Source organism: Amycolatopsis sp. cmx-11-51 (assembly GCF_047608665.1).
GTDB lineage: Bacteria > Actinomycetota > Actinomycetes > Mycobacteriales > Pseudonocardiaceae > Amycolatopsis.
The window spans coordinates 1-55281 of the sequence record NZ_JADNQO010000003.1 but is presented as its reverse complement, the minus strand read 5'-3'; the positions used below and the strand labels follow the sequence as shown (position 1 = coordinate 55281).

Sequence of the window (55281 nt, the reverse complement as noted above, 5' to 3'; positions counted from 1 at the left end):
TCGGCGGTCTGACGCGCGGCCTTGACCAGGCCGGGGATGTCCAGCCACGCCGAACGCACCGGCGTCGGGAACCGGCCGGACTGCGAGCAGAAGTGGCAGTCCTCCGGGCAGCCGCCGGTCTTGAGGCTGATGATGCCCTCGACCTCGACCTCGGGGCCGCACCAGCGCATCCGGACCTCGTGGGCCAGCGCCAGCAGGTCGGTCAGGTGATCGTCGTCGAGCCGCAGGACGTCGAGGATCTGCTCCTCGCCGAGTCCGACGCCACGCTCGAGGACCTGGTCACGCGCCACGGCGAGGATGTCGACGGTCTCCGGGGCTGTGGTCACGAGGCGGCTCCTGTTCGGGGTGGGGCATCAAAGCGAAGGCACATCATCGTGCACGACGGGACCGCTCGGCCACAGCGACGCAGATCACTTCTGGGCCGACGCGCGGCCGACGAAGCATTCCGGGTCGAACTCCCCGCCGAACCACGGCGAGAGACCCGCCCTGGCCAGCGCGGCGAACTCCTCGGGCTCGGCCGTGCCCAGCCCGGCGGGCAGCACGCCCAGTAGCGGGGCGCCGGCGGCGACCGGCAGGTCCTGCAGATTCGACACCGCCGCGAGGTCCGGGGCCTCCGGCCATGAGCCGATGATCACCCCGGCCACGGTGAGCCCGCGTCTGGTCGCGACCTCGGCGGTCAGTGCGGTCGCGTTGAGCGTGCCCAGCCCGGCCTCGGCCACGACGATGACCAGCGCGCCGAGCGACCACGCCACATCGGCCAGCGTGGCCCCTTCGGCGTCGAACCGGACCAGCAAGCCGCCCGCGCCCTCGATGAGGGTGAGGTCGTGCCCGCCGTTGAGCTCGCTCGCCGAAGCGGCGATCTCACTCGGGGAAAGCGTCGGCAGCCCGGAGAGCCTGGCGGCTGCCTCCGGCGACAGCGGATCCGGGTATCGCCGCAGTTCACGGGTAGTGACCGGACCGGCGAGCCGAAGGACGTCGGCGAGGTCGCCGGGCTCGTCCGGCCCCACTCCGGTCTGCGCCGGTTTCAGCACGGCGACGCGTTGGCCCTGCCCGGCGGCCAGTGCGGCGATGGCGGCGGTGGTGATCGTCTTGCCGACACCCGTACCGGTGCCGGTCATGACCAGCATGCTCACGTGGGTTGAATCTAGTCTGCGGGGCGAAACCCTTCCGTCGAGGGTGGGGGCGGGGCGGGGTCCGGGCTTGGTGGTCTCACTTCATCGGGCTGAAGGAGACCACTCCACCGGGGGCGAAAGCCGGGCTGCCGTCGTTGGTCAGGTAGACCTGAGCTGCCCCGACGTCGAAGTACATCCCGGTCAGGTGCAGTTCACCGCGTTCCTCCGCGTCGGCGATCAACGGGTAGTGACGCAGATGGTCCAGCTGCTGCAGCACGTTCTGCAACGCCAGCCGGTCGACCTCGGTGTCCGGGCGTTCGCCGTCGAGGGTCACCGAGATCCTGCGCTTGGCGCTCGGCTCGGCGTGCCGCAGCCAGGAGGTCAGCATCGGCGCGCCGTCGGGGGCGCCGGTGGCCAGCGCCTGCATGGCACCGCAGCCGGAGTGCCCACAGACCACGATCTCGCGCACCTTCAGCACGCCGACGGCGAACTCGACGGTGGCGCCCATCGACGGGTCGGCCTGCCGGGCGGGCACCAGGTTCCCGATGTTGCGGATGGTGAACAGGTCGCCGGGACCGCTCGTGGTGATCATGTTCGGCACGATCCGCGCGTCACCGCAGGTGATGAACAGGGTGTGCGGTGACTGGCCACCCGCCAGCTTGCTGAGCGCGGGCTGCATGAGCGCGGCCGTGCGCCGCTGGAACTCCGTCGCCCCGCGCAGCGTCGGCCCGCCACGCTGACCGGGCACCTCGACGTCCTTGGCCTGCCAGTCGGACCACGGCGCGAGGAACCTCGGCACCGAACGCACCGCGTCCGTCCTGGTCAGGGTGGGATCGCCGGATTTGCCGTTGGCGAACCACGGATGCCCGACCTCGTCGACGATCACCTCGCCGCCGGTGCGCTCGTGCCCCTGCTGCCAGTTCGAGAGGCTTTCGAAGGCGGCGTGGTCGAGGTAATCGACGATCAGCTCCAAAGTCACCTTCGCACCGTCGGGAACGGTCGCGAGCACCCGGCTGAGCCTCGGCACCGAAAGGAACGTCAGGACACCCTCCACGACGACGCGCCATTCGTCACCATCGCGTTCGGCGCGGATTCCGGACCACACCGTGCGCCGCAGCATCAGCAGCACCGACAGCGCGATGCCGAGCAGTACGCCCGTGAGCAGGTCGAAAACGACGACACCGGCGAGGGTCAGCAGGTACAGCCCCAGATCACCGTGCTTGAAGACCTGCTTCATGTGGCCGGGGTTCACCAGCTTCGCGCCGACGTGGACGAGCAGGCCAGCCAGCGCGGCGAGCGGGATGTTCTGGATCAGCCCGGCGAACGCCGCGACGAACACCAGGATCCAGACCCCGTGCAGGATCGCGGACGTGCGGGTGCGGGCACCCGCGGCGACGTTGGTCGAGCTGCGGACGATCACGCCGGTGACCGGGAGGCCGCCCAGCGCGCCGGAGGTCATGTTCGCGGCGCCCTGGCCGATCAGTTCGCGGTCGAGGTTCGACCGCGGCCCGGTGTGCATCTTGTCGACCGCGACGGCCGACAGCAGGCTTTCCACGCTGGCGATCAAGGCGATGGTGATGACCGCGAGGGCGAACGCGCCCCAGCCGCCGTCCGGGAGTTCGGGGGCGAAACGGATGACGAGCAGGTCACCGGGTAGTTCGACGCGGGGCAGGGTCATCCCGGTGGTCACGGACAGCACGGTCACCAGCGCGATGGCGGCCAACGGGCCCGGGGTCTTCCGGACAGACTTGGGCAGCCGCGGCCACAGCAGCAGGATGCCGATGGTGAGCACGCCGATCAGCGCGGCCGTGTCGTGATGGCCGATGACCTGCGATGGCAGTTCGGCGATGTTCTTGAGCGCGGAACTCTGCGCGGATCCGCCCAGTACGACGTGCAGCTGGCCGAGGACGATGGTGACGCCGATGCCGCCGAGCATGCCGTGCACGATGGCGGGCGAGATCGCGAGCGCCGCACGGGCGATGCGGCTCAGCCCGAGCAGGATCTGGAGCGCCCCCGCGGCGACGGTGATCGCGCAGGTCGTCTTCCAGCCGAAGGTCGCGATCGTTTCGGCCATGATCACCGTCAGGCCGGCGGCCGGGCCGCTGACCTGAAGCGGGGAGCCGCCGAGCGCGCCGGCGACCACACCTCCCACCACGGCCGCGATCAGCCCGCCGACGATCGGCGCTCCGGACGCGAGAGCGATCCCGAGCGAAAGTGGGACGGCGACGAGGAACACCACCAACGAGGCGGGCAGGTCGTGACGAAGCACGGTTAGTGGTCGGCTCATGATCACCATGCAACCGGTGAATTGTCCGATATGCACCACCTGATCGAGTGAACATTACCCATCAAGCGGGTGTCGTAGCCCACTTTTGCGTTCTTTCGTTGCCTGGAGATGTCACACGCGTTGCAAAAAGCCATACAGGCTCCCAAATGCTGGGAAGTGTGCATGACGCGTGCCGCAAGTCCGTGAAGGACTCCTCGAGGGACTCTGGGTCCCTCAAGGAGTCCTTCACGGCGCGTGAAGCGGGCTAGGACTTCACCGGCGAAGCGGCCGAAGTGAACGACCGGTGCGCCGCGTCGAGCAGGTACACGTTTGCCTTCCCGACGTCGAAGTACATGCCGGTGAGCCCGAGTTCACCCCGTGCCAGCGCGGCCTCGACGACCGGGTACGAGCGCAGGTTTTCCAGTTGCTGTACCACGTTGTGCAGGGCGAGCCGATCGGCCTCGTGGTCGGGACGGGCGCCGTCGAGCAGAATCGGGCCTTCGGTTTCCCTGCGCCGCAACGTCTCCTCGCCGTGGCGTAGCCAGCCGCCGAGTCGCGCGAGCCCGGTGGGCGCGTCCCCGAGCAGCGCCTTCATCGCTCCGCAGCCGGAATGCCCGCACACCACCACTTCTCGCACGCGCAACAGGCCGACGGCGTACTCGATCGCCGCCCCCACGGAGAAATCCGCTTCGACGCCGGCGTGCGGGACGAGGTTTCCGATGTTCCGCACCGTGAAAAGGTCCCCCGGCCCGCTGGTGGTGATCAGGTTCGGCACGATCCGCGCGTCGCCGCAGGTGACGAACAGCGTATGCGGCCGTTGGCCGTTCGCCAGCCCGTCCCAGGTCCGCCGCAGCAGCGGCGCGGTCCGTCGTTGGAACTCCGAAGCACCTCGGCACAACGGAACACTGCCGACGCGCTGGCTCGGCAGTTCGAGATGCTCAGCCTGCCATTCCGACCACGGCGCGAGCCAGCGCGGCACCACCTTGGACGCGACACCGCGCCGCACGGTCGGCACGCCCGCCTTGCCGCGTCCGAACCACGGATGCCCGATCTCGTCGACGACCACCACACCACCGGCCCGCTCATAGGCGCGCTGCCAGCCGCGCAGGCAGTCGACAGCGGCGTGATCGAGGTAGTCGACGAAGAGTTCCAGCGTCACTTCCGAACGCTCGGGGACTTTGGCCAGGACGGTCGTGAGCCTTGGCACGGAAAGGAAAGTGAGCGCGCCTTCGATGACGACACGGGTCCGCGCGCCGTCCGGTTCGATGCGGATACCGGAGAACAGCATCCGGCGCAGCATGAGCACGAGCGCCACCGCGATCCCCGCGGCGACCCCGGTGAGCAGGTTGACGACGACCGCGCCCACCAGGGTCGCGAGGTAGACCGGCAGGTCACCGTGGCGGCGGACCTCACGGAGGCTGGTGACGTTGACCAGTTTGGCGCCGACGTAGACGAGGAGCCCGGCCAGGGCGGCGAGCGGGATCAGCCGCAGCGTGCCCGCCAGGAACAGGCAGCAGCCGAGAATCCAGGCGCTGTGCAGGATCGCCGACATCCGGGTGCGGGCGCCCGCTTCGAAGTTGGTCATGGTGCGCACGACGACGCCGGTGACCGGGAAGCCGCCGAGCGACCCGGCGGCGACGTTCGCCAGGCCCTGGCCGATCAGTTCGCGGTTGAGGTTGGTACGGGGCCCGTCACTCAGCTTGCCGACGGCGAGGGCGGAAAGCAGGCTTTCCAGGCTGGCGATGAGCGCGATGGTGAGTACGGCCGCGGTGATCGCGGCCAAGGACCCGGACGGCGCCTCGGGGACGAAACCCAGCCCTGGCAGGCCGTTCGGGAGGTCGACGCGCGGCAGGTCCATCCCCGCCGCGACGGAAAGCGCGGTGGCCAGCACGACGGCGGCCAGCGGACCGGGGACGCGGCGCACCGAACGCGGCATCCGGGTCCACGCCAGCAGGACGCCGACGGTGACCACACCGATCAGCGCGGCCTGGTCGTGGTGGCCGACGATCTGGCCGGGCAGCGCGAGGACGTTCGCGATCGCGGAACCCCGCGCCGCACCGCCGAGCACGACGTGCAACTGGCCGAGGACGATGATCAGGCCGATCCCGGCGAGCAGGCCGTGCACGATCGCCGGCGAGATCGCCAGCGCGGCCCTGGCGAGGCGGCTGACGCCGAAGAGGATCTGGACCACTCCCGCCGCGGCGGTGATGGCGCAGGTGGCGGCCCAGCCGAAGGTGGCGATGGTCTCCGCGAGGACGACGGTCAACGCGGCGGACGGGCCACTGACCTGGAGGGCGGATCCGCCGAAGAGGCTCGCGACGAGTCCGCCGACGACGGCGGAGACGAGTCCGGCGAGCAAGGGAGCCCCGGCGGCGTGCGCGACGCCGAGGGAGAGAGGGACGGCCACGAGGAAGACGACGACCGAAGCCGGGATGTCGTGGCGGAGATTCTTCAGGAGGGTCAAGGTGGAATTGCGGCGGCCCGGAGGCCCGGTGTCGTGCTCGTCACCAACGATGTCGATCATGGGGGCAGGAAACCGGATCGGCGCGCAAAAGTCCGCTACGCAAAGGTTTCTCAGGTTTGCTTGTGCGCCGGGGAACTAGGGCATACCGCACTTTCGCGACAAACTCGCCGTTAAACGTCCCGTTTGGACTCGCCCGTTCGCCTGACCATGATCAACCCGCGACCACGCTCTGTACCCAGCGTGGCCTTCCAGGTTTCCTGTGGCTACGGTCACACTCTTTGCGGTGAACCTGGCCGTTTTTACGCTTTTCGCGCGGCCGCGACCATTGCGGAAGTGATCGCGGCCAGGTCGTCCGCGCCGGAAATGTAGGGCGGCATCGTGTAGATCAGGTTCCGGAACGGCCGCAGCCAGACCCCGTTCGCCGTGAGGACCTCGGTCGCCACCGCCATGTCGACCGGATGGTCCAGTTCCACCACGCCGATGGCGCCGAGCACCCGGACATCGGCGACCGAGGACAGCTCGCGAGCGGGTTCGAGCCCGGCTTTCAGCGCGGCCTCGATCCGCGGGACATCGGACTTCCAGCCGCCTTCGGCGAGGATCCCCAGGGAAGCGTTGGCCACCGCCGAGGCCAGCGGGTTCGCCATGAACGTCGGACCGTGTGCCAGCACCGGCAGCTCCCCGCGCGAAATGCCGTTCGCGATCTCCGGCGTGCACAACGTCGCCGCCATCGTGAGGTAACCGCCGGTCAGCGCCTTGCCGAGGCACAGGACGTCCGGCGTCACGCCGGCGTGCTCGGCGGCGAACATGGTGCCGGTGCGGCCGAAGCCGGTGGCGATCTCGTCGAAGATGAGCAGGACGTCGTTGGCCTCGGTGATCTCGCGCAGCGCGCGCAGGTACGCGGGCGGGTGGAACCGCATGCCACCGGCGCCCTGCACGACCGGCTCGACGATGATCGCGGCCAGTTCTCCCGCGTGCCGCTCGATTTCGGCCGCGAGCAGGTCGAGGTAGGCCTGGTCCGGCTCGTCGCCGAAACCACCGGGAGGCTTGGGCAGGAACAGCTGGTCCGGCAGGATCCCGCGCCACAGCGAATGCATCCCGCCGTCAGGGTCGCAGACGCTCATCGGCGTGAACGTGTCGCCGTGGTAGCCGCCGCGCCAGGTCATCAGGCGCCGCTTTTCCTTACGCCCCACCGACTGCCAGTACTGCAGGCACATCTTGACGGCGACCTCGACCGACACCGACCCGGAGTCGCACAGGAAAACGTGCCGCAGCCCGTCCGGGGCGAGGTCCACCAGGGTTTTGGCCAGGATGATGGCCGGTTCGTGGGTGAGCCCGCCGAACATGACGTGGCTCATCCGGCCCGCCTGATCGGCCAGCGCCGCGTCCAGCACCGGGTTCCGGTAGCCGTGGATCGCCGCCCACCAGGACGACATGCCGTCGACCAGTTCACGGCCGTCGTCGAGGGTGAGCCGGACGCCGCTCGCCGCACGGACCAGCAGGGAATCGATCGGGCTCGGCATCGGCCCGTACGGGTGCCAGACGTGTTCCGCGTCGAGCGCGAGGAGTTCGGCGGCGTCCATGCCGCGACCCTACGACACGCCTTTCTCAGCGCAGCGGCACAGGGAGCGTTTCGCGGCCGTGGACCAGGGCGCTTTCCCGCCAGCGCAAGTTTTCCGGGTCAGCGTTCGGCCAGCGCGGCCACTACCCGCTCGGTCACGTCGGTCCAGTATGCCCGCTGTTCCTCGCGCTCGTCGGTGCCCGTGAGCCACTCCTGTTGAAAACGAAGCGTGCTCTTCTGTTCGGTGCCGCTCACCGTGATCTGCAGGGTCGAATCGTGGTCCCAGTCCTTCGGCCGCCAGGTCAGCCGGAGCTTGTCGCCCTCTGTACGGGCGCGGATCTCTCCGGTCGTCCCGTTCGCCGTCTCGTACGCCGTGCCCAGCGCGTGGCCGAGTTCGGTACCCGGCCCGAGCCAGATCTCCACACCTTCGCGTCCGACCAGGAAGTCCCACACCTGCGCGCCGCTGTACGGCACTGTTTGGGAAACGCCTACCTGCCAACCACTTCCGGCTGTTTTGGCCACTGCTTTCGTCACCGGCCCATCATCCCACCGGGTGTACCGTGCGACAGTCACCGGCCCGGGTGGAGGATCTCTTTCTGTGCGCTACCGTCCGATTTCTCCCGCTCTGCTGGTCTCCGAACTGACCGAACGCGTCACGGCGATCACGGGTCGCCGCCGGATCGCGGTCGCCATCGACGGCGCGGCCGGTGCGACCGACACCACGGCACTCGCCGACGCACTGGTCGATCCCCTGCGGGTCGCCGGTCACGCGGCGTTGCGGATCTCGGCGAACGACTTCCTACGCCCCGCCTCGCTGCGCTTCGAACGCGGCAAGGAGGACCCGGATTCGCGTTACAGCGACTGGCTCGACCTCGGCGCCCTGCGCCGCGAAGTGCTCGACCCGCTCGCCGAGGGCGGCAGCGGCCGGGTCCTCCCCTCGCTGTGGGACCCGGTCCGCGATCGCGCCACCCGCGCCGAACGCGTCGATCTGCCCGAGGGCGGCATCGTCCTGGTGGACGGCGAGTTCCTGTTCGGCGCGGGGCTCGTTTTCGACCTGAGCGTGCACCTGTGGCTCTCGCCCGCCGCGCTCAAGCGCCGGGTACCCGACGCATGGGCTCTGCCCGCCTACGAGCGCTACGAACAGGAAGTGGACCCGGCTGCGCTGTCCGACGTGGTGATCCGCGTCGACGACCCGAACCATCCGGCGCGCTACGAACCCTGACCTCGCTCAGCGCACGGCCGCGACCGGGTCGCCGTCGAGCAGGCCGGAAAGCCTGCTCGCCATGGTGTCCCACCGCCAGTTCTCGCCGACCCATTCACGGCCGGCGGCCCCCATGCGCCGCGCCCGTACCGGATCGGCAAGCAACGCGGCCAGCGTCTCTCTCAACTGTTGTTCGTCACGGCCGTCGACGACGTGCCCGGTGACCTCGTCCAGCACCGTTTCCGGCGCACCGCCGGAATTCCCGGCGACGACCGGCAGCCCGGTCGCCGAAGCCTCCAGGTACACGATGCCGAGGCCCTCGACGTCGAGCCCCTTTCCGCGCGTCCGCGCGGGCATGGCGAAGACGTCGCCCGCGTTGTAGTGGGCGGGCAACTCCTTCCACGGCACCGATCCGGTGATGACCACGTTGTCCTCGACACCCAGCGCGTCGACGAGCCCGTGCAGCGTTTTGCGGTACGGGCCGCCGCCGACGAGCAGCAGCGCCACGTCCGGGATCCGTTTGCGGAGTTCGGGCAGGATCTTGATCAGCATGTCCTGGCCCTTGCGCGGCACCAGCCGCGAAACGCAGACGATCGTCGGACGGTCGCCGAGACCGTGCCGGTCACGGATCTCCTCGCCCGCGGCGGCATCCGGACGGTAGAGCGCGGTGTCGACACCGCACGGGAGCATTTCCAAACCCGCCATCGGGCCGAAAGCGGCCGAAAAACGGGACCGCGTGTACTTGCTGACGTACGTGATCACGTCGACGGTGTCGCCGATCCGCCGCAACGCCTGCCGTGACCCCGGCAGCATCGACCAGCCGACCTCGTGGCCGTGCGTCGACGCCAGCACGCGGCGTGCGCCCGCCGACCGCAGCGGATGCCCCAGCAACGCGAGCGGCGCGGCGGCACCGAACCAGACGGCCTCGCAGTCACGGGCCCGCATGATCTCCTTGGCCCGCTTGAGAACGTCCGGTGTCGGCAGCATCAGAGACGTCGGATGGCGCACCACCTCGAACGGGGCGGCGGCGTCGAACTCGTCGTGCGAGCCGGTGCTCGATTCCCAAGACGGGGCGTAGACGACGAGGTCGTCCGCGGGGAGGCGGGTGGCCAGCGAGTTCAGGTAGTTCTGGATGCCGCCCGGCCGGGGCGGAAAGTCGTTGGTCACCAGCAGGGTCCTCAGCACCCCTGCAAGGCTACTTGGCCCTCCGCGCGCGAAAGGGGCGGCACCGCCAGCGCGGTACCGCCCCTTTTCGTTGTTCGTCAGGCCGTCGGGCGACGGGCCCCGACGTAGTTGTTCTGCAGCGGCGACACCTTGACGACGTCACCGGTGGTCGGCGCGTGCACCATCATGCCGTTGCCGACATACATGCCGACGTGCGAGACCGGTGAGTTGTAGAACACCAGGTCGCCCGGCTGGAGCTGCGAGCGCTCCACCGGGGCGCCGAAGGTGGACTGCTGACGGCTGGACCGCGGCAGGGTGAGTCCCGCCTGCTTGTACGCCCACAGCATCAGACCCGAGCAGTCGAACGACGACGGGCCGACGTCGCCCCAGCCATAGGGGCTGCCGAGCTTGCTCTTCGCGGCCGAGAGGGCCGACGCGGCGGCGGGCCCCGGGGCGGGCAGGTTGGGGAACGCGCCGCCCTTGTCCTTCTGGGCGGCCTTGTCCGCGGTGCTCAGGTTGCCGCTGGCCCGCTCGATCTCCTTGAGCTGGTCGTTCAGCGTCTTCTGGCGCGCCTCGATGTCCGTCGTCAGCTTGGCGGCGGTGTCACGAGCGGCGGTGGCCGTGCCCTGAGCGTCCGACGCCTGCTTCGCGGCGGCCGCGGCCTGGGCGACAGCGCCGCTCAGGTTGTTCAGGGCGGTGTTCTTGTTCGCGGCGAGGACCTCGAGCGCCGAGGAGCGCTCCAGGAAGTCCTGGGTCGACGCGCCCGACAGCAGCGACGACAGCTTGTTCAGCTGTACACCGCTGGTGAACGACGCACCGGCGAACTTGTTGACCTCGGCCTGGAACGTCTTCTCGTCACCGGCCGCCTTGACGCCGGTCTCCTTGGCGGCGGCCGCGTCCGAAGTGGCCTTGTCGAGTTCACCCTGCTTCGCGGCGAGATCGTCCTTCGCCTTGAGGAGGTCTTCGTTTGCCTTCTCGGCCTGTGCCGCGAGATCGCGGTACTTGGCGAGCGCGTCCGATCCGGACGGGGGCTGCTGGGGGGCGGGGGCTGGGGCGGCAGTGGCGGCAGGCTGGGCGACCGTTACGGCTGTGATCACCGCGGCCGCGGCCAAAGCTCCTGACACCACACGCTTGACTGGATGCGACTGCACGGTCGCGCGTGTCTCCTTTGCTGTCGGCCACCTACCGAAACCCGGGACGAAGAGGTCGGGGGCCCTCTTCCGCGGAGCCGCGTCGCCGGCCGTGAGGCCCGCGCGGCTCTCCGCGTCCCCGCCTTGCGCCTGACCGAGTGCTATCGCAACAGGTTTGGCGCACGGCTGGTTCTGGTGCAGCTCCCCGACAAAGCTGCTTCAGTGGCGATCCCGTGTCGTCATCTGGCGACGACTTCCGGCCACGAGATCTCGGACAGGTTACGAAACCTCAGGCACCGCGTCCACCATGGCGGGGGCAAAAACTCTCCGTGATGCGCCGAAACACCTTCGGACCAGCATGAGCGGAAAGTTGTGACGGGCGTTACATCCTGGGGCTGGTCGCGACTACCTACCGTTCACCCGATCGGATCGACCACTCGCCGAACGCCACGGTCGTGGCGTGTCTCAGGCCGACATCCGGCGCTCCTGACCAACGATTTCGACCATCCGGAGGTGGGGGACCAACCCGGCCTCCGCGAGCGCGTCGACCGCCTTCCGCTCGTCGGCGTCCCATTCGAGCGACGGCGGCGCGCCCAAAAGGACACTGACGACGCAGTCATGGCATGCGTCACCGCGGACCGCGCAGCGGTCACAATCGATGACGAACGTCTCTATGTCCGCTATATCGGCGATGGCCTTGTCGTCCATCTCAGGGCTCCTCACTTTCAGTGGTGAGGTGCACATTAAGAGCGACCACCGACAGTTTCGGGCCAGGCGGCCGAAGGGGACTCTCCCCGCGTCTCACGCGGTGAAGGGCGCTTTCCCCGCATGGCACGCGGGGAAAGTCCCCTTCGGCCACGCGCGAGCCGCTACACCCGGCTGAGCCTCGACACCAGAACCGCCGAAGGCACCGGGTGCGCGCCCTTCCGCCGCACCGAGTCCGCCACCGCCCGGTCCGTACTCGCGACCACCATCGGCCGCCCTGGCGGCTCGGCCGCAACCAGGGCCCGGATGACGTCGTCCGCGAGCACGCCGCGGTCGGAGAACAGCACCCGCACCCCGCGCGGCACCGCCGCGGGCACGGAGAGCACACCGGCGCCGTCGAACACCACGGTCACCTCGGCGCCGGTCCGCGCGGCCAGCGCGGAAAGCTGGTGGATCAGCCGGTCGCGCTGGTCGGAGAGCGCCAGCTCCGGATAACCGGTCTTCGTGACGTTGTAGCCGTCGACGATCACGTGCACGTTGGGCAGCGCGAGGTACCTGTCGAGCGCGGTGACGTCCTGGATCCTGCCGCCCGCCCCCAGGCCCGACGTCGCGCCGCGGACCATGTCCGCCGGACGCTGGCCCCGCGCACTCACCGAGAGCTCTCGGCGGAGCCCCCCGACGGCACCCTCGATCGTGTCCAGCAGCAGCCCGAGCCGGACCTCGTCGGCCTGACGCGCCTCGCGCGCGGACTGACGGGCGATCTCGGCGTCCGTGACGGCCTTCTCCGCTCGCGCCCGCTCGGTGGCGACCCGCTGCCGCTCACGGTCCAACTGGGCCTTCAGTGCCTTGAGCTCTTCGGCGCGCTCGGCGCCGCCACTCTCCATTCGAGCGTGGACATCGGCGACCGCGTCCTTGGCCTGTCGAAGCTGGACACCTTGCTCTCGCAGGCGCTTCAACAGCTTCTCGACCTCGGCGTCACGTTCGCCCCGCGCGCCAGCGGCGATCTCCTTGGCCTCGCGCAACTCTTCGCGAAGCTGGGCCAGTTCGGTCTCGAGCCGCTGGTTGCGCGCCAGTGCGGCGTCGCGTTCGGCACGCAACGCCGTTTCTTCGGCGTTCTTCGCCACCAGCCGGACCCGGCCCGCCGCGCCAGCCTCGCCCAGCAGTACCGCGGCGGCCGCGGCGGTGACGGAATCGGAGTCGTTCGGGTCGAGGGCGTCCTTGCGGTGCTCGCGCAGCCATTCGGTGACCGCGACCCGGAACTGCGACGACTCCCCCAGCGCGGCGATCAGCGCCGTCCCGCCGAGTTTCGCGCGTTTCGCCGGGGCGAACTTCGCGACCGGGCGCAGCTGCCTCGGCACGTCGGCGACCGGCAGCTTGCCGACGGCGGCGGCCGCCAGCTCGGCGATCCGCTCCCGCACGGTCTCCGGCAGAGCGGTCCAGCCCTCGGCAGGCACCTCTTCGGACGGCTCCGCCCCACCCGCCGACGCCACGACACCCGAGGGTCCGCCAGTGGCGTCCTCGGGCAGTTCGGGCACTGCGGGCTGCGGTTGCATCGCTCCAGCGTAGGCCCCACCGGCTCGGGGCGCGCTCGACGGGACACCGTGCGCGGATCGTGAGATTGTCGGTGCCCACCCCTACTGTGCCCGATCATGGACACCGGACGGCGGCCGGGGGCGGCACAACTCGCCTTCGACGAACTCGGAACACCCTTGCGGGACACCACTTTCGTCGTATTCGACCTGGAGACCACGGGGACGAAACCCGGCCCGGACGGGATCACCGAGATCGGCGCGGTCAAGGTCCGGGCGGGCGAAATCGTCGGCGAATTCGCCACGTTCGTCAACCCGGGGATGCCGATCCCGCCGCAGATCGTCGAGCTCACCGGCATCACCAGCGCGATGGTCTACGACGCTCCCCGCATCGAACGCGTGCTGCCCGCGTTCCTCGAGTTCATCTCCGGTGCCGTACTGGTGGCGCACAACGCCCCCTTCGACACCGGGTTCATGCGCGCGGCCTGCGAGGGGCACGGCTACCACTGGCCGAAGACGGCCGTCGTCTGCACGGTCCGGCTCGCCCGCCGGGTCATTTCCCGGGACGAGACGCCCAGCTACCGGCTTTCCGCGCTGGCCGCGTTGTTCGGGGCCAGGACGACGCCCAACCACCGCGCGCTCGCGGACGCGCGCGCCACCGTGGACGTCCTGCACGCGCTGCTCGAACGCGTCGGCAACGTCGGTGTCCACACGCTCGAAGAACTGCAGGACTACCTGCCCGAGGTCACCCCGGCCCAGCGGCGCAAACGTTCGCTCGCGGAACACCTGCCGTCGAGGCCCGGCGTGTACCTGTTCCGCGGCCCCAGCGACGAAGTCCTCTATGTCGGGACGTCGTCCGATCTGCGCCGCCGGGTCCGGCAGTACTTCACCGGTTCGGAGAGCCGGGGCCGGATCCGGGAGATGGTCGCGCTCGCCGAACGGGTCGACGCGGTCGAGTGCGCACACGCGCTGGAGGCCGCGGTCCGGGAGTTGCGGCTGATCGCCGCCCACCGTCCGATGTACAACCGCCGTTCCAAGAACCCACGGCACGCCTGGTGGGTCGCGCTGACCGAGGAGGCGTTCCCCCGCCTCTCGGTGGTCCGCATGCCGCGAGACGGGATGCTGGGGCCCTTTCGCAGCCAGACGGACGCCCGCTCCGCGGCGGACACCCTCGCCGGTGCCTCGGGGCTGCGAACGTGCACTCAGCGCATCTCGGCCGCCGCGCCGAGCGGCAAGCCCTGCGTCCTCGCCGAACTCGGCCGCTGCGGAGCGCCGTGCGCGGGACTGCAGACGGTCGAGGCGTACCGGCCCGGTGTGCTGGCGGTGTCCGGCCTCATCGCCGGGACGGACGGCAGGCCGCTGCGGGCCGCCGCCGATCAGCTCGCCCGGCTCGCCTCGGCGGAGCACTTCGAACAGGCGGCCCAGCATCGCGATCAGCTGGCCGGGCTGATCCGCGCGGTCGGCCGGGCGCACCGGCTGTCGGCGCTGGCGGGCATTCCCGAGCTGATCGCCGCCGGACCGGACGGGAAGGGCGGCTGGGAACTGGCGGTGATCCGGTACGGCAGGCTCGCGTCGGCGGGCGTCGCGCGGCGCGGGGTGCCGCCGATGCCGGTGGTCGAGCTGCTGGTGGCCTCGGCCGAGACGGTGCTCCCCGGTCCCGGCCCGCTCTTCGGCGCGATCTCGGAGGAGGTCCGCATCCTGCTGCGCTGGCTGACCCGGCCCGGGGTCCGGCTCGTGCGCACCACCCACCCGTGGGCGGAGGCGGCCGTCGCGGGCGGCTGGCAGGAGTGGCTCGACCTGGCGGCGAGTGCGACGGCACTGGAACGGGTCGCGAGCTAGGATCGCGGCACCGGATTCCCGCAAGTAGGAGGCGCTGTAGTGATCACCGCGATCGTGCTGATCCAGGTCGAAGCCGATGCGATCCCCGAGGCGGCACAGGCGATCGCGGACATCGAGGGCGTCCGCGAGGTCTACTCCTGCGCGGGCGACGTCGACCTGATCGCTTCGGTCCGGGTCGCGGCCCACGAAGACCTCGCGGATCTGATCCCGGCGAAGATCGGCAAGGCCCCCGGTGTGCTGAGCACGGTCACGCACATCGCGTTCCGCTCGTACTCGAAGGCCGACAGCGAGTCCGCGTTCGACATCGGCGTCGAGGGCGCCTGAGCGTCCCCAAGTACAGGAAGGCCCCCTTACTCGCGCCAGGCGCGAGTAAGGGGGCCTTCCTGTACTTCTGACGGGCTAGTGCCCGGAGGTGATCTCCTTGCGCTCCGCCGAGGGCTCGCCGCCGATGTCGTCGACCTTGCCGTTGCCGTGCCCGTTGGACCGGGCGCGCTCCAGCGCGGTCGTCTCCTCGACCGGGTCCGGCGACCAGGTCGAACCCGCGACGGCGTGTCCGGCCGAGCCGAGCTTGTTCATCTTCTTCGGCACCGACGCGCCCTGGTACTCGAGCGGCAGCGGGTGGCCGTGGCCGTCCACCGGGCCGAGCGGCTGGTGGATTTCGATGAACTCACCGTGCGGCAGGCGCTTGATGATGCCGGTCTCGACACCGTGCTCCAGCACCTCGCGGTCGGCCCGCTGGAGACCCAGGCAGATCCGGTAGGTGAGGTAGTACGCGATTGGCGGCAGCAGCAGCACACCGATCCGGCCCGCCCACGTCGTCGCGTTCAGCGAGATGTCGAAGGCGAACGCGATGATGTCGTTGAAGCCCGACAGCATGATGACCGCGAAGAACGTCAGGGCCATGATGCCCAGCGAAGTCCGGACCGGGACGTCGCGCGGACGCTGCAGCAGGTTGTGGTGCGCGGTGTCCTTGGACAGCTTTCGCTCGATCCACGGATACATCACCAGCAACCCGATCAGCAGTGGCATCCCGACCGCGCCGGGGAAGAACACCGCCGGGACCGTGTAGTTCCCGAGGTAGAGCTCCCAAGCCGGCCAGATCCGCAGCATGCCGTCGGCCCAGGCCATGTACCAGTCCGGCTGTGAACCCGCCGAGACCTGCGCCGCGTTGTACGGGCCGATGTTCCAGATCGGGTTGATCTGGAAGAGGCCCGACATCAGCGCGATGATGCCGGTGACCAGCGCGAAGAACGCACCGCCCTTGAGCGCGAAGACCGGCATGATGCGGACGCCGACAACGTTCGTCTCCTTGCGGCGCACGCCGGGGAACTGCGTGTGCTTCTGGTACCAGACCAGCGCGAGGTGCGCGCCCACCAGGGCGAGCATGATGCCCGGCAGCAGCAGGATGTGGATCGTGTACAGGCGCGGGATGATCTCGTTGCCGGGGAACTCCCCGCCGAACAGCGCCCAGTGGATCCAGGTGCCCATGACCGGCACCGAAAGCACGATGCCCGACAGGGTCGCGCGGATACCGGTGCCGGAGAGCAGGTCGTCCGGGAGCGAGTAGCCGAAGAAGCCCTCGAACATGCCCAGGACCAGCAGCAGCGCGCCGATGACCCAGTTCGCCTCACGCGGGCGACGGAACGCGCCGGTGAAGAAGATCCGGAACATGTGCACCATCATCGAGGCCACGAAGATCAGCGCGGCCCAGTGGTGCAGCTGGCGGACGAACAGACCGCCGCGGACGTCGAACGAGATGTCGAGCGTGGTCGCGAAGGCCCGCGACATCTCGACGCCCTGCAGGCCGGTGTAGCTGCCGTTGTAGACGACCTCCTCCATGGAGGGGTCGAAGAACAGCGTGAGGTACACACCCGACAGCAGCAGGATGATGAAGCTGTAGAGCGCGATCTCGCCAAGAAGGAACGACCAGTGGGTCGGGAACACCTTGTTGATCTGGTGCCGCATGCCCTTGGCAAGGTGATACCGGTCGTCGGCCCACTTGGCACCCGCACCCGCGGCCTTCTCGACCGGGTTCGTCCCCTTCGTCGGGGTGGTGAGTGAACTCATGACTTACGCTCCCAAAAGGCCGGTCCGACGGCCTCGTTGAAGTCTCCGCGCGCGATCAGGAAGCCCTCTTCGTCCACTGTAATCGGAAGCTGGGCCAACGGCCGCGTCGCCGGACCGAAAATCGGCTTGGCGTAGTGGAGCGCGTCGAACTGCGACTGGTGACAGGGGCAGAGGATGCGGTTGGTCCGCTGCTCGTACAGGGAGGTCGGGCAGCCGACGTGGCTGCAGATCTTCGTGTACGCGTAGTAGTCGCCGAAGTTGTAATCCTCCTGGTTCGCCCGCTTGACGACCTTGGCGGCGTCGGTGGGGCGAAGGCGGATCAGCATGACGGGGTTGTCGACCCGCTTGAAGGCGGCCGACAGCGCGTGCTCGTCCTCCCGCTCGGACTCGCGGAACGGGAACACCGTCTCCATGGCACCCGCGTCGAGGTCCTCGACCCTGACCAGGGAGACCTCGTGCGGGCGGCCGGTGTTGCGGCGCAGGTAGACGACCTCTTCAGGGAAGTTCTTCTTCCAGCCCGAGTGCCACAGCGAGTCGCGGCCCTCGGTGTCCTTCCACGGGTCCTTGATGAAGGACGCCACCGGCAGGGCGGCCACGGCGAGGCCGAGCACACCGGCGCCGGCGCCCGCGGACCGCTTGATCAGCGACCGGCGCGCGATGGTGCTGTCGCTGCCCGAGTGGGCCAGCTGGGCGAGGATGGTGGCCTTGTCGACCTCTTTCGACCCGCCGTCCCCACGCTCCTGCACCGCGACCTCGGCCGGGATGAACTTCTTGGTGTAGAGGACGGCGCCGATGCCGATGGCGAGCACGGCCAAGCCGAGCGTGACACCGAGCAGCGGCGTGTACAGCGTGTACATGGTGTAGCCGGTCTTGCCCGGCTCCTTGTACTCGAACCAGTGCGGCCACGCGAGGAGGACCACGAACGCGAGACCGGACAACGCGGCCAGCACGAACCAGAAGGCGACGGCACGCTCTGCGCGCTTCTCCGCCCGCGTCCCCTCGACCGGCCACGGCTTCGGGTACTCCACGATCTCGACCCCGTCGAGCGCGGTACCCAGCTTGACGAGCTGGTCGCGATCCATGTCCGCCAACTCCGCCTCTGTCGGCGGCTTCGGCCCTTCGGCGCTCATGCCTTCGATCCAATCCACAACGTCACGCCGATCAGCGCGGCGATCCCGACGATCCACGCGATCGCGCCCTCCGAGGCCGGGCCAAGTCCGCCGAGCGAGCTACCGCCGGGGGAGTTCTTCCCGTCACTCACGGACTTCACGAACGCGATGATGTCCTTCTTCTCCTCCGGCGACAGCTGCCGGTCGGAGAACTTGGGCATGTTCTGCGGCCCGGTGAGCATCGCGGTGTAGATCTGCTCCTCCGTGGCCGGGTCCAGGTTCGGGGCGAACTTGCCCGACGAGAGCGCGCCGCCACGGCCGGTGAAGCCGTGGCAGGAGGCGCAGTTGAGGCGGAAGAGCTCGCTGCCGCGCGCGACGTCCTCGCCGCGCAGCGCGTCACCCTTCTCGGTGGGACGCTGCACGCCACCGCCGTTGGCCTGGATGTAGGCGCCCAGCGCGTTGATCTCGGCCTCGGACAGCTTCGGCGGCTTCCGCTGCGCCTGGGCTTCCTGGCGCACCGCGGGCATGCGACCGGTCGAGGTCTGGAAGTACACGGCCGCGTCGCCGATGCCGATGAGGCTCGGGCCACGGTCGGTGACACCTTCGAGCTTCGGCCCGTGACATTCGATACACGTGTTGTTGTAGAGCTTCTCGCCCTCGCGCAGGAGGGCGGACTCGCCCTGCGCCCGCGCGGTCTGCGGCTCCGGTGCGAAAACGGCGTACAGCCCGCCCACGCTCAACAGCGCGATCCCGAGTGCCAGCGCGCCGGCGAACCGCCGGTGCAGCTTGGACCGCGCGCGAAATCGGCGGCGCTCCGTCTTGTCCTTACTGGAGGTCATCTTGCGGCAACCCTTGCTGTCAGTTCAGGCCGATAGGTCGTGGTGGGGGCTTCGATCACGGAAGGATGTAGATCACCGCGAACAGGCCCACCCACACGATGTCGACGAAGTGCCAGTAGTACGACACGACGATCGCCGAGGTGGCCTGGGCCGGGGTGAACTTGCTCAGCTTGGTGCGGATGAGCAGGTACACGAACGCGACGAGCCCGCCAATGACGTGCAGGCCGTGGAACCCGGTCGCGAGGTAGAAGACCGTTCCATACGCGCCGGACGGGATGGTCAGCCCCTCGTGGATCAGGTTGACGTACTCGTAGCCCTGACCGCCGACGAAGATCGCGCCCATGATCAACGTGATGATGTACCAGCGGCGCAGGCCGAACACATCGCCCTTTTCGGCGGCGAACACGCCGAACTGGCACGTGAACGACGACGCCACGAGGATCACGGTGAACGGGATCGCCAGCGCGATGTTCAGGTGGAAGGGCTCACCGTGCAGCGGCGGCGGCCACTGGCCGGACGCGTTCTGCGCCTTCACGGTGAAGAACATGGCGAACAGTCCGGCGAAGAACATCAGTTCGCTGGACAGCCACACGATGGTGCCGACACTGACCATGTTCGGCCGGTTCAGCGAGTGGACCCGCTGGCTGATGGTGGGAGCTGCCGTTGTCACGCATCGCATTATGTCCTCTCACGCATGGCGCCCGCCGGGTGGGTCCACGGCAAGTCGCGTGCGTGTCGGGTCACATCTGAACGAAAGAGGGAACAGGGCTACTCATGGGTTTACTAGATCGGCTTCGTGACCTGGTCAAGAAGCCGAACCTCCCAGGTCTGACGGTCGACACGCCCGGCGTGGAGGTCGTCGCGGAGGCCTTCGAACCGGCCGAGGCGGACTCTTCGGTGCTGGCGAGATCACCCGCTTGGGTCGCCGAAGCACCGGCGATCCTGCGCCACCACTTGAAACTTCCGCCTGAAAAGGTGGCGGAGGCGACCGTGATCCTCGCTCAGGACGGCTGGGAGCTGCGAGAACAGGGGCCGGACGGCGACCTCACACTGGCGCACGCACTGCGCGTCCAGACCCTCGACGCGCTGCACTGCGCGCAGGAACGGTCGCGGATGGCGGGGCTCGCGCAGCGGCTCGGCGGCGATTCACTGGGCTGGGACGCGCTTCAGCTTCCGAGGCGGTACACGTGATGTCGGTCATGGCGGATAACATCGCGGGGTCGACATGACTAGACGAGGCGGAGGCGCGCTCATGGGCGAGCAGGCGATGCGGATCCTGGTGTTCAGCCACAAGCCGGAGGTGCGCGAGGCGATCATCAACGCCGTCGGCCGCCGTCCCGCCGCCGACCTCGGCCGGGTGGACTACACCGAGGCGTCCGGCATCTCCGAGGTGCTCGTCGAGATGGACGCGGGCAACGTGGACCTGGCCATCCTCGACGGGGAGGCGCAGCCGACCGGCGGTATCGGGCTGACCCGCCAGCTCAAGAACGAGATCGAGAACTGTCCGCCGATCGTGGTGTCGGTGCGGCGCAAGGACGACCGCTGGCTCGCGACCTGGTCACAGGCCGACGCGGTGCTGGTCCACCCGCTCGACCCGCTGACCGCCGCCGAGACGGTCGCCGACGTGCTGCGCGCCCGGCGGGTGCCGGCCGTGCACGGCTGAGCCGATGAGCGCGGCCGCCAAGACCTGGCCGTCCCTGCTCAACCAGCTCATCGCGCGCGCGGACCTCTCCGAAGAGGACACCGCTTGGGCGATGGACCAGATCATGAGCGGGGCGGCGACGCCCTCACAGATCGCCGGATTCGCCGTCGCGCTGCGCGCGAAGGGCGAGACACCGGCGGAGATCTCCGGTATGGCCGACGCCATGCTGGCGCACGCCAAACGGGTGACGATCGACAGGCCGTCGGTGGACATCGTCGGCACCGGCGGCGACCGGTCCAATTCGGTCAACATCTCCACCATGGCCACGGTGGTCACGGCCGCGGCCGGCGCCCCGGTGGCCAAGCACGGCAACCGCAGCGCGTCGTCGAAGTCCGGTGCCGCGGACGTACTGGAGGAGCTGGGCGTCACCATCGACCTGCCGCCGGAGATGGTCCAGCGCAGCGTGAACGAACTGGGGATCGGCTTCTGCTTCGCGCCGAAGTTCCACCCCGCCCTGCGCCACGCCGGCCCGACGCGCGGTGAACTCGGCGTGCCGACGACGTTCAACCTGCTGGGCCCGCTGACCAACCCCGCGCAGCCGCGCAGTTCGCTGATCGGCTGCGCCTACGAGGACAAGACCCGCGTGCTGGCCGAGGTCTTCGCTCGTCGCGGGATGACCGTGCTCCTCGTCCGCGGTGACGACGGGCTCGACGAGATCACCACCACGACCACGAGTTCGGTGTGGGTGGTCTCCGGCGGCGAGATCACCGAGCAGACCTTCGACCCGTCGTCACTGGGCATCCCGCGAGTGACCGCGGAGGACCTGCGCGGCGGCGACGCGGCGTACAACGCCGCGGTGTTCCGCCAGGTGATGGCCGGGAAGACCGGTCCGGTGCGAGACGCGGTGCTGCTCAACTCGGCGGCCGCGCTGGCCGCGTTCACCGGCTTTTCCGGGTCGCTGGAAGACGACCTCGCCGCGGGCCTGGCGCGGGCGGCCTCGGCCGTCGACTCGGGTGCGGCGGCCGACCTGCTGAACCGGTGGATCGCCTTCGCTTAGCTTCGCGCGTGCTATGAAAGGACCGTTCCTTGCAAATTTTGCAAGGAACGGTCCTTTCATAGCGTTGGGGATTGGGGAGCGGAGCGACCGTCCCCGGGAGCGACCCGTGAGCCGGCCGTAGGCGCACCTGCTTCAGCGGAGGTTGCGAAAGTGGCTTTCGCAACACGCGCGCTGCAGTGAAAGTCCCGTTCATCACACCGGGAGCCCCTAGGAAGCGGTACTGAACCGCGCCCGGTAAGCCGAAGGCGTCAGTCCCGTAGCCCGCCGAAGCTGGATCCGCAGGTTCGCCGCGGTACCGAAACCCGAAGCCCGCGCCACCCGGTCCAGCCGCTGCTCCCCGCGCTCGATCAGCCGGCACGCGAGCGCGATTCGTTCCGTCGTGAGCCACGCCAGCGGCGTCGTCCCCAGTTCGGCCCGGAACCGCCGGTGCAGCGTCGCCTGGCTGGCCGCCGCCCGCGTGGCGAGGTCGGCGACGGTGAGCGGCCGGTCCAGCCGTTCGCGCGCCCATTCCAGCACCGGCGCCAGTGAGGTGTCCGGCACCGACGGCACCGGGCGCTCGACGAACTGCCGCTGGCCACCGTCGCGGTGCCCGGCGAAAACCAGCCGCCTGCTCACCGCGTTGGCGATCTCGGCGCCGTGGTCGCGGCTGATCAGGTGCAGCCCCAGATCGAGCGCGGCGGCGCTGCCCGCCGCGGTCAGGACGTCGCCGTCGTCGACGAACAGGACGTCCGGTTCCAGCCGCACTTCGGGGAACAAGGCCCGGAACCGTTCGGCCCATCTCCAGTGCGTCGTCGCGCGCCGTCCGTCCAGAACGCCCGCCTGCGCGAGAATGAACGCGCCGGTGCAGAAGCTCACCAGCCGGGCGCCCCGCGCGGCCGCGTCACGGATGGCCGTCAGTACGGGTTCCCTGGCTGGGTGCTCCGGATCGGGCCGATTGGGCACGATCACCGTATCGGCGGATTCCACGGCTTCGAGCCCGGCGACACCGGTGAGGGTGAACATCCCCAGGTGCATGCGCACGGACGGCTCGGCGGCGCACAGCGTGAAGCCGTACCAGGGCCGGTCCAGTTCCGGCCGCCGCAGGCCGAAGAGCTCGGTCGTGACGCCCAGTTCGAAGGGGTTGGACCCCTCGTCGACCAGAACGGCGACCTCGTGCGAGAAATCATGCGACATATGCGATTCCTAGCACTCACCCCTCGGAGGGTCCAGTGGCCAGGATCGGGTCATGAGCAAGCAGTCGATCGATCTCCAGACCGCCTTGGCCGGATTCGACGAGATCTGGAGCCCGCGGATCGTCGCCAACGTCAACGACTACGACGTCCGCCTCGCCAAGGTCGCGGGCGAGCACGTCTGGCACGTCCACGAGAACACCGACGAGTTCTTCCTCGTCCTCGACGGGAACCTCGACATCACGTTGCGCGAGGAGGCGGGAGAGCGGGTCGTGACGCTGCCTAGCGGCTCGGTGTTCGTCGTCCCGCGCGGCACCTATCACAAACCGTCCTCAGTGGATGGTGCGTCGCTACTGCTCTTCGAACCGACCGGAACCCTTTCGGTCGGCGACAGGCACGAAGAGGTGCCCGACCATGTCACCGTCACCGTCGGACAAAAAATCTCCTTCTAGCCAACGGAAAACGTCCTGCGATAGGCGCTCGGACTTGTTCCGCGGAGCTTGCCGAACTGGTGCCGCAGCGCAGCCGCGGAAGCGTACCCGCAGGCGACCGCGATGTCCTCAATGGACAGACGGCCTTCTTCGAGCAGCGACTGGGCGCGATCGAGCCGGCGTTCGGTGAGCCACCGGTGCGGGGTCGTGCCGGTGGCCGCCGAGAACCTGCGCAGGAACGTGCGCTCCCCCAAGCCGCTGCGGCGGGCGAGTTCCGCGACGGTGAACGGCTGATCCAGCCGCCGCTCGATCCATTCGAGCGCTTCGGCGAGCACGGTGTCGTCCGGCGCGGCGGTCTCGGGGACCGGCGCCTGCACGAATTGCGCTTGCCCGCCGACCCGGTGCGGCGCCGCGACCATCCGCCGAGCCAGCGCGGTGGCCGCGGCGACACCGCGTAGTTCGCGCACCAGATGCAGGCACAGGTCGACGGCGGCGACGGTCCCCGCACTGGTGAGGACGCCGCCGTCGTCGACGTACAACGCCTTCGGGTCGACCTTCGCCGTCGGGAAGCGCGACCGGAATTCCTGCTCGTAGACCCAATGCACAGTGCAGTTGCGCTCGTCGAGAAGCCCCGCGTAGCCGAGTGAGAAGACGCCCGCGCAGAAACCCGCGACCCAGGCGCCCCGGCTCGCCGCGACACGCAAGACTTCGAGGACCGGCTCCGGCGGGCTCGCGCTCCGCGGTGCGCAGGTCGGGACGATCAGCAGGTCGGCGGACGCCGCGAAGTCCAGGCTCTCCAGCCCGTCGAGTCCGAATCCGGACCAGCTCAGGACGTTCTCCCCGCCTGGGGAGCAGACCGCGAAGTCCCAGCCCTCGATGCCGTCGGCGCTGCGATCGGTGCCGAAGACCTCGCACGCGACGCCGAGTTCGAACGGCGAGACCTGGTCGGCGAGCACCACCGCGACCTTCTTCACATCCATCCGAGCAGTGTGTCATAAGTTTTGCGGTCAATGTCATCTCTGACACTGGTCGGACCTTCGCGCGAGAGCGAAAGTGGTCGCCATGACCAAGAACAACCCCCTGCTGCAGTGGACGGCCGCGATGGCACTGTCCGGCACGATCGGCGCCGTCGTCCTCGAAAGCGGTGCCGACGCACCAGCCGTGGCGTTCGCGAGGAGCCTCGTCGGCGGCCTGCTGCTCCTGGTGTGGAGTGCGGCTCGCGGCTGGCTACGCCCGTGGACGCTGACCCGCCGTGACCTGCTGCTCGCCATCCTCGGCGGACTGTTCCTGGTCGGGAACTGGGTCCTGCTCTTCGCTTCTTACGCGCTGTCGTCGATCTCGGTCAGCACCGTCGTCTACCACACGCAGCCGCTGATGCTGGTCGGTCTCGCCGCGGCGTTCCTCGGCGAGAAGATGGTGAAGAGCCAGCTGGTCCGGGCGCTGATCGCGTTCGGCGGGGTGACGCTCATCTCGCTGTCCGCGCACGGTGCCGACGGCGAACCCGTGCGACTGGCGGGAATCGCGCTCGCCCTCGGCGCGGCCGCGCTCTACGCCGGCGCCTCGTTCGTCGCGAAGCAGCTCAAACACCTGCGCCCGCACGTCCTGGCGGCGATCCAGCTGGTGACCGGCACGATCGTGCTCGCACCCGCGCTGCTCGTCACGCCGCTGCCCACGGACACCTCGGGGCTGCTGTGGCTGGTTCTGCTGGGGACCGTGCACACCGCGCTGATGTACGTCCTGATGTACGCGAGCATCGGCAAGCTACCGACCGCGACGGTGGCGCTGCTGTCCTACGTCTATCCGGTGGTCGCGGTAGTGGTGGACATCCTCGCCTACGGGCACCGGCCGACGTGGCTCGAGAGTGTGGGAATGCTGGCCGTCCTGGCGGCGGCGCTGGCGCCGAAGCGAGCGGCCAAGCGGGCATCGGAGTTCGAAGTGAGGGAGGCTGCGGTGACTGGTCGGCACAGTGCCTCGTGAGTCCCGACCCACGCAAAAGCGGCGCCCCACTCCTTTTCCTGGAGCAAGGCGCCGTCTTCACTGCTTTCAAGCGTCACTCGTGGTTCGGACCGGTGTGGTACTCGAACACCAGCCCGCCGATGGCGACGATCACCAAGCCCAGCGCGATGATCAGCAGCCAGATGTGGAAGAACGCGAGCGCGACACCGGTCAGCGCGGCAGCCGCCGCGAGACCGATCGGCCAGTAGCTGCCGGGGCTGAAGAAGCCCAGCTCACCGGCGCCGTCGCTGATCTCGGCGTCTTCCCGGTCCTCCGGCCGCGGCTCGATGCGCCGCGCCACGAACTGCAGGTAGCTCCCGGCCAGGAAGGCCAGGCCACCGGTGAGGATCAGGGCCACCACACCGACCGGCTCGACGCCGTCCCGGGTCATCGTTCCGGTCATGTACGCGTAAACACCCGCCACGACGACGGAGAAGACCGCGACGAGGAAGAAAATCCGTCCTTCGACCTTCATGGACGTTGCCTCACTCCTGTTTCGGGCTCGAACAGCCGGGTCAGTTGGACGCGACCCGCGCGGTGCGGTCGGTGTTGAACGGGGTGGTGGTGACGGCGTAGGGCGCGCACAGGTCGCCGCAGTTCATCGCCGTCAGTGCCTCGGAGGCCGTGTTCGGCTTGCCGCTCTTCGGGTTCACCGCGCCGCGGAGTTGGATGTACTGCGCGTACTTGTCCGGCGACAGGGCCCTGACCTCGAAGTTCATCCCCGAGTGGTAGGTGCCGCACAGTTCGGCGCAGCGGCCGACGAACGAACCTTCCCGGTCGATCGAGTTCTGAAAGGTGAAGTCCTGGTTGTTCTTCTCCGGGTCCGGCATGACGTCCCGCTTGAAGTGGAACTCCGGCACCCAGAACGAGTGGATGACGTCCGCCGACCGCAAGTTGTACTGGATCGTCTTGTTCGTCGGGAGAACGAGCAGCGGGATCTCGGTCGAGCTGCCGACCGTGGTGATCTCGGGGTCGTCGTGGTTCTTGGAGTCGCTCTTGTACTTGAACTCCCAGTTCCACTGGAACGCGACGATGTCGACCGTGACGTCCGGTTTGTCCGTCTCGGCGAGCACGCGGTTCTCGGTGGTCGCGGTGAAGAAGAACAGCACGCAGACCATGATCGTCGGGACGATGACCGTGAAGAGCTCCAGCGGGATGTTGTACTGGAACTGGCGGGGCAGTTCCTCCTCCGCGCCGTCGGCGGTCTTCTTCTTGCGGTGGAAGATCGCGGTCCAGAAGATCAGCGCCCAGACGATGACACCGACGACCAGCGCGGCGACGACCGTCCACGTCCACAGGGTGCGCATGTCGTGCGCCTGCGGGGTCACCCCGACCGGCCAGCCGAAGCGAAGGATCTCGTCCCCGGAACAGCCCGTCGCGGTCAGCATCACCAGCGCGGCGAGCGCTGCGACGCGACCAGACCGCTTAACCGGGATGCGCTCTGGATTTCCCACTGCGCCTTGCCCTTTCACCCAGAGCCTCCTCGACCGATCTTTGTGACATGGCGGAGCCTAGCCGAGTTACGGGGCCGCGCTGACCAAGGGGTGACCACAACACGCGTATCCCCCACCACATCCGGGTGTACGTACGCACGGGCATACTGGGCCCTTCTCCCCCGCTCGGCCAACAAAGAGGTGTGTGAACTAGACGTGTGCGGCCTGCTTGGACTGATCTGTTCGACCGAAGCCGACGCGGCAGGCGCCCGTGAAGCGGTCGACGCCGCCATGCGCTGCCAGCGGCACCGCGGCCCCGACGAGCACGACACCTGGGCCGACGCCGAGGTGGTCTACGGCTTCAACCGGCTGGCCTTCATCGACGTCGACCACTCCCACCAGCCGCTGATCTGGGGCCCGCCGGAGGCTCCCGAGCGCTACACGCTGAACTTCAACGGCGAGATCTACAACTACCGCGAACTGCGTGACGAACTGGCCGCCGAGCACGGTGCGAAATTCACCACAGAGGGCGACGGCGAGGCGATCGTCGCGGCGTACCACTACCTCGGCGACGACGCGGTGAAGAAGCTGCGCGGCATGTTCGCCTTCATGATCTGGGACTCCCAGGAGAAGGTCGTCTTCGGCGCGCGCGACCCGTTCGGCATCAAGCCGCTGTTCTACTCCGCAGGCCCCGGCAAGGTCGCCTTCTCGAGTGAGAAGAAGAGCTTGCTGGAGCTCTCGAGTGTGCTCGGCGTCGAGGACAAGTTGGACCGGACGGCCCTGCAGCACTATCTGGTGCTGCAGTACGTGCCGGAGCCCGAGTCGCTGCACACCGGGATCCGCCGCGTCGAGTCCGGCACGTCGTTCCGGGTGGTCCCCGGCGGCGACGTCGAATTCACCCGCTACTTCCACCCGCAGTTCACCGCGAAGCCGGTCAACGGACAGGCCGAGGCGGAAGAACTGTACGAGCGCATCGCCGACGTGATGCGTGACTCTGTCGGCAAGCACATGATCTCCGACCCGGACGTCACGGTCGGCGCGTTCCTCTCCGGCGGCATCGACTCCACGGCGACCGCGACGCTGGCCAAGGAGCACAACCCGAACCTGATCGCGTTCACCACCGGTTTCGAGCGCGAGGGCTACTCCGAGGTCGACGTCGCCGCGGAATCGGCCGCCGCGATCGGGGTGAAGCACGTGATCCGCACGGTGTCGGCGGACGAGATGATGGAGGCGCTGCCGCTCATCGTCTGGTACCTCGACGACCCGGTGGCGGACCCGGCACTGGTGCCGCTGTGGTTCATCGCCCGCGAAGCACGTAAGCACGTCAAGGCGGTGCTGTCCGGCGAAGGCGCCGACGAGCTGTTCTGCGGTTACACGATCTACAACGAGCCGATCTCGCTGGCGCCGTTCGAGAAGATCCCCGGCGGGATGCGGAAGATCATCGGCAAGGTCTCCACGAAGATCCCCGAGGGCACCCGCGGCAAGGACCTCCTTCGGCGCGGGGCGCTGCCGCTGGAAGACCGCTACTACGGCAACGCCCGCAACTTCCGCGACGACCAGCTCCGCAAGGTGCTGCGCACGTACGAGGAAGGTGTCGGCTTCAAGGACGTCACCGCTCCTTGGTACAAGATCTCCGAGGACTGGGACCCGGTCGCGCGGATGCAGCACGTCGACCTCTACACCTGGCTGCGCGGCGACATCCTGGTCAAGGCCGACAAGGTGACCATGGCGAACTCGCTGGAACTGCGCGTGCCGTTCCTCGACGCCGAGGTGTTCAAGGTCGCCGCGACCATCCCGCTCGACCAGAAGCTCGCGCACGGCACCACGAAGTACGCGCTGCGCCAGGCGCTGGCGAAGATCATCCCGGCGCACGTGCTGAACCGGCGCAAGCTCGGCTTCCCGGTGCCGATCCGGCACTGGCTGCGCAACGAGATGTACGACTGGGCCAAGGGCATCATCTCGGACTCGCAGACCGACGCGCTGCTCGACAAGAAGGCCGTCCTGGCCCTGCTCGACGAGCACAAGGCCGGTCAGCTCGACCGCAGCCGTCAGCTGTGGGCGCTGCTGGTGTTCATGCTGTGGCACGGCATCTTCGTCGAGAACCGCATCAAGCCCGAGGTGCCGGAACCCGTTTACCCGGTGAAGCTCTAGTCAGCGTCCGGTAAGTCTGTTCGATGGCTTCGTGATCCAGACTTGCCGGACACAGCCTAGTCACGACTCGCCCTGACCGGACGCCGCTGAAGGGGCCCTTCACCGCATCTCACGCGGTCAAGGGCCCCTTCGCTGCATTACATGAGGGGAAAGTCCCCTTCAGCTCACTCCGGCAGGATCGCCGCGATCTGCTCGGCGGACTCCGGACCGAAGGCTTCCTTGAGACGGCCCAGGACGTCAGCGCGATCGAAGGCCCACTCCTGCGTCCCCACGGTTTCCAGCACCAGCACGGCGATCAGCGAACCCAGTTGCGCCGCGCGCTCCAGGCTGAGCCCGCCGTCGATACCGGCGATGAACCCGGCGCGGAAGCCGTCGCCGACGCCGGTCGGGTCGACCTTGCCGCGCTCCGGGACCGCACCGACCTGCAGCGCGAGGCCGTCCTTGCCGATGATCTCGACGCCCTTCTCCCCGAGCGTCGTGATCCGCATGCCGACGCGGTCGAGGACGTCGGCCTCGGTCCAGCCGGTCTTCTGGAGCAGCAGTTCCCATTCGTAGTCGTTGCTGAACAGGTACTTCGCGCCCTCGACGAAGTCGCGCACCTGCGCGCCGTCCATCCTCGCCAGCTGCTGTGAGGGATCGACGGCGAAGGTGTAGCCGCGCTGGCGGCACTCCTCGGCGTGGCGGACCATGCCTTCGGGGTCGTCCGGGCTGATCAGCACGAGCGACAGCTCACCGGCGTGCGCGGCGACCGGCTCGAGTTCGATGTTGCGGGATTCGGCCATCGCACCGGCGTAGAAGGTGGCGATCTGGCAGAGGTCCTCATCGGTGGTGCAGACGAAGCGGGCGGTGTGCGCGACCTCGGAGACCAGCACGCCCGTGGTGTCGACGCCGTGCCGCTCGAGCCACGAGCGGTAGTCGGCGAAGTCGGCGCCCACCGCGCCGACCAGGATCGGGTGCTTGCCGAGCACGCCGAGGCCGAAGGCGATGTTCGCGCCGATCCCGCCCCGCCGGACGACGAGGTCGTCGGCCAGGAAGCTCAGGGACACGCGGTGCAGCTGCTCGGCGACGAGCTGCTCGGCGAACCTGCCTGGGAAGTGCATGAGGTGGTCGGTTGCGATACTGCCGGATACTACGATCCTGGCGCTGTCTGCCACCGGTTCTCCTTGATCGGTCGGCCTCGCCGAAAACGAGGACGGCTAAGTTACCCGCAGGTCATGCCCCATATGGGTTGCTTCAGGCACGGCCATGAACACTACCGGTTAGTAGTGGTGTCCTAGTCGAACGTGAGTCATTAACTTGTCGTTCGTGACCACTTCCGCGTATGACCTCGAACCGGACTCGATCGGCGAACTCATCGCCGACTGCGCCGGCATCCCGTCGTCCCTCCAGGCCGAGAATCTGCCACTGCCCCGGCAGATCGCTCCGCCCTGGACCGTGGACGAGCGGTGCCTCGCCCAGGTCGCCGATCTGGACGCCTACGTTTGATCTCGCTTCGGGCATGAAAAAGGGCCGCGACCTCGGGGAGGTTCGCGGCCCTTTTTCATGCCCGAAGCGGGTCAGTGGAAGCTGTCGCCGCAGGCGCAGCTGCCGGTCGCGTCCGGGTTGTCGATCGTGAAGCCCTGCTTCTCGATCGAGTCGACGAAGTCGATCACGGCGCGCGAAACGTACGGCGCGCTCATCCGGTCGACGGCCACGCGGAGCCCGTCGAAGTCCCGGAACAGGTCGCCGTCGAGCGTGCGCTCGTCGAAGAACAGCTGGTAACGCAGGCCGGCGCACCCACCGGGCTGGACGGCGATGCGCAGGTGCATGTCGTCACGGCCCTCCTGCTCGAGCAGGGCTTTCGCCTTGACGGCGGCGGCATCGGTCAACGTGACGCCGTGGGTCTCCTCGGCGGCTTCGGCCTGAGCTGCGGCTGCCTGCTCAGCGGTCGTCATGGTTCTCCCTCTGGTCGAACTCGCTGCGGGTACTCGTCTTGGTCCTTGGTCCAACACGGCGGAGTCCCGATCTGTTCCCCTCCATGGTGACATATCGCTCGGCCTGGTGCGTGGCACCGTGACGCCCGCGACTACCCTGGTGAGGTGAGGTTCCTGCGCCGTAGCACCACAGACTCCGCCACGACCGACACCGACACCCTCGACAACGAGGCCGTCGAGGTCCAGGCCAAGGCGTATACGCCCGGAAAGGGCAAGGCCACGCCCAAGCGGCGTGAGGCCGAGGCCAAGCGCCGCGGCCCGGTGGCGCCCCCGCCGACCACCATGCGCGAGGCGATGAAGCGCAACAAGGAACTCCGCAAGTCCGCGAAGTCCGACCCGGAGTACAAGGCGAAGCAGCGCAACGCCGCCAAGGAACGCCGCGAGAAGATGATGGCTGGCGACGACAAGTACCTGCTGCCGCGTGACCGCGGCCCGGTCAAGGCGTACGTCCGCGACCTGGTCGACTCGCGGCGCAACCTGCTCGGTCTCTTCATGCCGCTCGCGATCCTGGTGTTCGTCGCCCTGCTGGTGCCGTACCCGGACGTGCAGCGCTACGCGACGCTGCTGTGCACCGTGATGCTGCTCGGCATGATCGTCGAAGGCGTGCTCAGCGGACGCCGGATCTCGAAGATGGTCCGGCTGAAGTTCCCGAACGAGACGGTCAAGGGCACTTCGATCGGCTGGTACTCCTTCATCCGCGCGAGCCAGATCCGCAAACTGCGCGTCCCCAAGCCGCGGGTCAAGCCCGGCGACAAGGTCTGAGCAGGCGAAACCCAGGTCGTTAGCGTGGCTAACGGACTGGGGTAGAGTCGCGCCCATGGAGTTTCGACGACTAGGCCGCAGCGGCCTCAATGTCAGTGAGATCTCGTACGGCAACTGGCTCACCCACGGGTCCCAGGTGGAAGAAGACCAGGCCCAGGCCTGCATCAAGGCCGCGCTCGACGTCGGCATCACCACCTTCGACACCGCGGACGTCTACGCGAACACGGCCGCCGAATCGGTGCTCGGCCGCGGGCTCCAGGGCCTGCGCCGCGAAAGCCTGGAGATCTTCACCAAGGTCTACTGGCCGACCGGCCCCAAGGGGCCCAACGACCAGGGGCTGGGCCGGAAGCACATCATCGAGTCGGCGAACGCTTCACTGAAGCGGCTCGGCACCGACTACGTCGACCTCTACCAGGCGCACCGGTTCGACCGGACCGTCCCGCTCGAAGAGACCTTCCTCGCCTTCGCCGACCTCGTCCGCCAGGGCAAGGCGCTCTACATCGGCGTCTCGGAGTGGACCGCCGAGCAGATCACCCAGGGCGCGGCGATCGCCCGCGAGCTGAAGGTGCCGCTCGTCTCGAACCAGCCGCAGTACAACGCGCTGTGGCGGGTCATCGAGGCGCAGGTCGTCCCGGCGTCCGAGCGTGAAGGCCTCAGCCAGATCGTCTGGTCGCCGATCGCACAGGGCGTGCTCACCGGCAAGTACAAGCCCGGTCAGCCGCTGCCCGAGGGCTCCCGCGCGACCGACGAGAAGGGCGGCGCCAACATGGTCGCCCGCTTCCTCAACGACGACGTCCTCGAGCGCGTCCAGCGGCTCCAGCCGATCGCGGACAAGGCGGGCCTGACGCTGGCCCAGCTGTCCGTGGCCTGGGTGCTGCAGAACCCGAACGTCGCCTCGGCGATCATCGGCGCTTCGCGGCCGGAGCAGGTGCACGAGAACGTGAAGGCGGCCGGTGTGAAGCTGGACGCGGACCTGCTCGCCGCGATAGACGAGGCCCTCGACGGCGTCACCGAGACCGACCCCACCCTCACCCGCAGCCCCTGATCCACTGCAACTAGTCGACTAAACGCGGACACCTTTCCCGCATTTAGTCGACTAGTTGCCCGAGGTTGTCTTGCGTCTAATCCCCGTGCACACGGGACTGGTACGCGATCTGACCGTCTAGGTCGAGTGCGTCCCCCGGCGCGCGAAGCGGGTCGATTCCCAAGCCTCGCAACAACCTGCTCGCGCCGGCGACCCGGTCACCCGTCTGGCCGTCGAGCCGCTCCGGCCGGTGACCCCGCTGGATCAGCAGGCCCTCGACGTCGTCGATCAACCGGTACGGGTCGTAGACCTGCTGTTCAGGCATGGCCACCGCCGGGAACCCAGGTGTTCCCAGTGATCCTCTCGTAGACCTCGGTGTAGCGCCTGCGGGTCGCTTCGACGATCTCGTCCGGGATCGCGGGGCCGGGCGGCGTCTTGTCCCAGCCGGTGCTCGCGGACCAGTCGCGGACGAACTGCTTGTCGAACGCGTGCTGCGTGCGGCCGGGCCGCCAGTCGTCGGCAGGCCAGAAACGCGAGGAGTCCGATGTGAGAACCTCGTCCCCGAGGGTCAGCACACCGTCGGCGTCGAACCCGAATTCGATCTTGGTGTCGGCGATGATGATGCCGTTCTTCGCCGCGTGCTCCGCGCCCTTGGTATAGACCTCGAGCGTCAGGTCGCGGATGCGATCCGCGGTCTCCTTGCCGATGTCGTTCACGACGTCGGCGAAGGTCATGAACTCGTCGTGGCCGGTGTCGGAGATCTTCGTGGTCGGCGTGAAGATCGGCTCGGGCAGCTTGTCGGCTTCGATGAGACCGGCGGGCAGTTCGACACCCGACACCTTGCCGTCGCGCTGGTACTCGCGCATTCCGAGCCCGGTGAGGTAACCACGCGCGATGCACTCGACCTGGATCATCTTCAGCGGCTTGCACCGCGTGGCGCGGCCGGCGAATTCGACGGGCACGTCGGTCGTGGAGAGCACGTGGTTCGGCACCACGCCGGCCATCTTTTCGAACCACCAGGCGGAAAGCTGGTTCAGCAGCGCGCCCTTGTCCGGGATCGGGGTCGGCAGCGAGACGTCGTAGACCGAAACACGATCCGACGCGACGAGCAGAATGTCGCCGTCGACCTCGTAAAGGTCCCGTACCTTACCCGCGTGAATGTGCTTCATGCCCCGTCCTCGATGTTGTATTCGTAGAAAATCCACTGATTCGGCAACGCCGCGGATTCGCCGTACTCGAGCACGTCGCCCTCCGCGGACAGGAACCTGTTGCGGCTCAACAAGATCGCCGAACCCTCGGCCACTCCGAGTTCTGCCGCGTCCTCGGCACCCGCCAGCCCCGCGGCGTGCTGAGAATGAGTCGACGTCAGAACCCGGCCTGTCCGGTCCGCCACATATTTGACCGTGCCTTCGACTATCCGCACCGGTTCGAACAGCAACGGTGCCTTCGCCGCGATCGCGCCGTCGAACCACGAGACTGACGTCGACACCGGACGGTCTTCGCCCGCGTACGTGGTCCGCCGCCGCCGGATCGCGGGAGCGCCTTCATCGATTCCGAGCGCACCCGCCACCCGCTCCGGTGCCGGGACGAGCCCGGCCGCACGGATTTTCGCGTAGTGGCCCGGTGGATAGACCTTGCCGGTTCGCGCGATCGAGGTCGTCCGATCGTGCGCGGAGCGGTGCAGCGATCTGGTCTGCACCACTGTCCCGACGCCGCGGACCGCACGGACCAGACCTTCGGCCCGAAGCGTGGAGAGCACCTTCATCGCCGTCGCCATCGCGACGTTCCAGTTTCTGGCGATCTCACGCGCGGACGGGACCGCGTCACCTTCCTTGAGCCTGCCCGAAACGATGTCGTCGCGAATGTTTCCCGCGATCTGGAGATACGGCGGTTCAGGTCGGTCGACGGCGGGCAAGGTGACTCCTCACAAGGTCGCGCGGTGCGCACAAGCGTTCTAGCACACCAATGGGCGAGCACCAAGGATCCTGCTCACACCCCATTATTACGTACTAGTACACATTCTGGACGGTGCTCTAGTACACCTGTTACTCTCCGCAGAGTTCCCAAAACCCGTTGGGGGGCTCGATGAACCATCTGAGCATCGACGAACTGCTCGAGGAGCTTCGAAGACGCCGGTGGGTTGTCTACATCTTCGGTCCCCGGGAGGAACCGGAGGTCTGTGCCGCGGTGTTCCAGTGGGACACCTGCGCCGACGTCCTCGTCCTCCGCGGTGAGGAACGGGCGACCGCCTTCCGGGTCACGACCCTCCCCGACACGGACGTCTTCCGCCCGGCGCTCGTCTCCTGGCAGTACCACTCGACGGCCGCCTGGACGCTGCGCGCGGTGCTCACCATCCCGCCACCCGGCGACGCCGCCGCGCCGATCCAGTTGCTGCAACCACATCCGGACTGCGTGATCCCGATGGAAGCGCGCCAGCCGGTCACCATCCTGCCCGCCAACGGGACCAAGGCCGACCAGGGAGATCCCTAACCTCGGCCGATCACCTGCTCGGCGACAACGAGGTCGTGCGGGTAGGTGATCTTGAGGTTCTCCGCGCTGCCTGGAACCCACCGCACCGGCAGCGCGGAGAACCTTTCCATGCACGAAGACGTGTCCGTGCCGACGAAACCTTCGCGCTCGGCCGTTTCGTACGCCTCCAGCAACGGAGCGGCGCGGAAACCCTGCGGCGTCTGCACCCGGATCGCGCCGGGCAGCGCGCCGGAAACGCTGTCGCCGTCCACGCGCACGATGTCGTCGGCCGCGACCCCTGGCACCGCTCCCCCGTACCGCCGCGTGTCGGCGAGGACGTCCGCGATCAGTTCCGGGGTGACGAGCGGACGGGCCGCGTCGTGCAGCAGCACCGCGTCGATCTCGCCGTCCTCGATGCGGGAAGTCAAGCGGCGCAAGGCGTTCAGCTCCGAACCCTGGCGCGTCGCGCCGCCGTGGACGAGTTCGACCTCACCCGGATGCGAGGCGAGCACCTCTTCGGCGAGTTCGGTGTCCTGCGGCCGGATGACCAGCACGAGCACGTCGACACCGGGCACGCGGGCGAAGGCGTCGAGCGACCACGCGACGACGCGCCTGCCCGCGACCGGCAAGTAGACCTTGTTGAGCTTGGCGCCGACCCGGGTACCCGCTCCGCTCGCGAGCACCACCCCGGCGGCCTTCGTCTGAGCCACAGGCAACTCTGGCACAGTCGGGTCGGTAGGTTGGGCGCGGCCACCAAAGCGATCCGAAGGGCAAGGCGTTGGACGACGAAATCCTCGAGTTCGCCGAAGCAGAACAGCCTGATGAACACGCACGCTCGGCGGCGATCGCCCTGCACTCGAAACTGATCAAACCCGCGGGGTCACTGGGCAGGCTCGAAGAACTGGGCGTGTGGGTCGCGGCCTGCCAGGGCCAGTCCCCGCCGCGCCCGTTCACGCGGCCGCGGGTCGTGGTGTTCGCCGGAGACCACGGCGTCGCCGCGAAGGGCGTCTCGGCGTACCCGGCCGAGGTCACCGCGCAACTCGTCGGCAGCATGCTGACCGGCAGCGCCGCCATCAACGTGCTCGCGGCCTCGGCGGGCGCGAGCGTGCGCGTCGTCGACATGGCCGTCGACAGCGACGCTCCGGCGACGCGGTCGATCGGCGAGTTCAAGGTACGGCGCGGGTCCGGTTCGATCGACGTCGAGGACGCGCTGACCGACGACGAGGCGCGTGCCGCCGTGCGCGCGGGGCGCGCGATCGCCGACGCCGAGGTCGACGGCGGGGCCGACCTGCTCATCGCGGGCGACCTCGGGATCGGGAACAGCACCCCCGCCTCGGTGCTGGTCGCGGCATTGACCGGCAGCGAACCGGTGGCCGTCGTCGGCCGCGGTTCGGGGATCGACGACAACGCCTGGATGCGCAAGGCCGCTGTGGTCCGTGACGCGCTGCGGCGGGCGAGGACCGTGCTCGCCGACCCGGTCGCGCTGCTGCGTACCGCCGCCGGCGCCGACATCGCCGCGATGGCGGGATTCCTCGCGCAGGCCTCACTCCGGAAGACGCCGGTGATCCTGGACGGCCTGGTCGCCGGGGCGGCCGCGCTGGTCGCCGAGGAACTCGTCCCCGGCGCGCGGCAGTGGTGGGCCGCGGGCCAGCGTGGCGGCGAACCCGCGCACGCGCTGGCGCTGGAGCACCTCGACCTGGACCCGATCCTGGATCTGGATGTGCGCCTCGGTGAGGGGACGGGCGCGGTGGCGGCGCTGCCGCTGGTGTTCATGGCGACGCGCGTGCTCGCGGAGATGGCGACGCACGAGCAGGCCGGGGTGAGCGGGCCGCTGATCGAGGCCCCGGCTTCCTGAGGCTGTTCGGGCCCCGCCTGCCGCAAGTAGTCCTCTAGTTGCGGTTGGCTCGGGTGCCCCGACGTGTGATGAACGGGACTTTCATGGCGAATTTTGCACTGAAAGTCCCGTTCATCACACGCGCGTCAGCCTGACCATGGGAGCGATGCCGAGCACAGGGCTCAGCCCAGCGGGTACATCCAGCCTTCCGGAGCGGGCCGGGTGCCCTCCTGAATCCCGGTCAGCGCGCCGCGCAGCTTCATCGTCAGCTCACCGGGCTGCCCGCCCGCGACGGAGAACTCGCCGCCCGCGTGCTTCACGTGCCCGACCGGCGTGATGACCGCCGCGGTCCCGCAGGCGAACACCTCGGTCAGCTCGCCCGAAGCCGCCGCCTTCTCCCACTCGTCGGTGGAGATGCGCCGCTCCTCGACCTGGTGTCCGAACGACTTCGCCAGCTCCAGCAGCGACTTGCGGGTCACGCCCGGCAGCAGCGAACCGGTCAGTTCCGGGGTCACGACGCGGGCCTCGTCACCGGAGCCGAAGACGAAGAACAGGTTCATCCCGCCCATCTCCTCGACCCAGCGCCGCTCGACGGCGTCGAGCCACACGACCTGGTCGCAGCCCTTCTCGACGGCCTGCGCCTGCGCCACGAACGACGCCGCGTAGTTGCCGGCGCACTTCGCCTCGCCGGTGCCACCGGGGACCGCGCGCACATACTCGGTCGAGAGCCACACACTCACCGGCTTCACGCCGCCGGAGAAGTACGAGCCGGCGGGCGAGCCGATCAGCGCGTAGAGGTACTCGTTCGCGGGCCGGTTGACGCCGAGCCCGGCTTCGGTGGAGATCATGAAGGGCCGCAGGTACAGCGACTCGCCGGGCTTCGTCGGGATCCAGCGCGAGTCGACCGCGATGAGCTCGCGGATCGAGTCGAGGAACACCTCCACCGGCAGCTGCGGCATGGCCAGCCGCTCGGCCGAGTTCCGGAACCGGATCGCGTTCGCGTCGGGTCGGAACGCGGCGAACGTCCCGTCCGGCTGGCGGTACGCTTTGAGGCCTTCGAAGATCGCCTGACCGTAGTGCAGCACGGAGGTCGCCGGGTCGAGCGTCAAGGGCGCGTACGGCCCGACGGTCGCGTCGTGCCAGCCCTGCTCGGCGCTCCATTTCACGGTCACCATGTGGTCGGTGAAGTGCAGCCCGAAACCGGGTGCGGCCAATACGTCCGCGACGCGTTCCGGGCTCGCGGGGCTCGGGTGCGGGAGGTGGGTGAACTGCGTCGAGGTCGTCATGCCTAAGACGATAACGCTTGGTCGGACCCACGTTAGTCGGACGTCCGCATATCTTCACCTCCCGCGATCTGTCTGTCTGGACGACCACGCGGTGGCGCGCGCCCCTAAGATGGGCGGCGTGACGTTAAACCCGATGCAGCCCGCCCACCCGGCCAAGTCGGCCACCCCCGGCGCGGGGCCCGACATCAAGACGTTCGCGACGGCGGTGCTGCTGACCTTCGGCACCGGCGTACTGATGATGGACGGCTGGGCCCTGCTGGACAGCGGGTTCGGCGCGTTCCTCGGTCTGGTCGCCGGCGGTTTCGGCATCTACTGGTGGCGAAGCATCCAAGGCAAGGTGTTCCCGCGTGAGCTGTCCACCAAGTCGGTGGTCATCCTCGCGGTGATCAACATCGCGCTGACGTTGCTGCTGCTGCTCCTCGTGAGCTAGAGCAGCCCTCCCGGCAACCCCGGGGCAGGCCAGCCCGGATCCGGCCGGAAGTCGGTCCACGTCCCGTCGAAGGGGAACCGCCCGGCGTCCGCGAGTGCCCCGATCCGTTCACCCTCGGCGCGCAGCCGCTCGAGCTGCCCTGCCGTGATGCGGCCGGCGAGGACGGCCTCTTCGGCCTCGTCCTCGTCCTTCCACTGCCAGCGTCCGCCGGGCTCGACGGCGACGTCGAGGATGCCGTCGATCCGGTCCGGTCCGGACGCCGTGCGCCCCAGCGGCACCTCGAGGTTGACGTACCAGTTCATGAAGTGGCCGTCGGCGTCGAAGAACCACCAGACCGACGACCATTCGTCGTCGGCGATCCGGCGCAGCGTCGAGGTGTCGCGCCAGAGGTCGGGCACGCGCACCCGCGGCACCCGGAACCGCTCCGCGAGCGGCGCCTCACGGAAGAGCCGCCCGTCGGCGAGCCTGCTGCCGACGATCGGGGTGTCCGCGGGAAGCCAGCCGAGCAGCACGGTGCCGTCGTCGGCGATGACGCGCAGCGGGTGATGCTGGCCGATCGAGCCGTCCGGTCGCAGGAACCGTTCGACGACCGTGTCACCCGGGGTCCAGAAGGGATCACGCACGCCTTGCACGGTACCGACGGGCGCGGACCCGCAGTACCAGTTCGGCGAGCGTTCCCACTCCCGCGAGCCCGAGGGCCACGACCGGCCCAGCGAACCCGGCGGCGACGGCCACGATCAGTCCACAAGCGAGTGTCGCCTTCGGACGTTCCGGGGAAAGCCGCTCCCTGCCTTCGGTGAAGGCGTCCACCGCGACCGGCACGGTCGCCACGGCGACCACCACGGACAGCACCGGCACCAGCGAGACGGCGTCCGCCGCGGCGAGGAGTTCGCGGAACGACGTCGCCGAAAGACCCAGCCGGATCGGCCCCAGCTGGTAGAGGGCGACGGCGATGATCGCCACCGCCACGGCGCCCGCCGCGGCGGCGCGGCCCGCGCCGGGACGACGGGGCAGCAGGAACGGCAGCAGTACCAGCACGGCGAGGCCGAGACCGGGAACGGGCGGCGGGTCCGGCGCGATGAACTGCGCCAAGGGCGGGATGCCGACGCAGATCGCGATCAGGGACGCGGCCGCGGCCAGCAGCAGGCCGGTGACCCAGCGGGCGGCGTAGTCACCGAGGCGGACCCCGGCCAGGTCGGCGACGGCGACCACGACGGCGAACACCGCGGCGGCGACTCCCGGCGCGGACGGGAAGAGATACTGCCCGAACGTCGTCGCGAAGACCAAGACCAGACCCGACTTCGAAACGGAGCCCGCGATCCGCTCGAGTCGGGTGTCCCCCACCGGCGGCAGCAGTGCCTCCGCCGCGACGGCGAGCACGGCCGCGACCACGGCGGCGAGAAGTACCCAATAGTCCGCTCCGGAGGTGCCCACTGCGAGCGCGATGAGCAGGCCGCCAGCCAGCCGCACGCCGTCTCCCTTCCTCCTGCACCGAGTGACCCCGTCGGCCCCACTGTTACCCCAGGTCCCACTGTCATTAGCATGGCTCACGATCCAACCGGGCGGCCGCCCGGTACCACCGCGAACGCGCGAGGAGCCAGAAGTGACCGTGCCGAAGCTTGCCCTGACCGAGAACGCCGAAGCGGCGCTTGCCAAGACGCGCGCCGACGTCGTCGTCATCGGCACCCTGCAGGGCGAGGACGGTTTGGCGCTCGCCGCCGGCTCCTCCGTTGCCGACGCCGCCTTCGACGGCAAGCTCGCCGACGTCCTCGGCACTCTCGGCGCGTCCGGCAAGGCCGACGAGGTGGTCAAGGTCCCGACGCTGGGCAAGCTGTCCGCCGGTGTCGTGCTGGCCGTCGGCCTCGGCAAGGCCGGCGCGGACGGCGTCACCGCCGAGCAGGTCCGCCGGGGCGCCGGTGCCGCCGCGCGGGCGCTGAGCGGGACCGAGCGCGCGTTCGTCACGCTGTCGGCGATCGACCTGCAGGCCGCCGTCGAGGGCACCGCGCTCGGCGCGTACTCCTTCACCGAGTACCGCTCCGAGAAGGGCGACGGCCCGGTCGCCAAGGTGGACTTCGTGAGCCCCGAAGAAGGCACCGCCAAGGACCACAAGGCGACACTGAAGGCCGCCACCCTGATCGCGGAGTCGGTGATCATCGCCCGCGACCTGATCAACACCCCGCCGAACGACCTGTTCCCGGCCTCCTTCGCCGACCGCGCGAAGACCCTGGCCGAGGCCAACAACCTCGAGTTCGAGGTCCTCGACGAGAAAGCGCTCAAGCGCAAGGGCTTCGGCGGCATCCTCGGCGTCGGCGGCGGTTCCTCGCGCCAGCCGCGCCTGCTGCGTCTCGCCTACAAGCCGGCGAAGGCGTCGAGGAAGGTCGCGCTGGTCGGCAAGGGCATCACCTTCGACTCGGGCGGCATCTCGATCAAACCCGCCGCGAACATGGACCACATGACCTCGGACATGTCGGGCGCGGCCGCCGTGCTCGCCTCCGTGGTGCTGGCCGCGAAGCTGAAGTACCCGCTCGAGGTCGTCGCGCACATCCCGCTGGCGGAGAACCTGCCCTCGTCCACCGCTTACCGGCCGGGTGACGTGCTCAGCATGTACGGCGGCAAGACCGTCGAGGTGCTCAACACCGACGCCGAAGGCCGCCTCGTGCTGGCCGACGCGATCGTGCGCGCGGGCGAGGAGAACCCCGACTACCTGATCGAGACCTCGACGCTGACCGGCGCGCAGGTCGTCGCGCTGGGCAACCGCACCGCGGGTGTCATGGGCTCGGACGAGTTCCGTGACCGGGTCGCTTCGATCGCGCAGGCGACCGGTGAGGGCGGCTGGGCCATGCCGCTGCCGGAGGAACTGCGCGCCGACCTCGACTCGCGCCTGGCCGACCTGGCCAACGTCACCGGTCACCGCTGGGGCGGCATGCTCGCCGCGGGCGTCTTCCTGCGCGAGTTCGTCGCCGACGGACTGCCCTGGGCGCATATCGACATCGCGGGCCCGTCGTTCAACACCGCCGGGGTATGGGGTTACACCGGCAAGGGTGGCACCGGTGTCCCGGTCCGCACCATCGCCGCGGTCCTCGCGGACATCGCCGCCAACGGCTGACGGTCACTTTCGGCCAGCACATCCCTTACCGTCCACAAAGGACAATATCGAGTCCGAACTACCCGATGGGCTACCGGTTGCCCTTGTTCACAAGTCCGTGAAGGCCTCCTTGAGAGACTTGGTGACATCGGGGTGCGGAGCTGTGTGGAAATAGGGACGTTGAGTGTCCCCATTCCCACCCAGCCCTGCCGCCCGGCTACCTACGGCGGGGAGGGCCGTGTGGATTTTGGGACATCCAACGTCCCAGAATCCACACGGTCTCGACTCCGAACGCCTCCTTCCCTACTTTGAGAGTCAGGGTCCCGGCAAAGTCGAGTTCTGCGGGTCAGGCGGTTAGTCGTCGCTGCGTAGGCGTCCGATGTGGACGATGGCAGCTCGGCGTACTGGTTCAGGAGCGCGTTCGCGGTGGTGAGCGCGCGGTTCATCCGGGCGGTCACCTCGGCGACGGCGGCGAAACATCGCCCCGCCACAGCGAAAGCTCACCCCAGCCGCTGAACACCGCGGTCCGCCGTTCCCGGCTCAGCGACACGGCGTCGTCGGTCGCAGCGGCCGGGCCGTCGTCAGCAGCGAGCACAGGGAACCGATGAGCGGGGCAGCTCGAAGAAGCTGATCTTGCGGGGAACCCTTACCGTAAAGGACGTCCGTGCGCGGCCGCGCCTTCTCGATGACGACGCCGAGGATCCGGTCGTCGAGGTCGGTCCCTTCCGCCTGCTCCGCCGGAGGCACCGCCCACAGAGTACCTGGGGTACCGACGGATTTCCGGAGATCTCCGCGATCCCGGCGTCACAGAGCAGATCGACCTTCGGATCCGTCGTACGCGGGACCTTGCCCACCGGATGAGAGAAGGTGTTGCGGCAGGAGAGGAGAACTTCTTTCTCGCCGTCCAAGGTTCCGCGATACAACCCAGACTGCCCGCGCCGTCGACGCTGATTCCCCGTTTGGCCAAGACCTGCATTCCGCCGGCGAGTGTCCACTATCTGGTGCTGTCACCCATACGAAGTCTCCCCTCGCACCGCGTGGCCCGAAGAACTGCCCCATGAGGCAGCGCGCCGGGCGGAACCCGGTGTGGCAAGGTCGGTTCCGTGGACAAGGACGCGTATTTGGAAGGCGCGATCAGTGATGTGCTCAGTGGTGACGACGCGACGCTCGACGACCGGATCGGGCGAGCGGCGTTGGTGTTCGCCGCCTCCGGCGCGTTCGCGGAAGCCGACCGGCTGATCACGCATTGGCACGCGCTCACCGAACGTCCCGTCACCGCGCTCGTCACCGGTGCCGTGCCCGCCCGCGCGTGGGCGATGCTCTTCGAAGCACGCGGCGCGCGACCGGACTGGGCGGCGGCGATGACTCCGCTAGACCTCGACGCCGAGGAACGTGCGCACGACGAGTACCTCGCCCGGCGGGTGTCCGATCTCGACGGTCTGCTCGGCGGCTCCCCGATCGGCGAGGCCGTTTCCCATCTCGGGCCGACGCGCCCGGATCGATTGCGCGAGGCCGTCACACAAGGTGACCTCGACGCCTGGGCGGAGATCGCCTCGCGGCAGGTCCGCCCGGACGTCGCCGTCCTCGCCGCGACCCGACGGCTCGCGCCGCGCCTGGTCGCGGGTGCCGACCCGCTCGGACTCGGCGAGTGGACAGGGCTGTGCGCCGGAGCACTGGTCGCGGCGCTGTACAAGCGCTACCCGCCGGACACCGGTTCGTGGCGCGAGATGATCACGGGCATCCTCCGGCTTCGCGGCGCCGGCGCCGCGCCCCCGGCGGCGTCGGCCCGGAACATCGACGCGACCGAAGCACGGCTCGGGATCCAGCTACCTCCTGACTACAGAGAGTTCCTGCAGACCTGCGACGGCCTACCCGCCGACGTCGTCTTCCCGCGCTTGCTCGGGACGGCGGAACTGCGCGCGGAAGGCGGCGTCGTCGTGATCGCCGAGCCCGCCGTGGCACTGCTCACCGCCGCCGGCGAGCAGTGGCGGACGGTCGAGATCGACCCCGCGCTGGGCACGACGGTGCATCCGACGTTCCGGGCGCTGCTGGAGCGGCATCTACTCCTGCTGGCGCAATCCGCCTGAGGCCGGGGCGGCTCCGCGTTCCGGCGCGCCATCGTTGTGACTGGTGGGGGCTAGTGGGGCGACTGGCCGAGTGTCCGCGGTACCGGTCAGACTTCCCCGCGCTTCTTCCGCTCGGTGTACTCCCGCATCCGCTTCGGGTAGCCGACCCGCGCCACCTCGTAGACGGGGATCGACCGTTTGCGACCGAACTGCTGCGCCGCGTCGAAGCTCTCGACCCTACGCCGGGTCCACTCACCATCGTGTGCGATGAGGACGACTGTGGTCTCCGTGACGTTGGTCTTGGGCTCCACATAGGCCTCGACACCCGTCCGTGAAGCAGCCCACTCTTCAAGGTGCTTGAAGTCGTTTGAAGAGGCTTTCCGCAGCGTACCGGGTTTTTGCCCGCCTTTAGAGCGCCGGCGCAGCGAGTCGAACAGACCCACTCCGACCACCTCACTTCCCACTCGCGTCCAGCGTCCATTATCCCGACCGGGGCGTGTGCTCGCCGTCGCATACCCGGCTAGGTCGCAAGCCCGCCGCGCGTAGTGACAAGATGGCAAGTGTCCGCGCGCGCGTATACCGCCGCGAAGCGGCGCCAGAGCACCACCCCTACCGCTTGCCGAGGAGCTATTGAAGTGACCGACACCTCCGCCGACCTTGTGATCCTGGGTGGCGGATCGGGCGGCTACGCCGCCGCGTTCCGCGCGGCCGAGCTGGGCCTTTCCGTCACCCTGATCGAAAAGGACAAGCTTGGCGGGACGTGCCTCCACCGAGGCTGCATCCCGACCAAGGCCCTCCTGCACGCGGCGGAGGTCGCCGACGAGACCCGCGACGCCGAGACCTTCGGCGTCAAGGCCGTGCTGGAAGGCATCGACATCGCCGGGGTCAACAAGTACAAGGACGGGATCGTCTCCCGCCTGTACAAGGGCCTGCAGGGCCTGGCCAAGGCGCACAAGGTGAACCTCGTCGAGGGCACCGGGACGTTCGTCGGCGGCACGACCGTCGAGGTCGACGGCACCCGCTACACGGGCAAGAACGTCATCCTCGCCACCGGCTCGTACTCGAAGACGCTGCCCGGCCTGGAGCTGGGCGGCCGCGTCATCGCGAGCGAGCAGGCCCTTTCGCTGGACTACATCCCCAAGAAGGTCGTCGTCCTCGGCGGGGGTGTCATCGGTGTCGAATTCGCGTCCGTCTGGGCGTCCTTCGGCGTCGACGTCACCATCGTGGAGGCGCTGCCCCGCCTGGTCCCGAACGAGGACGAGTACGCGTCCAAGCAGCTCGAGCGCGCTTTCCGCCGCCGCAAGATCGCCTTCAAGACCGGTGTCCGGTTCACCGGCGCCAAGCAGGACGACAACGGCGTCAGCGTGTCGCTGGAGTCCGGCGAGACACTCGAGGCCGACCTGCTGCTGGTCGCCGTCGGCCGCGGCCCGAACTCGGCCGGGCACGGGTACGAGGAGGCCGGGGTCAAGATGGAGCGCGGCTTCGTCCTCACCGACGACCGCCTGCGCACCAACCTGCCGAACGTCTACGCCGTCGGCGACATCGTCCCTGGACTGCAGCTCGCGCACCGCGGGTTCCAGCAGGGCATCTTCGTCGCCGAGGAGATCGCCGGCCAGGAGCCGCGCGTGATCGACGAGAGCGGCATCCCGCGCGTCACCTACTCGCACCCCGAGGTCGCTTCGGTCGGTCTCACCGAATCGCAGGCGAAGGAGAAGTACGGCTCCGACGTCACCACCTTCACCTACGACCTCGGAGGCAACGGCAAGAGCCAGATCCTCAAGACCTCCGGTGGGGTCAAGCTGATCAAGGCCCCGGAAGGGCCGGTCGTGGGCGTGCACATGGTGGGCGACCGCGTCGGCGAGCTGATCGGCGAAGCGCAGCTGATCTACAGCTGGGAGGCGTTCCCCGAGGACGTTGCCCCGCTCATCCACGCGCACCCTACCCAGACCGAGGCCCTCGGTGAAGCGTTCCTCGCCCTGGCGGGCAAGCCGCTGCACGTCCACAGCTGACGTCTCACCGTCGAAGAACCAGACCAAGCAAGACATATCAAGGGAGTCAGCGAACGATGGCCTACTCCGTCACGTTGCCGGAGCTCGGTGAGAGCGTCACCGAGGGCACCGTCACCCGGTGGTTGAAGCAAGAGGGCGACACCGTCGAGGTCGACGAGCCGTTGCTCGAGATCTCCACGGACAAGGTCGACACCGAGGTCCCGTCCCCGGTCGCAGGCAAGGTCGTGAAGATCAGCGCGCAGGAAGACGAGACCGTCGAGGTCGGCGGCGAGCTCGCCGTCATCGACGACGGGACCGGCGGGGTGCCGGAGTCCTCCGGTTCCGCCGAGCCTGCCGCCGAAGAGGCGCAGCCGGAACCCGAGCCGGAGCCGGAGGCCGCGCAGGAGCAGGCCTCCGCACCGTCCCAGCCGGACACCGCGCCGGCTTCGGGCGGCGAAGGCACCGAGGTGAAGCTGCCCGAGCTGGGCGAGAGCGTCACCGAGGGCACCGTCACCCGGTGGCTCAAGCAGGTCGGCGAGAGCGTCGAGGTCGACGAGCCGCTGCTCGAGATCTCCACGGACAAGGTCGACACCGAGGTCCCGTCCCCGGTCGCAGGCACCGTCCTGGAGATCCGTGCCGGTGAGGACGAGACCGTCGAGGTCGGCGGCGTGCTCGCGGTGATCGGCGCGGCCGGTTCCGCCCCTGCCCCGAAGGCCGAGGCCCCCAAGCAGGAGGCCAAGCCGAAGCCGGAACCGGAGCCGGAACCGAAGCCGGAGCCCAAGCCGGAACCGAAGCCCGAGCCCAAGGCCGAGGCCGCTCCCGCGCCGAAGCCCGCCGAGCAGCCGAAGCCGGCCGCGGCGAGCAGCGACAACGGTTCGGACAGCGGGCCGTACGTGACGCCGCTGGTCCGCAAGCTCGCTTCGGAGAACGGCATCGACCTGTCGTCGCTGACCGGCAGCGGTGTCGGTGGCCGTATCCGCAAGCAGGACGTGCTCGCGGCCGCCGAGGCCAAGCAGAAGCAGGAAGCCCCGGCTCCCGCCGCACAGCCCGCCGCCGCTGCCCCGGCCGCCGCGGCGCCGTCGGCTCCGCGGAAGGCCGCGGTCTCGCCGGAGCTCGCGGCTCTGCGCGGCACCGTGCAGAAGGCCAGCCGGATCCGGCAGATCACCGCCGTGAAGACCCGCGAGTCGCTGCAGATTTCCGCGCAGCTCACGCAGGTCCACGAGGTGGACGTCACGAAGATCGCCAAGCTCCGCACGCGGGCGAAGGCGGCCTTCAAGGAGCGCGAGGGCGTCAACCTGACGTTCCTGCCGTTCTTCGCGAAGGCCACCGTCGAGGCGCTCAAGCAGCACCCGAACGTCAACGCGTCCTACAACGAGGACACGAAGGAGATCACCTACCACGGTGCGGTGCACCTGGGGATCGCGGTGGACACCGAAAAGGGTCTGCTGTCGGTGGTCATCCACGACGCGGGTGAGCTCAGCCTCGCCGGTCTCGCGCACCGCATCGCCGACCTGGCGGGCCGCGCGCGTTCGGGCCAGATCAAGCCGGACGAGCTGTCGGGCGGCACCTTCACGATCACGAACATCGGCTCCAACGGCGCCCTGTTCGACACGCCGATCATCGTGCAGCCCCAGTCCGGCATGCTCGGTACCGGCGCGGTCGTGAAGCGCCCGGTCGTGATCGCGGACGCCGACGGCAACGACACGATCGCCGTCCGGTCGATGGCGTTCCTGCCGCTGACCTACGACCACCGCCTGGTGGACGGGGCCGACGCGGGCCGCTTCGTCACGACGATCAAGCAGCGTCTGGAAGAGGGCAACTTCGAGGACGAACTCGGTCTCTGATCCTCCAGTAGCCCGTGAAGGCCCTCGTCCCGCTTCGGCGGGGCGGGGGCCTTCTCCTTCCCCCGCGTTTAGTCCTCTAGTTGCGGTACTTGCGCACGACAACTACCGCAACTAGAGGACTAGTTGCGGGGTTTGACAGCCACCCAGAACTCTAGTATTCCGGAATTACGGAAAACGAGAGGGAGGGTATCCACCATGCTGACCAGACGCCATCTGCTGGCGGGGGCCGCGGCCGGATCGGCGGCGTTGCTGCTGCCGGGGACCGCGAGCGCGACCACGACCACGCCGGACACGTCGACCCAACAGGGCTGGCTCGACTGGATCACCGCGCACCGGCACGACGTCTCCGTCCTGATCGACGACGGCGCGGGCCGCCGCGCCGCGCGCAACGCGGACGTACGCCGGGTCATGGCTTCGTCGATCAAGGTCCTGCATCTCAGCGCGTACGCCACCGCGGTCGCCGAGGGCAGGCTCGACCCGAAGGAACAGATCCGAGTGGGCGACTGGGACGCCCACCACCCCTTCGTCGGCGACGGCCGCGCGCACTTCCAGGCGCTCAACTGGCTGGGAATCCCCTGCGACGACTACGGCATCGCCAAGGACGCCGAGCAGCGCGTCCCGCTGTCCAGGATTCCCGAAGCGATGATCTTCTTCAGCGACAACGCCGCGACCGACTATCTCCGCACCCGGCTCGGCGATCCCGCCCTCCAGTTCGCGGCCGCGCGGGGTGGCTGGATCAGGCCCGACACCCGATCACTTGGCGGCGAGATCCTGATGCTGATCATGCCGGAGTACGCGCCTCCGCCAGGGAGCCCGGCCGCGGTCCGGCGGGCGATGGGCGACGCGGTGGCGCACCGATTCGTGGCCGATCCCGCGTTCCGCGAACAAGCGTTCAACCGGGTCCCGGACAAACCGTGGCCCCCCGAAGTGCAGTGGGCGTGGACCAAGGGCCACGGCCAGGGTTCGGCGTCGGACCTGTTCGCACTCCACCGCAGTCTGGCGTCAGGCCGCTATCGGCCGGGAGGCGCGCTCGCCCGCGAGATTCTCGCTCTGCCACTCTCGGACCGTGTACCGGCTGGAGCGAGCGAAGTGCTCTTCAAGGGCGGGAACCTTCCACGTTCGCTGACGCTCGGTCTCTCCGTACGGTGGCCTGGCGGACGTTCGGGCACGGCGGCCGTCCTGCTCACCGGCGTGAGCGACCAGGACGTGGCGAACGCGTCACCGCTCGTCGACGCCCTGATCGCGGCGCTGGCCGACCCGGCGAAGTTCACCGCCCTGCAGCGTGCGCTCGGCTAGCCGACGGTATAGATAACCGGTATGAACGCTGAGCTCGCCGACCGGATAGCCGCCCTCGAGGAACGGGTCGCCGCGCTCGAAGAACAGAGCCAGGCCTCACCGCCGGCCGGTCCTGGGGGTCTGGTCGGGTATCGCGGCGAGCTCACCGATCCCATCGAACTGCGCTGGGGGATCAACGTCGCGCCGGGACCGATGCTGGCGCTGGCCGACGGGCCGCGGGTCGAGGTGCTCGCGGCCCTGTCCAGCACCGCACGGGTGGCACTCGTGCGGACGCTGGCCGCCAAGGGCGCCCAGTCCGCGCCCGCCTTGCAGGAGGCCGCCGAACTCGGCTCCCCCGGCCAGCTCTACCACCACCTCAAGGCGCTGACCGGCGCCGGGATCGTCGAGCAGGACAAGCGGGGCAGCTATCGCCTCCGTCCCGCCGCGACGATCCCGGTGCTGGTGCTGCTCACCGCCGCGTCGGACGTCGCCGGCCAACTGCCGACCTGAGCGTGCGACCGGATCGCGGATAGGACACGATCGGATCATGCGAGTTCTGATCGCGGGTGCGAGCGGACTGATCGGCACCTCCCTGGCCAAGCGGCTCCGCGCGTCAGGGCACGAGGTGATCCGCCTTGTGCGCCGGGAGGAACGGGCCGCCGACGAACGCCGCTGGGATCCCCCGGCGGGCGAAATCGCCGATGGCGCGCTCGACGGCGTCGACGCGGTGGTGAACCTGGCGGGTGCGCCGCTACTGCCTGGACGCTGGAGCGCGGCCCGCAAGCAGGTACTGCTCGACAGCCGGGTCGAACCGACCGAGGTCCTCGCCGATGCGGTCGCCGAACACGGGATCCCGGTGCTGGTGAACGCTTCCGCGGTCGGTTACTACGGCGATCCCGGACCGTCCCTTGTGGACGAATCGAGTCCGGTCGGCCGCGGTTTCCTCGCCGAACTCTGCACGGCGTGGGAAGGCGCCACCGACACCGCGGCCACCGCCGGCGCCCGTGTCGTGCGGATCCGCACCGGGCTGGTGCTCGCCCGTAAGGGTGGACTTCTCGACGTGCTGCGTCCGCTGTTCCGCCTGGGGCTCGGCGGGAAGCTCGGCGACGGCAAGCAGTACATGCCGTGGATCTCGCTCGACGACGAGGTCGGCGCGATCCTCTTCGCGCTGGAGAACGAGTCCTTGTCCGGCCCGGTGAACCTCAGTGGGCCGCAACCCGCCACGAACGCCGCGTTCACGAGGGCACTCGGCCGCGCCGTCCACCGCCCGGCGATCTGGCAGGTCCCCGGGTTCGCCATGAAGATCGTTCTCGGCCAAGCCGCCGAAGAGATGGCGCTGTTCGGGCAGCGCGCGATGCCCAAAGCGCTGGAGGAGGCGGGGTACGCCTTCCGCCACCCGACCCTCGAGGACGCGCTGGCCGCCGCGACATGACCTTGCGGCGCGGCCTCCACCTCCTCGCCGGAGCCCTTCTGCTGATCGGCTTCGTCACCCTCGGGCTGTTCGTCGACGACCGGCCGCCGCCGGTGGACGTCGCCCTCGCCGACGCGCTCCGCGGGGAGTACACCCGGCCCGCCGGACAGGTGGCCGACCTGATCACGAACGTCCTCGGCCCGGTCCTGCCGTTCGCGCTGGGCGCGTTGCTGGTGGTGATCGCCTGGCGCCGCCGTCAGCTGACCGTGTTGTGCGTCAAGCTGGCCGTCGTCCTGATGCTGTGCCGTCTGACCAGCCTGATCGCCAAACCGCTGTTCTACCGGGAACGACCCCGCGAATTCCCCGATCTGAGTTACCCGAGCGGGCATGTCGTCGCCGTCGCCTGCACCGGATTCGTCGCCGTCCTGCTGTGCGCGTGGACCCGCCCGCGCCTGGTGCGCCTTGCCATCATGATCGCCGTCGCGGCGACGGTGATCGGCGCGCTCTGCCGCGTCGTGCTGGGTGTGCATTGGCTGACCGACACAGCGGGATCCGTACTCGCCGTGGGCGGTGTCGGCCTGATCTCGTCGACCGCGCTGGGTCTGCTGCCCCGGCCACGGGACCCGGCGTAGTGTCGCGGATGTGAGCTCTTCGACCACGTCATGCCGCGCCGCCACCGAGCCCGTCGACGTCCGCGAGATCGGGACGATCGACTACACCGAAGCCTGGGAAATCCAGCGTCGGCACGTGACAGCCCGTGCCGACGGCGAAGGCCCCGACACCATGCTGCTGCTGGAGCACCCGTCGGTGTACACCGCGGGCAAGCGCACCGAAGCCGAGGACCGGCCGACCGACGGCACCCCGGTGCTCGACGTCGACCGCGGCGGCAAGATCACCTGGCACGGGCCCGGCCAGCTGGTCGGCTACCCGATCATCAAACTCGCCGACCCGATCGACGTCGTGCACTACGTCCGGCGTCTCGAAGAGGCCCTGATCACCGTCTGCGATCAGCTCGGCGTGCACACCGGCCGGGTCGAAGGCCGCAGCGGGGTCTGGATCCCGGCCGACGACCGCGGGGTCGAGCGGAAGATCGCCGCGATCGGGATCCGCGTGCAGCGCGGCGTGACCATGCACGGTTTCGAGCTGAACTGCGATCCCGACCTCGGCGCCTTCGACAAGATCGTCCCGTGTGGCATCCGGGACGCGGGCGTGACGTCGCTCTCGTACGAACTCGACCGTGAGGTCACCGTGGCGTCGGTGCTGCCGATGGCGCGCGAAGCCGTCCTCGCGGCGTTGGAGGGCGACCTCCCGGTGAGCGACGAGCGCTGGCTGCCGCGCCCCGAGGCACCCGCCGCCCCTGGTGTCACTTTCGCCTTGCAGAGCTGAAGGGGACTTTCTCCGCATAGGACGCGGTGAAGGGCGCTTTCCCCGCATGAGACGCGGGGAAAGTCCCCTTCAGCCCCCACCTCAGTCCAGCTGAGGAGCGACCTCGGAAGCGACCAGCTCGACCTGGTCCAGATCCGAGAGGTCCAGCAACTGCAGGTAGAGCCGGGTGATGCCGGTCTTCTCCCGCCAGTTCCCGATCTCCTCGACGACCTCCGACGGTGTCCCCGCGAGCCCGTTCTCACGCAGCTCGGAGACCTCACGCCCGATCACCGAAGCGCGCTTTGCGACCTCGGCGTCGTCACGGCCCACGGCGACGACGAGCGCGGCCGAACGGATGATCTCCTTGGGGTCGCGGCCGATCTCGCGTGCGGCGTCGTCGACGCGGCCGAACTGCTCGACGGCGAACTCCGGCCCCACGAACGGCAGGTTGAACTCGTCGGCGTAGCGCGCGGCGAGCGCCGGGGTCCGCTTCTTGCCGCCCCCGCCGATGATCACCGGCGGCCGTGGCCGCTGGGCCGGCTTCGGCAGGCCAGGTGAGTCGACGAGCTTGTAATGCTCGCCATCGAAGGAGAACGTCTCGCCTTCCGGCGTCTCCCACAGCCCGGTGACCACCGCGAGCTGCTCGGCGTAGCGGTCGAAACGCTCCTTGATCGGCGGGAGGTCGAGGCCGTACGCGGTGTGCTCGTCGTCGTACCAGCCGGATCCGAGGCCGAGTTCGACGCGGCCGCCGGACATCTGGTCCACCTGCGCGACCGAGATCGCGAGCACCGACGGATGCCGGAAGGTGGCGGCGGTGACGAGGGTGCCCAGCCGCACACGGCTGGTCTCACGGGCGAGACCCGCGAGGGTGATCCATGCGTCGGTCGGCCCCGGCAGGCCGGAAGCCGAACCCATCTTCAGGTAGTGATCGCTGCGGAAGAAGGCGTCGTAACCCGCGTCCTCGGTGGCCTTGGCCACCCGGAGCAGGTCTTCGTAGCTGGCCCCTTGCTGGGGCTCGGTAAAGATCCTGAGGTCCACGAACGCCAGCCTAACGACGGGTCCGTCAGCTCGCCTTCCCGTGCTCAGCGGGCGGAACGCGGCGGAATCCGACGAGCAGCCGCACCAGGACCTCCTCGACCTGGGCGCTCACCTTCTTCGGCTCCGGTGAAGAAGCGATCTCGATCGCGGCGCTCGACAACGCGCCGAACAGCAGCCGAGCGGTGACGTCCACCGGGACGTCGTCGACCTCGCCGACCTCGATGAGCGACTGGATCCCGGTGCGGACCAGGCCGAAACTGCACCGTTCCTCGGCCTCGCGCCAGCGCTCCCAGCCCATCACGACCGGCGCCTCGTGGATCGCGATGCGCTGGTACGCCGGGTCGAGGCAGCTCTGCAGGAATCCACGCAGCCCGGCGAGCGCCCGCTCCCATGGCGAATCCGGGCCGTTCATGATCTTTTCGAGCCGGTCGAACACCTGGCTCTCGACCGTGTCGAAGGCGGCCTCGAACAGCGCCTGCTTCCCACTGAAATGGTGGTAGAGCGCGCCCTTCGTCACCCTGGCCCGCTTGGCGATCTCGTCGAGAGAAGTGCCCGCGTACCCGCGTTTGGTGAACAGCTCCACGGCACTCTCGACGAGTGCCGACCGGGTGGACTCGGAATAGTCCAGCCGCCTTGACCTCATTGTCGCCACCTTCACAACTTTACGCCGCCGACCCCACTCCATACTCATGGTATGTTGGCTGCTGTCAGGTCCGTACCGGGAGTATGCCGCAAACCTGCGGTATGAACCGGGCCGCGGAGGGGAGCCCACATCATGAGCTGGAACGACTTCTACCAGCGGCGCGACATCCTCGAAGCCGCTCTGCGCCAGGCGGGTCACCACCCGGCCGGCCCCCTGTCACTCGACGAAATCCCGGGGGCCACCAAATACTTCGCGACCGAAGAAGAGCTTCTGGTCGCGCTTCGGTACAAGTGGAACCAGGTGTTCGCCGGCCACCTTCGCGCCGAGATGACCGATCCGGACTACGCCGATCAGGATTTCGCGCTCGACAGGGTCGAGGCCGTCACCCGCGCCTGGAACAGCGCCACAGCCGAACACGAGACCCTCCGCGCCGTCCTCGACGCGGCCCTCGAACGGTGCCCCGCGCTGATCCCGTCCCACGAAGCCGAACTACGCACTCTCGCGCTGACGGCGGGACTGGCCGACGGCAAGGAACCGACGGCGGAGATCACCAAGGTCGGCAGCGCCTTCGCCGCCTTGCTCCGGCACGGACGGCACGCGAAGCCCGCTCGCCGCCGCAACCCGATGGGCCACCTGCTCCGATTGCTCGCGCCGAGCGCGTGATCCCGCGTGGCGGGGCAGGCGACGATGTAGTTAGGTGACCGACATGGCTGCTCGCACGCGCTGGACCGAGGCCGACATCCCGGATCAAACCGGCCGGGCCGCGTTCGTCACCGGGGCCAACTCGGGGCTGGGACTGCGAACGGCCGAAGTGCTCGCGAGCAAGGGGGCCCGCGTGCTGCTCGGCTGCCGGTCGCCGGAACGCGGGGCCAAGGCGCTGGAGCAGGTGCGCGCGGCCGCGACCGGGGACGCACCCGAACTCGTCCGCCTGGACCTGGCCGACCTCGACTCGGTACGTGAAGCCACGAAGAAGGTCCAGGAGCTGTCGGGCGGCAAGCTCGATCTTTTGATCAACAACGCGGGTGTGATGGCGACACCGCGCGGCCACACCAAGGACGGCTTCGAGACCCAGTTCGGCACGAACCACCTCGGGCACGCCGTGCTGACCTGGCTGCTGATGCCGTCGCTGCGCGAGGGCGCGGGTGCCCGCGTGGTGACCGTGTCGAGCGTCGCGGCGACGGGCGCGCGTATCGACGTCGCGGACCCGAACTTCGAGCGGCGCATGTACAACCCGGGCGCGGCCTACGGTCAGTCGAAGCTGTCCAACCAGGTGTTCGCGCTCGAACTCGACCGCAGGCTCCGCGCCACGGGCGACGGCGTCGTCAGTGTGGCGGCCCACCCCGGCTACACCTGGACCGGACTCGGTTCGGGGATGGCCCGCTCCTACCGCAACCCGGTGGTGCGCGCGCTCGTCGGCGCGGGCAACCGGGTCGGCGAGGTGCTGATCGCGCAGAACGCCCGCAAGGGCACGCTCCCTCAACTGTTTGCCGCGACCGCTCCCGAGGTGGTGGGCGGCGACTACATCGGCCCCCACGGCCTCGGCGGATTACGCGGCGACCCGGTCAAGGTGCGGCCCCTGCCCGCCGCGAGGAGCGAATCGCTCGGCGCCGCGTTGTGGGACGTGACCACCAAGTTGACGGGCGTCACCCCCGACCCCGCGTGAGCGGCGACCACTACTACGGCGGGCGTAGGGTGACGGTGTGAGTGCTGCCCCAGATGGCCGCAAGCTGTTGCGGCTCGAGGTCCGGAATTCCCAGACTCCCATCGAGAAGAAGCCTCCGTGGATCAAGACGCGTGCGAGGATGGGGCCGGAGTTCACCGAGCTTAAGGGCCTGGTCAGGCGTGAGGGTCTTCACACTGTGTGTGAGGAGGCTGGTTGTCCCAATATTTATGAGTGTTGGGAGGACCGGGAGGCCACGTTCTTGAT

The 55281-nt window shown here is 69.0% G+C and carries 57 protein-coding genes and 1 pseudogene (1 of these 58 only partly in view); 27 read left to right on the top strand and 31 right to left on the bottom strand.

From position 1 onward, the window contains the following. From bioB to ACM6LU_RS13590, 6 genes are all read right to left on the bottom strand, one after another. A protein-coding gene (gene bioB, locus ACM6LU_RS13615; RefSeq protein ID WP_414938029.1) for a biotin synthase BioB crosses the window boundary here: on the bottom strand, nucleotides 1-326 show its 5' portion. 691 nt of this gene lie to the left of the window's left edge; only the first 326 of its 1017 coding nucleotides appear in the window; the start codon lies at nucleotides 324-326; its stop codon lies off the left edge, out of view. An 84-nt stretch (nucleotides 327-410) separates the two neighbouring features. Beyond that, nucleotides 411-1127, bottom strand: a complete 717-nt coding sequence (bioD, locus tag ACM6LU_RS13610; RefSeq protein WP_414938561.1) for a dethiobiotin synthase — start codon at nucleotides 1125-1127, stop codon at nucleotides 411-413. Nucleotides 1128-1209: 82 nt separating this feature from the next. Further along, entirely contained in the window at nucleotides 1210-3408 is a 2199-nt protein-coding gene (locus tag ACM6LU_RS13605; RefSeq protein WP_414938560.1) for a SulP family inorganic anion transporter, read from the bottom strand. 235 nt (nucleotides 3409-3643) lie between these two features. After that, nucleotides 3644-5902, bottom strand: coding sequence for a bifunctional SulP family inorganic anion transporter/carbonic anhydrase (locus ACM6LU_RS13600; RefSeq protein ID WP_414938028.1), 2259 nt, complete (start codon nucleotides 5900-5902; stop codon nucleotides 3644-3646). 239 nt (nucleotides 5903-6141) lie between these two features. Continuing rightward, complete coding sequence (locus tag ACM6LU_RS13595) at nucleotides 6142-7422, bottom strand: adenosylmethionine--8-amino-7-oxononanoate transaminase (protein WP_414938027.1); 1281 nt, start codon at nucleotides 7420-7422, stop codon at nucleotides 6142-6144. Between the two features lie 98 nt (nucleotides 7423-7520). Next, nucleotides 7521-7874, bottom strand: a complete 354-nt coding sequence (locus ACM6LU_RS13590; protein WP_414938559.1) for an SRPBCC domain-containing protein — start codon at nucleotides 7872-7874, stop codon at nucleotides 7521-7523. A gap of 124 nt (nucleotides 7875-7998) precedes the next feature. Here ACM6LU_RS13590 and ACM6LU_RS13585 point away from each other — a divergent pair, with 124 nt between their 5' ends. Beyond that, nucleotides 7999-8622: a uridine kinase gene (locus ACM6LU_RS13585; RefSeq protein WP_414938026.1), complete on the top strand. Its 624-nt coding sequence runs from the start codon at nucleotides 7999-8001 to the stop codon at nucleotides 8620-8622. Nucleotides 8623-8628: 6 nt separating this feature from the next. Here ACM6LU_RS13585 and ACM6LU_RS13580 read toward each other — a convergent pair whose 3' ends face one another. The 4 genes from ACM6LU_RS13580 to ACM6LU_RS13565 all read right to left on the bottom strand — a co-directional run bounded on the left by ACM6LU_RS13580 (nucleotide 8629) and on the right by ACM6LU_RS13565 (nucleotide 13153). Further along, a complete protein-coding gene (locus tag ACM6LU_RS13580) occupies nucleotides 8629-9786 on the bottom strand; it encodes a glycosyltransferase family 4 protein (RefSeq protein ID WP_414938025.1) in 1158 nt (385 codons plus the stop codon). Nucleotides 9787-9863: 77 nt separating this feature from the next. Continuing rightward, on the bottom strand, nucleotides 9864-10916 hold the full coding sequence (locus tag ACM6LU_RS13575) for a C40 family peptidase (protein ID WP_414938024.1): 1053 nt from the start codon (nucleotides 10914-10916) through the stop codon (nucleotides 9864-9866). 444 nt (nucleotides 10917-11360) lie between these two features. Continuing rightward, entirely contained in the window at nucleotides 11361-11603 is a 243-nt protein-coding gene (locus tag ACM6LU_RS13570) for a hypothetical protein (RefSeq protein WP_414938023.1), read from the bottom strand. A gap of 161 nt (nucleotides 11604-11764) precedes the next feature. Then, nucleotides 11765-13153 carry an NYN domain-containing protein gene (locus ACM6LU_RS13565; protein ID WP_414938022.1) on the bottom strand — a complete coding sequence of 463 codons (1389 nt, stop codon included), beginning with the start codon at nucleotides 13151-13153 and terminating at the stop codon, nucleotides 11765-11767. 96 nt (nucleotides 13154-13249) lie between these two features. Between ACM6LU_RS13565 and ACM6LU_RS13560 the strand changes: the two genes are divergently transcribed. Both ACM6LU_RS13560 and ACM6LU_RS13555 read left to right on the top strand, forming a co-directional pair. Then, the gene (locus tag ACM6LU_RS13560) at nucleotides 13250-14968 is read left to right on the top strand and encodes a DEDD exonuclease domain-containing protein (RefSeq protein ID WP_414938021.1); all 1719 of its coding nucleotides are present in this window, start codon (nucleotides 13250-13252) and stop codon (nucleotides 14966-14968) included. A 39-nt stretch (nucleotides 14969-15007) separates the two neighbouring features. Then, nucleotides 15008-15292 carry an Lrp/AsnC family transcriptional regulator gene (locus ACM6LU_RS13555; protein WP_414938020.1) on the top strand — a complete coding sequence of 95 codons (285 nt, stop codon included), beginning with the start codon at nucleotides 15008-15010 and terminating at the stop codon, nucleotides 15290-15292. A 75-nt stretch (nucleotides 15293-15367) separates the two neighbouring features. Here the strand turns inward: ACM6LU_RS13555 and ACM6LU_RS13550 are convergent, their stop codons facing one another. The 4 genes from ACM6LU_RS13550 to ACM6LU_RS13535 are packed head-to-tail and all read right to left on the bottom strand — an operon-like array spanning nucleotide 15368 to nucleotide 19662. Beyond that, a complete protein-coding gene (locus ACM6LU_RS13550) occupies nucleotides 15368-17035 on the bottom strand; it encodes a cytochrome b (RefSeq protein ID WP_414938019.1) in 1668 nt (555 codons plus the stop codon). Then, nucleotides 17032-18165 (bottom strand): ubiquinol-cytochrome c reductase iron-sulfur subunit, encoded by a 1134-nt coding sequence (locus ACM6LU_RS13545; protein ID WP_414938018.1) that lies wholly within the window; start codon nucleotides 18163-18165, stop codon nucleotides 17032-17034. Before ACM6LU_RS13545 ends, ACM6LU_RS13550 begins: the two co-directional genes overlap by 4 nt. Continuing rightward, a complete protein-coding gene (locus ACM6LU_RS13540) occupies nucleotides 18162-18983 on the bottom strand; it encodes a c-type cytochrome (protein ID WP_414938017.1) in 822 nt (273 codons plus the stop codon). Before ACM6LU_RS13540 ends, ACM6LU_RS13545 begins: the two co-directional genes overlap by 4 nt. Nucleotides 18984-19038: 55 nt before the next feature. Next, on the bottom strand, nucleotides 19039-19662 hold the full coding sequence (locus ACM6LU_RS13535) for a cytochrome c oxidase subunit 3 (protein ID WP_414938016.1): 624 nt from the start codon (nucleotides 19660-19662) through the stop codon (nucleotides 19039-19041). Nucleotides 19663-19757: 95 nt separating this feature from the next. Here ACM6LU_RS13535 and ACM6LU_RS13530 point away from each other — a divergent pair, with 95 nt between their 5' ends. The 3 genes from ACM6LU_RS13530 to trpD all read left to right on the top strand — a co-directional run bounded on the left by ACM6LU_RS13530 (nucleotide 19758) and on the right by trpD (nucleotide 21682). Further along, entirely contained in the window at nucleotides 19758-20174 is a 417-nt protein-coding gene (locus ACM6LU_RS13530; protein WP_414938015.1) for a hypothetical protein, read from the top strand. Between the two features lie 61 nt (nucleotides 20175-20235). Then, the gene (locus tag ACM6LU_RS13525) at nucleotides 20236-20646 is read left to right on the top strand and encodes a hypothetical protein (RefSeq protein WP_414938558.1); all 411 of its coding nucleotides are present in this window, start codon (nucleotides 20236-20238) and stop codon (nucleotides 20644-20646) included. A gap of 4 nt (nucleotides 20647-20650) precedes the next feature. Beyond that, entirely contained in the window at nucleotides 20651-21682 is a 1032-nt protein-coding gene (trpD, locus tag ACM6LU_RS13520) for an anthranilate phosphoribosyltransferase (protein WP_414938014.1), read from the top strand. A 207-nt stretch (nucleotides 21683-21889) separates the two neighbouring features. Here the strand turns inward: trpD and ACM6LU_RS13515 are convergent, their stop codons facing one another. Beyond that, on the bottom strand, nucleotides 21890-22855 hold the full coding sequence (locus ACM6LU_RS13515) for a helix-turn-helix domain-containing protein (protein ID WP_414938013.1): 966 nt from the start codon (nucleotides 22853-22855) through the stop codon (nucleotides 21890-21892). Nucleotides 22856-22907: 52 nt separating this feature from the next. Between ACM6LU_RS13515 and ACM6LU_RS13510 the strand changes: the two genes are divergently transcribed. Beyond that, entirely contained in the window at nucleotides 22908-23303 is a 396-nt protein-coding gene (locus ACM6LU_RS13510; protein ID WP_414938012.1) for a cupin domain-containing protein, read from the top strand. On the opposite strand, the gene ACM6LU_RS13505 is transcribed toward ACM6LU_RS13510, so the two are convergent. Beyond that, the gene (locus tag ACM6LU_RS13505) at nucleotides 23300-24262 is read right to left on the bottom strand and encodes a GlxA family transcriptional regulator (protein WP_414938011.1); all 963 of its coding nucleotides are present in this window, start codon (nucleotides 24260-24262) and stop codon (nucleotides 23300-23302) included. The genes ACM6LU_RS13510 and ACM6LU_RS13505 overlap by 4 nt on opposite strands. 82 nt (nucleotides 24263-24344) lie before the next feature. Between ACM6LU_RS13505 and ACM6LU_RS13500 the strand changes: the two genes are divergently transcribed. Further along, nucleotides 24345-25259, top strand: coding sequence for a DMT family transporter (locus ACM6LU_RS13500; RefSeq protein WP_414938010.1), 915 nt, complete (start codon nucleotides 24345-24347; stop codon nucleotides 25257-25259). Between the two features lie 73 nt (nucleotides 25260-25332). On the opposite strand, the gene ACM6LU_RS13495 is transcribed toward ACM6LU_RS13500, so the two are convergent. Both ACM6LU_RS13495 and ACM6LU_RS13490 read right to left on the bottom strand, forming a co-directional pair. Further along, nucleotides 25333-25752 carry a cytochrome c oxidase subunit 4 gene (locus ACM6LU_RS13495; RefSeq protein WP_414938009.1) on the bottom strand — a complete coding sequence of 140 codons (420 nt, stop codon included), beginning with the start codon at nucleotides 25750-25752 and terminating at the stop codon, nucleotides 25333-25335. 40 nt (nucleotides 25753-25792) lie between these two features. After that, nucleotides 25793-26731, bottom strand: coding sequence for a cytochrome c oxidase subunit II (locus tag ACM6LU_RS13490; protein ID WP_414938008.1), 939 nt, complete (start codon nucleotides 26729-26731; stop codon nucleotides 25793-25795). 195 nt (nucleotides 26732-26926) lie between these two features. Between ACM6LU_RS13490 and asnB the strand changes: the two genes are divergently transcribed. Further along, nucleotides 26927-28861 carry an asparagine synthase (glutamine-hydrolyzing) gene (gene asnB / locus ACM6LU_RS13485; RefSeq protein ID WP_414938007.1) on the top strand — a complete coding sequence of 645 codons (1935 nt, stop codon included), beginning with the start codon at nucleotides 26927-26929 and terminating at the stop codon, nucleotides 28859-28861. A gap of 164 nt (nucleotides 28862-29025) precedes the next feature. Here the strand turns inward: asnB and ACM6LU_RS13480 are convergent, their stop codons facing one another. Continuing rightward, complete coding sequence (locus ACM6LU_RS13480) at nucleotides 29026-30015, bottom strand: carbohydrate kinase family protein (RefSeq protein WP_414938006.1); 990 nt, start codon at nucleotides 30013-30015, stop codon at nucleotides 29026-29028. 142 nt (nucleotides 30016-30157) lie between these two features. Here ACM6LU_RS13480 and ACM6LU_RS13475 point away from each other — a divergent pair, with 142 nt between their 5' ends. Beyond that, nucleotides 30158-30346: a hypothetical protein gene (locus tag ACM6LU_RS13475; protein WP_414938005.1), complete on the top strand. Its 189-nt coding sequence runs from the start codon at nucleotides 30158-30160 to the stop codon at nucleotides 30344-30346. Between the two features lie 71 nt (nucleotides 30347-30417). Here the strand turns inward: ACM6LU_RS13475 and ACM6LU_RS13470 are convergent, their stop codons facing one another. Then, entirely contained in the window at nucleotides 30418-30795 is a 378-nt protein-coding gene (locus ACM6LU_RS13470; protein WP_414938004.1) for a HesB/IscA family protein, read from the bottom strand. 144 nt (nucleotides 30796-30939) lie between these two features. Between ACM6LU_RS13470 and ACM6LU_RS13465 the strand changes: the two genes are divergently transcribed. Together ACM6LU_RS13465 and ACM6LU_RS13460 are read left to right on the top strand one after the other, a co-directional pair. Next, nucleotides 30940-31596: a DUF3043 domain-containing protein gene (locus ACM6LU_RS13465; protein ID WP_414938003.1), complete on the top strand. Its 657-nt coding sequence runs from the start codon at nucleotides 30940-30942 to the stop codon at nucleotides 31594-31596. 55 nt (nucleotides 31597-31651) lie between these two features. Then, nucleotides 31652-32641: an aldo/keto reductase family protein gene (locus tag ACM6LU_RS13460; RefSeq protein WP_414938002.1), complete on the top strand. Its 990-nt coding sequence runs from the start codon at nucleotides 31652-31654 to the stop codon at nucleotides 32639-32641. 76 nt (nucleotides 32642-32717) lie between these two features. Here the strand turns inward: ACM6LU_RS13460 and ACM6LU_RS13455 are convergent, their stop codons facing one another. Genes ACM6LU_RS13455 through ACM6LU_RS13445 form a run of 3 tightly spaced genes read right to left on the bottom strand, consistent with a single transcriptional unit; the run spans nucleotide 32718 to nucleotide 34535 of the window. Further along, a complete protein-coding gene (locus tag ACM6LU_RS13455; RefSeq protein WP_414938001.1) occupies nucleotides 32718-32945 on the bottom strand; it encodes a hypothetical protein in 228 nt (75 codons plus the stop codon). Beyond that, entirely contained in the window at nucleotides 32938-33789 is an 852-nt protein-coding gene (locus ACM6LU_RS13450; protein WP_414938000.1) for a phosphoribosylaminoimidazolesuccinocarboxamide synthase, read from the bottom strand. Before ACM6LU_RS13450 ends, ACM6LU_RS13455 begins: the two co-directional genes overlap by 8 nt. Further along, entirely contained in the window at nucleotides 33786-34535 is a 750-nt protein-coding gene (locus ACM6LU_RS13445; protein ID WP_414937999.1) for a GntR family transcriptional regulator, read from the bottom strand. Before ACM6LU_RS13445 ends, ACM6LU_RS13450 begins: the two co-directional genes overlap by 4 nt. A 170-nt stretch (nucleotides 34536-34705) precedes the next feature. Here ACM6LU_RS13445 and ACM6LU_RS13440 point away from each other — a divergent pair, with 170 nt between their 5' ends. Beyond that, nucleotides 34706-35110, top strand: coding sequence for a hypothetical protein (locus ACM6LU_RS13440; protein ID WP_414937998.1), 405 nt, complete (start codon nucleotides 34706-34708; stop codon nucleotides 35108-35110). On the opposite strand, the gene ACM6LU_RS13435 is transcribed toward ACM6LU_RS13440, so the two are convergent. Then, nucleotides 35107-35775 carry an IspD/TarI family cytidylyltransferase gene (locus ACM6LU_RS13435; RefSeq protein ID WP_414938557.1) on the bottom strand — a complete coding sequence of 223 codons (669 nt, stop codon included), beginning with the start codon at nucleotides 35773-35775 and terminating at the stop codon, nucleotides 35107-35109. The genes ACM6LU_RS13440 and ACM6LU_RS13435 overlap by 4 nt on opposite strands. A gap of 92 nt (nucleotides 35776-35867) precedes the next feature. Here ACM6LU_RS13435 and cobT point away from each other — a divergent pair, with 92 nt between their 5' ends. Beyond that, on the top strand, nucleotides 35868-36944 hold the full coding sequence (gene cobT, locus ACM6LU_RS13430) for a nicotinate-nucleotide--dimethylbenzimidazole phosphoribosyltransferase (RefSeq protein WP_414937997.1): 1077 nt from the start codon (nucleotides 35868-35870) through the stop codon (nucleotides 36942-36944). A 161-nt stretch (nucleotides 36945-37105) separates the two neighbouring features. On the opposite strand, the gene ACM6LU_RS13425 is transcribed toward cobT, so the two are convergent. Continuing rightward, nucleotides 37106-38209, bottom strand: coding sequence for a branched-chain amino acid aminotransferase (locus tag ACM6LU_RS13425; protein ID WP_414937996.1), 1104 nt, complete (start codon nucleotides 38207-38209; stop codon nucleotides 37106-37108). Between the two features lie 118 nt (nucleotides 38210-38327). Between ACM6LU_RS13425 and ACM6LU_RS13420 the strand changes: the two genes are divergently transcribed. Beyond that, nucleotides 38328-38639: a hypothetical protein gene (locus ACM6LU_RS13420; protein ID WP_414937995.1), complete on the top strand. Its 312-nt coding sequence runs from the start codon at nucleotides 38328-38330 to the stop codon at nucleotides 38637-38639. Here ACM6LU_RS13420 and ACM6LU_RS13415 read toward each other — a convergent pair. Further along, on the bottom strand, nucleotides 38636-39262 hold the full coding sequence (locus ACM6LU_RS13415; RefSeq protein WP_414937994.1) for a DUF402 domain-containing protein: 627 nt from the start codon (nucleotides 39260-39262) through the stop codon (nucleotides 38636-38638). The two genes, ACM6LU_RS13420 and ACM6LU_RS13415, sit on opposite strands and share 4 nt — an antisense overlap. Beyond that, nucleotides 39255-40109 (bottom strand): hypothetical protein, encoded by an 855-nt coding sequence (locus tag ACM6LU_RS13410; RefSeq protein WP_414937993.1) that lies wholly within the window; start codon nucleotides 40107-40109, stop codon nucleotides 39255-39257. Before ACM6LU_RS13410 ends, ACM6LU_RS13415 begins: the two co-directional genes overlap by 8 nt. Nucleotides 40110-40242: 133 nt before the next feature. Between ACM6LU_RS13410 and ACM6LU_RS13405 the strand changes: the two genes are divergently transcribed. Further along, nucleotides 40243-41745 carry a leucyl aminopeptidase gene (locus ACM6LU_RS13405; RefSeq protein WP_414937992.1) on the top strand — a complete coding sequence of 501 codons (1503 nt, stop codon included), beginning with the start codon at nucleotides 40243-40245 and terminating at the stop codon, nucleotides 41743-41745. A 519-nt stretch (nucleotides 41746-42264) separates the two neighbouring features. On the opposite strand, the gene ACM6LU_RS13400 is transcribed toward ACM6LU_RS13405, so the two are convergent. Next, on the bottom strand, nucleotides 42265-42471 hold the full coding sequence (locus ACM6LU_RS13400) for a hypothetical protein (protein ID WP_414937991.1): 207 nt from the start codon (nucleotides 42469-42471) through the stop codon (nucleotides 42265-42267). A gap of 356 nt (nucleotides 42472-42827) precedes the next feature. Here ACM6LU_RS13400 and ACM6LU_RS13395 point away from each other — a divergent pair, with 356 nt between their 5' ends. Next, nucleotides 42828-43811: an SMI1/KNR4 family protein gene (locus tag ACM6LU_RS13395; RefSeq protein ID WP_414937990.1), complete on the top strand. Its 984-nt coding sequence runs from the start codon at nucleotides 42828-42830 to the stop codon at nucleotides 43809-43811. 86 nt (nucleotides 43812-43897) lie between these two features. On the opposite strand, the gene ACM6LU_RS13390 is transcribed toward ACM6LU_RS13395, so the two are convergent. After that, nucleotides 43898-44242 carry an oxidoreductase gene (locus ACM6LU_RS13390; RefSeq protein ID WP_414938556.1) on the bottom strand — a complete coding sequence of 115 codons (345 nt, stop codon included), beginning with the start codon at nucleotides 44240-44242 and terminating at the stop codon, nucleotides 43898-43900. A 183-nt stretch (nucleotides 44243-44425) separates the two neighbouring features. Between ACM6LU_RS13390 and lpdA the strand changes: the two genes are divergently transcribed. The 7 genes from lpdA (at nucleotide 44426) to lipB (ending at nucleotide 51694) form a co-directional block, all read left to right on the top strand. Beyond that, nucleotides 44426-45799: a dihydrolipoyl dehydrogenase gene (gene lpdA, locus ACM6LU_RS13385; protein ID WP_414937989.1), complete on the top strand. Its 1374-nt coding sequence runs from the start codon at nucleotides 44426-44428 to the stop codon at nucleotides 45797-45799. A gap of 56 nt (nucleotides 45800-45855) precedes the next feature. Next, nucleotides 45856-47622 carry a 2-oxoglutarate dehydrogenase, E2 component, dihydrolipoamide succinyltransferase gene (sucB, locus tag ACM6LU_RS13380; protein ID WP_414937988.1) on the top strand — a complete coding sequence of 589 codons (1767 nt, stop codon included), beginning with the start codon at nucleotides 45856-45858 and terminating at the stop codon, nucleotides 47620-47622. Between the two features lie 195 nt (nucleotides 47623-47817). Continuing rightward, nucleotides 47818-48918, top strand: a complete 1101-nt coding sequence (locus ACM6LU_RS13375) for a serine hydrolase (RefSeq protein WP_414937987.1) — start codon at nucleotides 47818-47820, stop codon at nucleotides 48916-48918. A gap of 21 nt (nucleotides 48919-48939) precedes the next feature. Beyond that, nucleotides 48940-49407, top strand: a complete 468-nt coding sequence (locus ACM6LU_RS13370) for an ArsR/SmtB family transcription factor (protein ID WP_414937986.1) — start codon at nucleotides 48940-48942, stop codon at nucleotides 49405-49407. A 37-nt stretch (nucleotides 49408-49444) separates the two neighbouring features. Next, nucleotides 49445-50329 (top strand): TIGR01777 family oxidoreductase, encoded by an 885-nt coding sequence (locus tag ACM6LU_RS13365; protein ID WP_414937985.1) that lies wholly within the window; start codon nucleotides 49445-49447, stop codon nucleotides 50327-50329. Next, nucleotides 50326-50940, top strand: coding sequence for a phosphatase PAP2 family protein (locus ACM6LU_RS13360; RefSeq protein WP_414937984.1), 615 nt, complete (start codon nucleotides 50326-50328; stop codon nucleotides 50938-50940). Before ACM6LU_RS13365 ends, ACM6LU_RS13360 begins: the two co-directional genes overlap by 4 nt. A 10-nt stretch (nucleotides 50941-50950) precedes the next feature. Further along, entirely contained in the window at nucleotides 50951-51694 is a 744-nt protein-coding gene (gene lipB / locus ACM6LU_RS13355; RefSeq protein WP_414937983.1) for a lipoyl(octanoyl) transferase LipB, read from the top strand. 81 nt (nucleotides 51695-51775) lie between these two features. Here lipB and ACM6LU_RS13350 read toward each other — a convergent pair whose 3' ends face one another. After that, nucleotides 51776-52711, bottom strand: a complete 936-nt coding sequence (locus ACM6LU_RS13350; RefSeq protein WP_414937982.1) for an LLM class F420-dependent oxidoreductase — start codon at nucleotides 52709-52711, stop codon at nucleotides 51776-51778. Between the two features lie 25 nt (nucleotides 52712-52736). Continuing rightward, nucleotides 52737-53354 carry a TetR/AcrR family transcriptional regulator gene (locus tag ACM6LU_RS13345; protein ID WP_093938700.1) on the bottom strand — a complete coding sequence of 206 codons (618 nt, stop codon included), beginning with the start codon at nucleotides 53352-53354 and terminating at the stop codon, nucleotides 52737-52739. Nucleotides 53355-53486: 132 nt separating this feature from the next. Between ACM6LU_RS13345 and ACM6LU_RS13340 the strand changes: the two genes are divergently transcribed. From ACM6LU_RS13340 to ACM6LU_RS13330, 3 genes and pseudogenes are all read left to right on the top strand, one after another. Then, a complete protein-coding gene (locus ACM6LU_RS13340; protein ID WP_414937981.1) occupies nucleotides 53487-54017 on the top strand; it encodes a hypothetical protein in 531 nt (176 codons plus the stop codon). Nucleotides 54018-54060: 43 nt separating this feature from the next. Continuing rightward, nucleotides 54061-55017: an oxidoreductase gene (locus ACM6LU_RS13335; protein ID WP_414937980.1), complete on the top strand. Its 957-nt coding sequence runs from the start codon at nucleotides 54061-54063 to the stop codon at nucleotides 55015-55017. A gap of 37 nt (nucleotides 55018-55054) precedes the next feature. After that, nucleotides 55055-55281, top strand: a pseudogene (locus tag ACM6LU_RS13330) (lipoyl synthase); the annotation flags it as partial.

Bases quoted from the DNA above. Each gene is read 5' to 3' on its own strand.
- bioD (WP_414938561.1), bottom strand. From the start codon at position 1,127: ATGCTGGTCATGACCGGCACCGGTACGGGTGTCGGCAAGACGATCACC.
- ACM6LU_RS13605 (WP_414938560.1), bottom strand. From the start codon at position 3,408: ATGGTGATCATGAGCCGACCACTAACCGTGCTTCGTCACGACCTGCCC.
- ACM6LU_RS13600 (WP_414938028.1), bottom strand. From the start codon at position 5,902: ATGATCGACATCGTTGGTGACGAGCACGACACCGGGCCTCCGGGCCGC.
- ACM6LU_RS13595 (WP_414938027.1), bottom strand. From the start codon at position 7,422: ATGGACGCCGCCGAACTCCTCGCGCTCGACGCGGAACACGTCTGGCAC.
- ACM6LU_RS13570 (WP_414938023.1), bottom strand. From the start codon at position 11,603: ATGGACGACAAGGCCATCGCCGATATAGCGGACATAGAGACGTTCGTC.
- ACM6LU_RS13565 (WP_414938022.1), bottom strand. From the start codon at position 13,153: ATGCAACCGCAGCCCGCAGTGCCCGAACTGCCCGAGGACGCCACTGGC.
- ACM6LU_RS13560 (WP_414938021.1), top strand. From the start codon at position 13,250: ATGGACACCGGACGGCGGCCGGGGGCGGCACAACTCGCCTTCGACGAA.
- ACM6LU_RS13550 (WP_414938019.1), bottom strand. From the start codon at position 17,035: ATGAGTTCACTCACCACCCCGACGAAGGGGACGAACCCGGTCGAGAAG.
- ACM6LU_RS13545 (WP_414938018.1), bottom strand. From the start codon at position 18,165: ATGAGCGCCGAAGGGCCGAAGCCGCCGACAGAGGCGGAGTTGGCGGAC.
- ACM6LU_RS13540 (WP_414938017.1), bottom strand. From the start codon at position 18,983: ATGACCTCCAGTAAGGACAAGACGGAGCGCCGCCGATTTCGCGCGCGG.
- ACM6LU_RS13535 (WP_414938016.1), bottom strand. From the start codon at position 19,662: ATGCGATGCGTGACAACGGCAGCTCCCACCATCAGCCAGCGGGTCCAC.
- ACM6LU_RS13530 (WP_414938015.1), top strand. From the start codon at position 19,758: ATGGGTTTACTAGATCGGCTTCGTGACCTGGTCAAGAAGCCGAACCTC.
- ACM6LU_RS13525 (WP_414938558.1), top strand. From the start codon at position 20,236: ATGGGCGAGCAGGCGATGCGGATCCTGGTGTTCAGCCACAAGCCGGAG.
- trpD (WP_414938014.1), top strand. From the start codon at position 20,651: ATGAGCGCGGCCGCCAAGACCTGGCCGTCCCTGCTCAACCAGCTCATC.
- ACM6LU_RS13515 (WP_414938013.1), bottom strand. From the start codon at position 22,855: ATGTCGCATGATTTCTCGCACGAGGTCGCCGTTCTGGTCGACGAGGGG.
- ACM6LU_RS13510 (WP_414938012.1), top strand. From the start codon at position 22,908: ATGAGCAAGCAGTCGATCGATCTCCAGACCGCCTTGGCCGGATTCGAC.
- ACM6LU_RS13505 (WP_414938011.1), bottom strand. From the start codon at position 24,262: ATGGATGTGAAGAAGGTCGCGGTGGTGCTCGCCGACCAGGTCTCGCCG.
- ACM6LU_RS13500 (WP_414938010.1), top strand. From the start codon at position 24,345: ATGACCAAGAACAACCCCCTGCTGCAGTGGACGGCCGCGATGGCACTG.
- ACM6LU_RS13495 (WP_414938009.1), bottom strand. From the start codon at position 25,752: ATGAAGGTCGAAGGACGGATTTTCTTCCTCGTCGCGGTCTTCTCCGTC.
- ACM6LU_RS13470 (WP_414938004.1), bottom strand. From the start codon at position 30,795: ATGACGACCGCTGAGCAGGCAGCCGCAGCTCAGGCCGAAGCCGCCGAG.
- ACM6LU_RS13460 (WP_414938002.1), top strand. From the start codon at position 31,652: ATGGAGTTTCGACGACTAGGCCGCAGCGGCCTCAATGTCAGTGAGATC.
- ACM6LU_RS13455 (WP_414938001.1), bottom strand. From the start codon at position 32,945: ATGCCTGAACAGCAGGTCTACGACCCGTACCGGTTGATCGACGACGTC.
- ACM6LU_RS13450 (WP_414938000.1), bottom strand. From the start codon at position 33,789: ATGAAGCACATTCACGCGGGTAAGGTACGGGACCTTTACGAGGTCGAC.
- ACM6LU_RS13440 (WP_414937998.1), top strand. From the start codon at position 34,706: ATGAACCATCTGAGCATCGACGAACTGCTCGAGGAGCTTCGAAGACGC.
- ACM6LU_RS13425 (WP_414937996.1), bottom strand. From the start codon at position 38,209: ATGACGACCTCGACGCAGTTCACCCACCTCCCGCACCCGAGCCCCGCG.
- sucB (WP_414937988.1), top strand. From the start codon at position 45,856: ATGGCCTACTCCGTCACGTTGCCGGAGCTCGGTGAGAGCGTCACCGAG.
- ACM6LU_RS13375 (WP_414937987.1), top strand. From the start codon at position 47,818: ATGCTGACCAGACGCCATCTGCTGGCGGGGGCCGCGGCCGGATCGGCG.
- ACM6LU_RS13370 (WP_414937986.1), top strand. From the start codon at position 48,940: ATGAACGCTGAGCTCGCCGACCGGATAGCCGCCCTCGAGGAACGGGTC.
- ACM6LU_RS13365 (WP_414937985.1), top strand. From the start codon at position 49,445: ATGCGAGTTCTGATCGCGGGTGCGAGCGGACTGATCGGCACCTCCCTG.
- ACM6LU_RS13360 (WP_414937984.1), top strand. From the start codon at position 50,326: ATGACCTTGCGGCGCGGCCTCCACCTCCTCGCCGGAGCCCTTCTGCTG.
- ACM6LU_RS13345 (WP_093938700.1), bottom strand. From the start codon at position 53,354: ATGAGGTCAAGGCGGCTGGACTATTCCGAGTCCACCCGGTCGGCACTC.
- ACM6LU_RS13340 (WP_414937981.1), top strand. From the start codon at position 53,487: ATGAGCTGGAACGACTTCTACCAGCGGCGCGACATCCTCGAAGCCGCT.
- ACM6LU_RS13335 (WP_414937980.1), top strand. From the start codon at position 54,061: ATGGCTGCTCGCACGCGCTGGACCGAGGCCGACATCCCGGATCAAACC.